Consider the following 57,671-nt stretch of genomic DNA (forward strand, 5'->3'; position numbering starts at 1 on the left):
TTCAACCCGACGAAGTGACGCGCAAACTGGCCTGGCGCGACCGCGAAATCATTCTGCGCCATGAAACCCTGGCCGACGCGGTCGCCGAATTCAACCGCTACAATACGCGTCAGATCGTCGTCGCCGATCCCGCCCTGGCCCGGATGAGCCTGGTCGGCGGCTTTGCCGTCGATCAACCGGAAACCTTTGCCCGCGCCGTCCACGCCGCGCTCGACGCCCCCGTCCGCATCGGCGATGACCGTATCATTATTGGCACAGTCGGCAGCGCTGAATAAAATTATCCTACAATTCCGGCGGAAAGTTCGCGCACGGATCATCTGGTTATTCGAAGGGACCGTGAGCGTCCCCGAAACTCCAGGGAGAACCTAATGTCACTGATGAATAATGCCAGCTTCCGTAATGCCTTGATGGGGTCCGTCGCCGCTGTCGTCGTGATGGCGCACCCCGCCGCCGCCCAAGACAAGGCCTTCAATATTCCGGCCCAGGACGCCGCCACCGCCGTGCCGTCCTTCGTCCAGCAATCCGGCCTGCAATTGCTGGCCACCTCGAAAGACCTGCAAGGCGTGCGCACCAATGCCGTCCAGGGCACGATGAGCGCCGACGCGGCGCTGAACGCCCTGATCAGCAATACCGGCCTGATCGTCAAGACCCGCGAAGGCAATTCCGCCGTCATCGGCCACGTCGCCACGGCCGAAGCCGCCGGCAACAACGCCGCCGATGAAGCGACCGATCCCGCCCCTCAGGAAGTCGTCGTTGTCGGCATGCGCAAGAGCATGCGCGACGCTCTGGCCACCAAGCGCGCCGAGTCGGGCATTGTCGAAGTCATCTCGTCGAAGGATATCGGCGTGCTGCCGGACGTGACCATCGCCGAAACCCTGGCCCGCCTGCCCGGCCTCAACACCACCCGCGACCGTGGCAATGACAGCCAGGCGGCCATCCGCGGCCTCGGGCCCCGCATGGTCCTGGGCTTGGTCAATGGCCGTGAAGTGGCGTCGTCCGAACCGGACCGCAATGTGCGCTGGGAAATCTTCCCTTCGGAAACCGTATCGGGCGTCGAGGTCTACAAGACCTCGCAGGCCAAGCTGGTTTCGGGCGGCATCTCCGGCACGGTCGATATCCAGACCCTTCGCCCGCTCGACTACCGGGGCCCGGCCCTGACCCTGCGCGGCGGCCTGGTCTCGTATGACGGCGGCTCGAGCCTGCCCAATTATGACGGCCTGGGCTGGCGTGCTTCGGGCGCCTATGTCACCAAGATCACCCCGCAACTGGGTCTGGTCGTCAGCTTCGCCGCGCAAGACCAGAAGAACGGCTATGAGAACGTCATGGGCGGCGGTTGGAACAATGCCGCGCCGGGCGCTGTCACGCCGGGCGGTCCTCTGGTGCAAAATCCATGGGGCGCTTCGTTCGAGGAAAAGGCGATCGACTCGAAGCGCTATAGCGTCTCGTCCTCGCTGCAATGGAAGCCCTCGGATACGTTCGAAGGCCGCTTTGATGTCCTGGCCAATACGGTCAAGATCGACGAAGAAGGCAATGGCGGCTGGTTCTCCGACTGGGGCAACTGGGCCGGCGACGGCTCGGGCGGCATGTTCACCAATACCGTGGTCGAAAATGGTTCGCTCGTTGCAGCGACCGTCAATGTGCCGTGGAATGCCTCGCACCCGTATTCCAGCCACTATCAGCAGGACATGAAGCTGTTCGCCACCGGCGTGAACGGCAAGTGGCGGTTCGACGATTGGACCGTCGTCGCCGACCTGGCCTACAGCCAGGCGGAGCGTTACGGCCTGTGGCAGGCGGTTGAAATGTCGGCGGCATCGGGCCAGAACCGCTTCGATTATCGCGGCAGCCATCCGATGGTCTATACCGAGATCAGCCCCTATGAGGCCGCCCAAAACGGCAGCCTGTACGCCGCCAACGGCCACGCCGACGTCAGCCGTCTGCGCGATACCCTGACCACGGCCAATCTCGACGCCACCCGGAATTTCCAAAGCGGCTTCTGGACGTCGCTGCAGTTCGGCGCCCGTCTGTCGACACGCGTCAAGGAAGATGCCGAACCCGGCAGCGCCCTGACCTCGGCGGTCGCGCCCCTCAGTGGCTCAGCGCTCAGCGGCAACCTGTTCCAGCCGTGGACCTACAAAAACTTCAGCGTGCCGACCATGATCTACGCCTCGTTCGACACGCTGGCGCCGATCGTTTACGGCGCAGCCGGCGCGGCCAGGCTGAACCCCGACTTCAAGAACACGCCGTTCGTCTCCAAAGTGACTGAAGACGTCGCCGAAGCCTATGTTCAGGGCAATTACCAAACGACCTTCATGGGCCTGCCGACCGACGGCAATGTCGGCGTGCGCTTCATCAGCGTGAAGAGTGAAAGCACCGGGCCGCTCAGCGGTTACGGCACCGGCCTGACCACGGCCAAGAACGACTATACCGAGGTCCTGCCCAGCGCCAATGCCCGTCTCGAAGTGGGCGACGGCGCCTACATCAAGATCGGTCTGGCCCAGGCCCTGTCGCGTCCGCCGCTCAACGACATGCGGGTTGACGGCTATGTCGACCTGTCGGGCGCCGGTCCGCAATATTACGGCGGCGCGGGCAACCCGTACCTGAAGCCCTACAAGTCGACGCAACTTGATGTCGCCTACGAGAACTACTTCCATAAGGACGGTTTGTTCGCCGTGGCAGCCTACTACAAGAACATCGACAACTACATCGGCGCGGGCACCTACGATCTGGTCGTCAGCGGCAAGCCGGTAAAGTTCACCTCGATGGTGAATGCCGAGAAGTCGGGTGTGCTGAAAGGTGTCGAACTGACCTTCCAGACACCGTTCTACTTCATCCCGGGTCTGGACCATTTCGGCATCTATTCCAACGCGGCCTTCGTCAGTTCCAATATCAAGGAAACGACCCCCGTCGGCAATCCGTTCCCCATGAACGGCGTCGCCAATACGACGTCCACGGTCGACCTGTGGTATGCCGATGACAAGCTGGAAGCGCGTCTGGGCATGAAATACCATACGCCGTTCACCATCCTGTACACCTGGTCTTCAGGCGCCCTGTCGCGCGTGCGGTCTGAGACGACTCTGGACTTCAGCGCCAGCTACCGCGTCAACGACCACGTCACGGCACGTCTGCAAGCCGGCAACCTGCTGGATACGCCCTTGCGTACCTACGAAAACAACAATCCGAGCCAGATCCAGCGCACCGACTACTACGGCCGCCGCATCCTGGTCGACCTGACTCTGAAATACTAAGGCGCGAGCCGAAAATTCAGGTTTATTCTTTCTCCACGCGCACTGGTGGGGCGCTCAAACAGAACGCCCCACCTTTTTTGTGTCAGGCTTTTTTTGTCAGGCCCTTTTTTGTACACGTGGGCTGAACAGGAATGTAATCCATGCAAAAGACGGTTTCCGGCGCCAGTCTGGAAAATATCGTCATACTGGGCGGCGGTACGGCCGGCTGGATGGCGGCGGCGGCCTTGTCCAGGGCTTTGACGGGCCATGCGACGCGGATCACCGTCGTTGAATCGGAAGAGATCGGCATTGTCGGGGTTGGCGAAGCCACCGTCCCGACCATCCACGCCATGAACCGCATGCTGGGCCTGCCTCAGGCGGAGTTCATGCAGCGCTGTCAGGCGACGATCAAACTCGGTATCGCCTTTGTCGACTGGGGCGAGCTTGGCAAGCGTTACATGCACGGTTTCTCGCCCTATGGCGCCGGGCCCGCGGCGGGCCAGTTCCACCGCCTGTGGCTGAAATATGCCCAAATCGCAGCACACAGAGAAACGCCGAACATAGACGACTACAATATCAGCAGCGTCGCCGGTTACGCCGGACGCTTCGCCTTGCCAAAGCCGGGCGCGCCGGCCGACGTGGCGATGAACTATGCCTATCATTTCGACGCGGCCCTGTACGGCCAGTATCTGCGTGACTATGCCCAGGCCCGCGGTGTCACACGCATCGAAGGGCGCGTCGTCGAGGCGGCCCAACACGCGGAGACGGGCTTTATCGAACACCTGGTCCTGCAGTCGGGCGAAACGGTCGCCGGTGATTTCTTCATCGATTGCAGCGGCTTCGGGGGGCGACTAATCGAAGCCACGCTGAAGACCGGTTATGAGCCGTGGGGCCACTGGCTGCCGTGCGACCGGGCCATCGCCGTGCCGTCCCACTCGGAAGGGCCGGTCCTTCCCTATACGCGCTCGACGGCCGCCGAGGCCGGCTGGATGTGGCGCATTCCGTTGCAGCACCGCGTCGGCAACGGCTATGTCTATGCCAGCGCTCACCTCGACGATGACGCGGCCGAAGACCGGCTGATGGCGCAACTAGACGGCCAAGTTTTGGCCGCGCCACGCCGCCTGCGCTTTGTCACGGGCAAGCGCAAACAGGTATGGAACCGCAACTGCCTGGCCCTGGGGCTGGCGGCCGGGTTCCTGGAGCCGCTGGAATCGACCAGCATCCACCTGATCCAGACCAGCCTGTTCCGCCTGCTCAGCCTGTTTCCCGACAAGAGCTTCGATCCGGCCGAGATCGCTGAATTCAATCGCCAGACCGATGAGGAATACGAGAATGTCCGCGACTTCCTGATCGCCCACTACAAGATCGGCCGGCGCGACGATACGGCGTTCTGGCGCCAATGCCGCGATATGGCCGTACCGGAGCGGGTGACACAAATCATCGACCTGTTCGCCGCCAAGGGCCGGCTGTCGCTGCGGCCGGAACACCTGTTCGGCACGGAAAGCTGGCTGGCCGTGCTGCTGGGCCAGGGCGGGCTGCCCCACGGCTACGACCCGTTGCTGCGTCCCATGCCGGACACCCAGGTCACGGCCCAGGTGGCGCAGGTCAAGTCAGCGCTGGAGGCCATGGCGTCACGCCTGCCGAGCCACGACGCGTTTCTGCAGGCTTTGCTTAATCCGGAGGCCGGTCATGCCGTCGCCCATTAAACGCGTCGCCATCATCGGCGGCGGGACGGCCGGATGGATGACCGCCGCCTGGATGGCCAAGGTCATGCGGCGCAATATCGAGGACATCGTCCTGGTCGAGTCCGACGACATCGGCACGGTCGGGGTCGGAGAAGCGACCATTCCGTCGATCCGCAAATATAACCATTGGCTGGGCCTGGACGAAGACGAGTTGCTCAAGACCAGTCAGGGCACGTTCAAGCTGGGGATCGAGTTTGTCGATTGGGGCCATGTCGGCAACCGCTACCATCATTCTTTCGGGCCCAATGGCCGTGAACTGAACGGCCTGCCGTTTCATGCCCTGTGGCTACGTCAGCATCTGAACGACAGCGGTAATAATACCCAGACCAACGACACTTTGGCCGACTACAACCTGCAGACCCAGGCCTGCCTTCGTGGCCGCTTCATGCGCCCGACCGGCGCCAATTCGCCGCTGGCCACCATCGCCTATGCCTTTCAGTTCGACGCCGCCCTGTACGCGCAGCATCTCCGGCGCCTGTCGCAGGCCAATGGCGTCCGGCGCATCGAAGGTAAGATCGTCGCTGTCAACCTGCGCCCCGACGACGGTTTCATCGAGGCCGTAACGCTGGAAAGCGGGGCACGGGTCGAAGCCGACCTGTTCATCGATTGCTCCGGCTTTCGCGGCTTGCTGATCGAAGAAGCGCTTCAGGCCGGCTGGGTCGATTGGTCCCTCTGGCTGCCGTGCGACCGGGCCTGGGCCGTGCCGACGGAAAAATCGGGACCGATCGTACCCTATACGCGCTCCATTGCCCATACCGCCGGATGGCAGTGGCGGATACCGTTACAGCACCGGAACGGTAACGGTCACGTTTTCGCCAGCAGCTTCATGAGCGAAGACGCGGCGCGCGACGTGCTGATGCAGAACCTGGACGGCGCAGCTCTGGCCGAACCGCGCCTGTTGAAGTTCCGTGCCGGACGCCGCAAGGCGTTCTGGGTGAAAAACTGCGTCGCCATCGGCTTGTCGGGCGGGTTCCTCGAGCCTCTGGAATCGACCTCCATTTTCCTGATCCAGAACGCCATTGCGCGCCTGCATGTGCTGTTTCCCGACAGCGGATTCGACAATGAGGACATCGCCTTTTTCAATCGTGAATCCGTCAAGGAATATGAGGATGTCCGCGACTTCATCATCCTGCATTACAAGCTGAGCCAGAGGACGGATTCAGACTTCTGGACCTACTGTCGGGAGATGCCGGTACCCGAGCGCCTGGAACAGCGCATGGCGCTCTTCCGGAGCCGCGGCCGCATTTTCGAGGAGAAGGGTGAACAGTTCGGCTTGTCAAGCTGGCTGGCCGTGATGTGGGGTCAGGGCCTGCGACCGCGCGCCCCCGATCCCATGGCCATGGCCATGACGGACGATCAACTGAAACGTTGGCTGAACGAAACACGCGACACCGTCTCCGCCTGTTGCGACCATATGCCGACTCACGAAGCCTTCATCGCCGGGCATTGTGCCGCGACGAGACCTGGCTAGCCATCGCCCCATTTGGCTCACAAAAATAACATAATAGCTCGGTAGAGAGCCCGGATTGCACCCGCGTGTCCGGCGCCGCGGCCCTGTTCCCCACGCATCCGATCGATGATCGTGCAACTGCCGGAGTTCTAAAAATATCTGTATCCATAGCCAAGACCCTGGCGTTCCTCGGGGTCGCTCTGTCGCTTGCCGCTTGTGGTGACTACGCCGTCGTCAAGCCCCCCTTCCCCAATCAGGCCGTCGTCAAAAAGGCCGAAACCGTCCTCGCCGCTCCCGCCGCCCTGCCCTGGACCGACTGCCGCAAAAGCCTGGGCAATCCGACCGTCACCGTTGCCGGCGTCGATGCCGCCAACCGGAAATGGGAAGCCGACAACCTCGTCACGGTCGACCTGCCGTGGAAAGCCCACGCGGCCTGGAATCCGAAACTGCCGATGAAAGGCCTTCAGGTCCACCGCCTGGCCGCGCCATCGCTTCAGGCCGCGCTCAACCTGATCTGGGAGCAAACCGGCCACAGCCAGGCCGAGATCGACCGCGTCGGTCTTTCGGCCATCGGTGGTGGCTTCAACTGGCGCCCGGTCCGCGACGGCTCTGGCCTATCGGCCCACGCCTATGGTTGCGCCGTCGACTTCGATCCCGACCGCAACGCCATGGGCGACGACGCACCCAACTTCTCGCGCCCGGAAAACCGCTACGTCGTCGAAGACTTCCGCACGGCCGGCTGGGCCTGGGGCGGCACCTGGGAGCGCCCCGACGGCATGCACTTCCAGGCCGCGACAATCGCCTGATCCCAACTGGCGCAAACCGCCCGCTTCCCGCATAACAGCAAGATCGGTCAGGCCTCAGCCCGCCGCCGCTGCTATGTGGGATAATACCAGGGAGACTTATGTGACCGCAACCGCCGTCCAACAGTATCACAGCCGCATGCAGCGGGTGTTGGACTATATCGACGGCCATCTCGACGACGACCTGGACGTGGCGGTTTTGAGCGGCGTCGCCGCCTTCTCGAAACACCATTTCCACCGCCAGTTCTCCGAACTGTTCGGCATCAGCGTCTACAGATATGTGCAGCTTGCCCGCCTGAAGCGCGCCTCTTACCGGCTGGCCTTTTGTCAGGACAACTCGGTCTTCGATATCGCGTTGGACAGCGGTTACGCGGCGCCCGAGGCCTTCGCGCGCAGCTTCAAGAAGCGCATCGGCCAAAGCCCGAGCGCTTTTCGCAAGCTGCCGCAGTGGTTTTCCTGGCACGAGGCCTACGGGCCGTTCCACGCAGCCAGGAGCCGGCAGACCATGACTTTCAGCGACGACCAGGTGACCCTCACCGACTTCCCCGCCACGCCCGTGGCCGTTCTCGAACACCGCGGCGATCCCGCCCTGATCGGCGACTCGATCCGCCGCTTCATCGCCTGGCGCAAACAGGCCGGCCTGCCGCCGAAACTGAGCGCGACCTTCAACATCCTCTATAACGACCCGGAAACCACAGCGCCGGAGGACTATCGGCTCGACATCTGCGCAGCCACCGCAAAGCCTCTGGCGGGCAACGATGCCGGTATTATCTCAGGTGTTATTGCCGGCGGCCGTTGCGCCGTCCTGCGCCTGACGGGATCCAGCGACAATCTGCGCCCTGCGATAAGCTGGCTCTACCGCGACTGGCTGCCGCGCAACGGCCACGACACGCGCGACGCCCCCTTGTTCGTTCAGCGCGTCGTCTTCTTCCCCGAGGCACCCGAGAATGCCGCTGTGACGGATATCTTCCTGCCGCTGCAATAGGGTGATCTACTGACATTTGACGACCTGGCCGCCTTTATCCTATTGAGAACATGCAGGTTGAAGGCGGCACATGACGACGCAAACACTCTCGGCAAAAGACGCCCGGCGCATAGCTCTCGCGGCGCAGGGTTTCGGCCGCCGGCCGGCGCGGCCGCCTTCACGCGCCAGGCTTCTCAAGGCCATCGAAGACCTGGGCGTCGTCCAGATCGATTCCGTCAATGTCGTGTCGCGCACCCATTACCTGCCCCTGTTCTCGCGCCTCGGCGCCTATCCGCGCGCCGATCTCGAAGACCTGGCCTGGGGCAAGAAGCCCGGACTGTTCGAATATTGGGCCCACGAGGCCAGCCTCCTGCCACGCGACCTGCAACCTCTCCTGCGCTGGCGCATGGAAGACGCGCGCAACGGAGTCGGCGTATGGAAAGGCGTCGCCAAATTCCTCCACGAGCAGCGCGACACCGTTGAATATGCTCTAACGCAGATCCGCGAACGCGGCCCTCTGGCGGCCTCTGAGATCAAGATCGGCAATGGCAAAACAGCAGGTTGGTGGGGGTGGAGCGACGCCAAGCACGCCATGGAATGCCTGTTTTGGGCCGGCGAGGTCACCACCTCCAGCCGGCGCAGTTCTTTCGAGCGCATCTACGCCCTGCCCGAAACGGTCTTTCCTGCCGACATTCTCAACCGGCCGACGCCGTCCCGCGCCGAAGCCCACCGCGAACTGATCCGCCTGTCGGCCAGGGCGATGGGCTTGGCAACCGCGCGCGACCTCAGGGACTATTACCGTCTGGGTCTCGCCGACACCGCCGCCGCCATCGCCGCCCTGGTCGAGGCCGGAGACCTGCTGCCGGTGCAAATCGAAGGCTGGAAGGACCAGGCCTATCTCCACAGGGACGCGCCCACCCCCGCCCCGATCAAGGCTCACGCCCWGCTCTCGCCCTTCGACAATGCCATCTGGTTCCGCGAGCGCACCGAACGTCTGTTCGGCATCAGAGTCGTGCTCGAAATCTACACGCCGGCGCCGAAACGCGTTTACGGCTATTATGTCCTGCCCTTTCTCGAAGGCGAGGCCATCACCGCCCGCGTCGACCTGAAAGCCGACCGCAAGGCCTCGGTCCTGATCGTTCAGGCCAGCCATCGCGAACCGGCCGCGACGAAGACGACCGCCGAACGCCTGGCGGCGGAACTGCGCCTCTTCGCTGGCTGGCTGGGCCTAGATACGGTCCGGATCGAGCCGCGCGGCAGTTTGGCTGCGGATTTGGCGCAAATATTTTCCCATTAATTGCAACAATCATTCATTTTGTGAAAATTCATTGACGCACGTGACGTTTTTTCTTTAGGTTTCAGTCAACCAGAAGATCGACGCGCCGCCTTCGGTCGGCGTCGAAAACAGGAGACGTCCATGTCTTTTACCCCTTCCCGCCGCGGTCTGATGGCCGGCGCCGGCCTGGCCGCTTCAGCCCCCACCCTTGCCGCCGCAAGCAAGGGTTTGCGCGTCTTGGGCCTGATGACCGAGACCGTGGCCAATCCCATCGGCGTGCAGCTGTCTCAGGTGCGCCTGTCATGGCAGCTCGCATCGGCCAAGCGCGGCACAATGCAAACCGCCTGGCAGGTCCAGGTCGCGTCTTCGCCCGCCAAGCTGAAAGCCGGCGATGTCGATCTGTGGGACTCCGGGCGGATCGACGGCGACCGATCCTTCGACGTCACCTACGACGGGAAGCCGCTCGCCAGCCGCCAACGCGCCTGCTGGCAAGTCCGGGTTTGGGACAACCACGGCCGCAGCGCCGTCAGCGACCCCGCCTTCTGGGAAATGGGCTTGCTGTCACCGGCCGACTGGACCGGGCAATGGCTGGCGGCCGAGGATGCCGAGATGCGCGGCGACCGCGAAGCCGGGGCCGTCTGGGTCACCGCGCCGCCTCCCGGCAAGGACCAGACCTGGCAGTTCCGTCTCGACTTTACCCTGGACGGCGACGCCGAAGTCACCCTGATGACCGTCGCCAACGCCACCTACAGCGCCTTCATCGACGCCGCGCCCGTCGACCTGCCGCCCTTTTCGAGGCTGGCCTTCGGCGGCCAGAGCACCGTCGCCTCGGCGACCGCGCTGAAAGCCGGCCGTCATACCCTGGCGCTCAGCGTCGCGGCCGGCGGCGACGTCAAATGCGCCATGCTGGTGCGTGCCAGGCTGGCCGACGGCCGTATCGTGCACTTCACCGGTAACTCGGCACGGACCTCGACCGACATGCCCGACGGCTGGGCCGCGCCCGCCTTCGACGACAGTTCATGGACCGCCGCCACACCCTTACCCGAAGCGCCCCTCCCCCTGCCGGGCAAGGGCGCCTTCCTGCTGCGCCGTGATTTTGCCGCCAAGAGAGCGGTCGCCTCGGCCCGTCTCTATGTCACAGCGCTCGGCGCCTATGAGACCCATATCAACGGTCAAAGGGTCGGCGACGGCTTGCTGGCGCCTGAAAGCACCGATTTCAGTAAACGCATCCTCTATCGCGTCCACGATGTCACCGCCCTGGTGAAGGCCGGCGCCAACGCCATCGGCGCCATGGTCGGCGACGGCTGGTACGGCAGCTACCTGGCGCCCGTCGGTCGCTTCCCGTTCGGCGGCGCGCCCTTGCGCTACCTGGCCCAGCTCGAACTGACCTATGATGACGGCAGCCGCGACACCATCGTCACTGACAACCGGTGGTCGGTCAGCCCCGCCCCCGTCACCATGAGCGAGATCTATGACGGCGAGGACTACGACGCCCGCCTGGAGCAGCCCGGCTGGACGACCGCCGGCTTCACCGGTGACGCGCGCTGGAGTCCGGTGACCATCGCGCCCAGGGCCATGGGCCGGCTGGAAGGCATGATCAGCCCGCCGATCCGCCGCACGAAGACCCTGACCGCCAAGTCGATCAAGGCCGTCAACGGCGCCTACGTGCTCGATTTCGGCCAGAATTTCGCCGGCTGGGTCAAACTCAAGGTCAAGGGCCAGGCCGGCGACAAGATCACCCTGCGTTTCGCCGAGGTTCTGAAAAGCGACGGTGGTATCGACCAATCCAACCTGCGTGCCGCCCGCGCCGCCGACACCTATATTCTGAGCGGCGATCCCAAGGGCGAAACCTATGAGCCGCACTTCACCTATCACGGCTTCCGCTATGTCGAGGTCTCGGGCCTGAAAGCCGCGCCGGCGGCCGGCGATATCCAGGGCATTGTCGTCCACAGCGACCTGAGCGAAACCGGCCACCTGCGCATCGGCAATCCGCTGATCAGCCAGATGTGGCAAAATACCTTGTGGAGCCAACGCTCCAACTTCATGGGCATTCCGACCGACTGCCCGCAGCGCGACGAACGCCTGGGCTGGATGGGCGACGCCCATGTCTTTTGGGACGCGGCCTCGTTCAACATGAATGTCGCCGCCTTCACCGAACGCTGGATGGGCGACGTCCGCGACGCCCAGGAGGACAACGGCGCCTACACCAATGTCTCGCCCAATACGATCCATGACTGGGGTAAGGGCGGCGCTTCGCCCGGCTGGGCCGACGCCGGCGTTATCCTGCCGTGGACGGTGTGGAAACGCTTCGGTGACACCGCGGTCATCGATCAGCACTGGGACTCGATGACGCGCTATATCGACTTCATTTCAGCCCATAGCGACGATCATATCTGGACAAAGGGACGCGGCGCCGATTTCGGCGACTGGCTGTCCTTCGATTCCAAATATCCCGGCGACGCCACCACCCCCAAGGAACTGCTGGCCACCGCCATGTCGAAGCACTCGACCGACGCCATGGCCGACATGGCCGCGGCCACCGGCCGTACGGAGGCGGCCGCGACCTACCGCGCCTTGGCCGCCGATATTAAAGCCGCCTTCATCAAGACCTTCGTCCAACCCGACGGCACGGTCAGCAACGACTCCCAGACCGGCTATATCCTGGCCCTGCGCTATGATCTGTTGCCGGCAGAACTGCGTGCCGCCGCGGCGGCCAAACTACAGGCCAACATCCTCCGGCGCGGCGACATGCTGACGACCGGCTTTCTCGGCACGCCGTTCAGCCTCGATGCCCTGGCCGATGCCGGCTACAGCCAGACCGTCTACGACCTGTTGCTGCGCACCGCCTATCCGTCGTGGGGCTATATGGTGGCCAAGGGCGCGACGACCATCTGGGAACGCTGGAACGGCGACACCGGCGATGTGTCGATGAACTCGTACAACCACTACTCGCTGGGCGCCGTCACCGGTTTCGTTTTCCGCCGCATCGCCGGCATCGACCCCATAGAGCCGGGCTTCAAGACCTTCGCCGTCAACCCGGTCACCGATCCGCGCGTTAAAACCGGCGGCGGCGACTTCGACTCCATGCTGGGGCGCTTGTCGACCGATTGGTCGCACGGGCCGGGCGGCAGCTTTGCCCTCAGCGTCACCGTGGCGCCCAATGCCCGCGCATTGGTCCATCTCCCCACGACCGCGCCGGACAAGATCCGCGAAGGCGGCAAGCCTTTGACCGATCATCCCGATGTGAAACTTGTTGGCCCCGACGGCGGTCGCACGGTGGTCGAAATCGGCTCTGGCACCTACCGCTTCACTGTTTCGGCCTGAAATCCGTCAGGAAAATAAGGTACTGAGGCCGATCATTTCAGGCTCGGGCGCCAGGATGATATGGACCGGGATATCCGACACATAGTTGGACAGACGGCCCTTGGCATGGAAACGTTCGCTGAAGGCCTCCCGGTTCCACAGGCTGCTGGTCAGCTCGATCAAGCTGCCGGACAGATAGATACCGCCGCGTGCGCCCGTCATCAGGGCCGCGTCCGACGCCGTCGCCGCCAGCCAGCCGATGCACAAAGACACGGTCTCCATCGCGCGGGCATCGCCGGCTACGGCGCGGGCGACAATCGCCTCGGGCAGGATATCCTCCACCGGCAGCGCGTCGATAACGCCAAGACAGCGCCAAATTTCCCGCAGCCCCTGCAAAGAGACGGCGCGTTCGCGCGACACCCGGCCGAATTTCGCTTCCATGACGTCCAGAACGGCTTTTTCGCGTGCGGTGACGGCCGGCAGGTCGGTATGGCCGCCTTCGCTGGGCAGAATCGTCGCCTCATTGAGATCGTCAGTGACGATCAGCGCCGAACCGAGGCCGAAACTGGCGCCGATCAGCATCCGCGGCTGGCTGGGATCACCGTCGCCGCCGCAAATCCGCAGGGTTTCGTCCGGCCGCAGCAGCGGCACGGCCATCGCCTTGCAGACGCAGTCATTGACCAGGTTCAGGCGCCGGATCTTCAGCAGGTCGCGCAACCAGTCCCTCTGGATACGAAACGGATCATTCGGCATGGCCAGGCCGCCATCCTGTTCCCAGCCGCAGGCAGCGACCGCGGCGCCGATCAGGGCGCGATCGCTCTTCTTGTTCAGAAAGTCGTCGATGGCCTGACTGAAGTCGTCGAAAGTCCGGCAGGGATAGGACACCGAGTGTTCGGGCCGCTGGCGCGACTTCGCCATGGCCAGCTTGACCTCGTTGTTACCGCTAGCATCGATAAGTAAAGCTTCCTCGCTCATATGACTTTATCCAACCTGTAGGCTACGCCGGGTAAAGTACCCTGCGAAGCTTAACGAGAGATTGTGATAGCCTGTCGCGCCTGCCGCCAGTCTTTTTCAGTCTATTCAAACGGTCTCGACGTCAAAACTCCGTGAACATCTGCATTTAGTGCGTCAGGGGCGCGATCGTCTCCGTCAGCATCTTGAACTGGGCATCGACAAGAGGCTGGTTGGGGTCGTGACCGACACGCGGCACCAGAACAAAAGCCTTTTGCGGCGCCGTGATACTATCGAAATAGGCGCGCGCAATGGTAGGTGAGGTCAGCAGGTCTTCGGCGCCCTGGGTGATAAAGACCGGCACGTCGAAATGCGTGCCCAGTGCCGGCAGGTCGACGCCGGAATACATGCCGTCGCCGTGCAGGCCGACGAACTGGATGTAGGAATAATCCTCGCCGGCCTCGTAATCGGCCTCGTATTCGGGCGTGGTGTATTGCGCTTCCGGCTGCCACCATGCCTTCGGTGCAGGGTCGGTGACCATGGCCTCGTATTTGCGGTCGATGCGGCGCATGGCGCCCGAGCTGCGCGGATCGGTCCACGGTGGCGCATCCAGGCCTTCGAGAATTTTCACGCTGTCGGCGTCGCCGGCGGCGCGCGCCAGGGTAAGAAGGTGGGTATAGGTCTCGGGCTGATTGACCTTGTAAGAGACGATCTGCGCCGAACCGAGATAGGCATAGAACAGGTCGGGCCGGGTCTTGATCATGTATATGGCCAGGATCGAGCTCCACGAACCGCCCATCAAGATGACCTTCGGCTTGCCCAGATGATGCGTCAGGTACTCGGCCACTTCGATACCGTCATCGCTGATCTGGCCGAAGGTCAGGGGCGTGTCTTCCGACGGCCGGTTTTTACCGTAAGTCTTGCCGGCCCCGCGCTGGTCCCATTGCACCAGGGTGAAGTTCTTTTTCCAGGCACCGTAGAGGTTGTCGGCATAGGGGCTCATCGGATTGCCCGGACCGCCGTGCACCATCAGGAGCACCGGGTTGGCGCAACTGTCGCCTTTGATGGTCACCCACTGCTCGATACCGCCTATGGTGACGAAGCCCTCTTCGTTGATGGCCTGCGCCGGAGAGGCGCAGCTGATGGGGCCGGCAATAGCGGTGGGCGCTTCGGAGTGTGCGGCCGTGGCGGCCAGCGCGACGGCACAGGCGGCCAACAAGGCGGCCAACGGGGTGGGAAGTCGGGAAGGATAGGTCATCGCCTGTCATGGCATGCCATGTGACGCAAAGCACCTGAATTCTTTCGCGGAATCTTCTTACCCTGACGGCGCTTGAGTTTGACATATCCGCCGACGGATCGCGACGCGGCCGCGACGAGATTCGGAGTAGATGTGGCGCTTTTCCAAGGAAACCCGCACTCCGAATGGCGAGGCTGCACGTGTTAAAGGTAATATTATACCTATATCACGGACGGGGCCGCCGAGTAAAATCGGCCTCGCACCGACACTATGGGGATTTTTTTCGGCCCGTCATTCGCCTTTCAGCATCGATTTTTTTCATCCGGCACAGGCATTATAATCGAGCAACGCGCCCGCTGAAAATCGGGTTCGATATCACTATATGCTAGCGACAATGAATATGTTCCCCGTTACCTCCCCTCCGCATTATCCCACGCGTGCCGAACACCTGGCCGACCTTGTCATTCATATCGTCGGCCTGACGCTTGCCGTGGTCGGCGGCGCCGTGGCGCTGGCTATCGCAGTCAGCCACGGCCAGATCGGCCGCGTTGCCGCTATCGGTGTCTACGCTCTGGGCATGGTGGCCATGCTGGCTTTTTCGACGGCTTATAATTTCGCCCACCCGAAATGGCAGCCCTTTCTGTACCGGGTCGATCATGCCGGCATCTTCCTGATGATCGCCGCCAGTTACACGCCGTTTACAACGCAGTTGCTGCACGGCACGTGGAGTTGGGCCATGACCAGCACCGTCTGGGGCCTGGCGACGATCGGAATCCTGAGTAAGTTATTTTTGCCGCGCCTGGGCGAAATGGTGACGGTTGTCTTCTACCTGGCGCTGGGGTGGGTGGTGGTGGTGGCGATCAAACCGCTGACCCACGATACGCCCCTGCCGGCGATCATCCTCCTGGCAGCCGGCGGAATCGTATATTCGATCGGCGCCGTCCTGTTCATCATGAAGCGCCTCAAATTTCGCCGCGCCATCTGGCATGGCCACGTCCTGGCCGGGGCAGCGACACACTACGCCGCCATCATGGTCAGCGTCGTTCTGGTCGCCGTGAAATAGCCCCCAATCCCCTGTCTCCAGTCTTCCGGTACCGACACACTGAACCGACTGGCCAAACCTGACCGAGTGATTCAACCGCTCGCTTTCGACAAGACATTCCCGACATTCTAAGGGAGGATTCACCTTTTTGCCGTAAGTTTAAGGTCGTCACCGCCCTCGATAGCGAGGTGCGGCGTGTATGAGGACCGATTACCGTCATTATGAGTTTGCGTAGCCTGATCGATTGGCGTCTGTGGCGCTGGAACATAAGTCCGAAGGCCCGCGTCCTGATCGCCGTCGTGGCTGCCGGCGGTATTGCGACCATGGTGGCCATTGTCATGCTGTTGCAGGCGTCGCTCACCACGATCGCCGCCAAGGCCGATCAGATGGACATCGTCCGCTCCAATGACCTGGTCGAAGCGTCCGTCGAGTCGACGCTCAATCGCATGACGGCCATAGGGACCGACAATGCCCAGTGGGACGATGCTGTCGATCACCTTTACCGGGCGAAGATCGACACATCATGGACCTATGAAAGCTGGGGCGTGGTGTCGGATGATGCCAATTCCTACGACGGCGCCTATGTCGTCGACGAACACGGCCGTATCCTATGGGGCTATTTCCGCCACCGCGTCACCGACGACCGCGATACCGCCCTGTTCGGCAGCGGGTTCGCCGCACTAGTAAAACTCCACAAGACGGCGGTCGACACCGACAATAAGGTCGTGTCCGGCCTGAGCCTGACCCGCTACGGACCGGCGGTGGTCACCCTGGGCCTGGTCCAGCCGACGCGGGAAGCCCTGGGCGAACGCAACGGCATGCGGCGATATCTGGTGCTGACCCGCCACTTCACACCCGCCCTGGTACAAGGCATGGGCGAGATGTTCCGACTGGACCATCTCAGCCTGACGCCGCCGGGCGACACCCGTCACCCTTATCTGCATCTGAACGGCGCCGACGGCCGCACGGTCGGCCATCTGACCTGGACGCCGCAGGTCGACGGCAAGGTTGCCGCCGCGGCCGCCGCGCCGAAGATCCGCCAGATTACCTGGCTGGTCGGCTTGCTGGTCCTGATGTTCGTCATCGCCTGCGGCTTTAGCCTGCAAAAACTGGCGATCAGCGAAAAGGACGCCCGCAGCTTTGCCCTGACCGACGGGCTGAGCGGCCTGCCCAACCGCCGCGCCCTGTTCGAACGGCTGCAACAGGTCGCCAAGGCGCGCGGCGACGTTCGCAATACCGTCGTCTTCATCGATCTCGACGGCTTCAAGGACGTCAACGACATCTACGGCCACGCCACCGGCGACAAGCTGATCATGATCGTCGCCGCGGCTTTGAAAGGCGAACTGCCGAAAGGCGCCATGCTGGCGCGCATGGGCGGCGACGAGTTCGCCATGCTGATCGGCGGCGAGACCGGCCCGGCTCAGGCCCGGATTTTTGCCAATGCGGCCCTCGCCTTCCTGACGGCGCCCATCCGTATCGGAGACCGTCCCGTCCAGATCGGCGCCAGTATCGGCATCGCCACGGCCAATCTGAAAACCTGCGCCACCCAGGAACTGTTCCGTCGTGCCGACATGGCTATGTACCACTCCAAGGCTACGGGCAAGGGCCGCATCACCCATTACGATGCCGAGCTGGATACCGTCCGCCTGCGCAAACAGGCCATTGAAAAAGGCATTCGCGATGGCCTGGCGCGCGGCGAATTCGACGTCGCCTACCAGCCGATCGTCCATGCCCGCACGCAAGCCATCGTCATGGTCGAAGCCCTGGTGCGGTGGCCGCGTCGTCCCGAAGGCCCCTTGCCGCCCGACGATTTCATCGACGTGGCCGAAGCCAGCGGCCTGATCCACCAGCTGGGTCAGTTCGTCCTGCGCAAGGCCTGCGCCGACCTCAAGCCCGTGCCCGGCATCCGCCTCAGCGTCAACATCTCGCCGGCCCAGTTCCGCGACCCCGATTTCGAACGCAAGGTCGCCGATGTATTGAAAGATACCGGCTTCCCGGTCGACCGCATCGAACTGGAGGTCACCGAGGGCTATCTGATCGAAAGCCCGGAGCGCGCCATCGCCGCCGTCGCCAACCTGAAAGCCCTGGGCGTGTCCATGGCGCTCGACGATTTCGGCACCGGTTATTCCAGTATCGGCTATCTGCGCCGCTTCGATTTTGACCGCATCAAGATCGACAAGTCGCTGGCCGGCGGGGTCGATCACGATCCTCAGGCGGCCGCCCTGGTCGCCGGCACGGTCGGCATCGCCAATGCCTTGGATATCGAAGTGACCGCCGAAGGGGTCGAAACCGCCGAACAGGCCGCGCTGCTGCGCCTGGCCGGTTGCCACCACCTGCAGGGCTTTTATTTCAGCCGCCCCAAGCCGTTGCAGGAGGTGTTGGAAATGCTGAAAGGCCACGCCCGCCCGCTAAGGCGGTTGGCAKGCCGGTCTAAGGACGCGTGACTATAAAATGGAGGCCGTTTGGCGGGAGTGCGGAGGCCACCCTCAAAAACATCCTCGTCACATGAAATCCGGCTTCTGGTTTTGGATATGCAGAGTTGCCATGACCACGGAACAGGAAGCCATCTTCGCCGCTACGATGGCGATGGCCGCCGTGTTCGAGACGGGCTGTTGCCCCCAGATCTGTTGCGCTACGGGCGCGAAGAAAACTTCCACCCACAAACAGGCCGGAGTGCCGATTCCAAAACGTTTTATGCACAGCACAGTTATGCCTAGCGACTGGGTCAACAGGCTAACGGCCAGGATACTGCAATAGGCGACAAAGCCTCCAAGGAGGACCATGGTGACGAACGGCACGGCGCCCAGCGGAAACAGGCCGCCGCCGAAGCCGAAGTAGAAGCCTGCCGCGCTGATGAGCGTTCGGAATAGGCCGAACAGAGGCAGGTTGACCAGAAATTTGGCATGGATAAACTCTTTCGCGGTCAGGGGCAAGCTCCTGAGGAAGTTGTGCGTCGGCTGTTCCGTCTCAAGCACGTTGGTCTTCATCGGGACGACGATGCCGTAAGTGCCGGCGGGCCCAAGTCGTTCCTGAATAAAAGCGCTGACCTCCGCTCTGTGGGTAGCAGAAGGCCGCCGCGGCCCATTCAAAAGCTCTTGCAATATGTCTCATTGCAGCGCGTATGTGAGATATAACGCCGCTATTTATTGCTGGGAGAGATTTCATGTCAGGACTTAATGTCGGCCCCGAGGGCCGCGTCAATACAACCGCCGCCGGCAGCCAGTACGACGTCAAGGTCGGCGCCTTGCAGGATGGCGGCTATGTCATTGTGTGGGCCGGCAATGGTCCCGCTGACCCGGACGGGGTCTATCTGCAGCGCTATGATACGCTGGGCCACAAGGTCGGCGGCCAGATATCGGTCACCGCCCCCTATGCAAGCGGCGGCCAGGCCCAGCCCGACGTGGTAGGGCTGGATGACGGCGGCTATGCTGTTGTATGGTGGGGCAACGGCTCGGGCGACGCCGACGGCATCTATTACCAAACCTACGACTCGACAGGCACGGCGCAACTCAGCGGTATGGTCAACACGACGACGACCAACCTGCAATCGACGCCGACGGTGTCGGCCCTGGCTGGCGGCGGTTTCGTAGTCGGCTGGAACAGCGTCAACCAGGCCGACGTCAGCAGCGGCTACGATGTCTACACACAGATCATCAATGCGGCCGGTGTGAAGGTGGGCGGAGAGGTTCTGGTCAACGCCGTCACGGCTGACACCCAAGCGACGGCCGACATCGCTACCCTGGCCGACGGCAGCTATGTCGCCACCTGGACCAGTTATCTTCAGGATGGTTCCAGCTATGGCGTCTATGCGCGGCATTTTTCGGAGACGGGTGTCGCCCTGAGCGCCGAGACTCAGGTCAATGCGACAACCTACAACACGCAAACCGCGCCCCAGGTCATCGCCATGGCCGACGGCGGTTACTTGATTGCCTGGCTGGGCTTTGTAGACGGAGGCGCCCATGTCGGTCAGGCCTTCCAACGCTACGACTCCAACGACCAGCCCGTAGGCTCAGAGACCCCCGTCTTTCAGACGAACACGACCTATACTTATGCGCCGGGCATTACCGCCCTGAGCGACGGCGGCTTCGTGACGACGTGGACGGTTTATAACCCGGCGGCCCCGTTTGCCGAGGTCATGCTGCAACGTTACGACGACGCAGGTAACCCCATTGGACCGCAAATCACCGTCAATACTTACCACGCCGGCTATCAGATAACGCCCCAGGTCGCCGCACTTGATAACGGCGGTTTTGTCGTCACCTGGCTGAGCGCGGATGAAGATGGCGACCAGTACGGCGTCTATCAGAAGGCTTTTACCAATGCCGCCAGCGACAGCGGTAACCAGCTCCTGTTCGGGACCTCGGGCGCGGATATGCTGGACGGCGGGTCGGGCAGCGACACCATGTACGGTGGCGTGGGCGACGACAGTTACGTCGTGGGATCGGCCGGCGATATCGTTTCCGAACAACTCGGCCAGGGCAATGACACCGTGATCAGTGCCATCAGCTATACCCTGGGCGCCAATGTCGAAAACCTGACCCTTACTGGATCGTCGCCAACGACCGGCGGGGGAAATGGCCTGGACAATGTCATCATCGGCAATAACGGCAGCAACATCCTGTATGGCAGCGGCGGAATCGACTACCTGTATGGCGGAAATGGCTCGGACACCTATAGCGCGGCGCTATTCGGCAGTGCCGTTACGATCAATCTGGCGACAGGCAAGGCGATCCACGGCATGGACAAAACCTTCCTGGACGGCATCGAGAATGCCACTGGTTCGGGCTACGGCGATATGCTTCTGGGCAATAGCGGCGACAATGTCCTGGCCGGGGGCCTAGGAGCAGACTCCATGGCCGGCAGTCTGGGGGACGACACCTATTATGTCGACGATGCCGGCGATACGGTGACGGAATCGTCGAATGCGACATCGGGAGGTGATGACACTGTGATCTCATCCATATCGTTTACGCTGGGCGGGTACATCGAGGACCTTATATTGTCCGGTACCGGCGACATTAACGGCAACGGCAACACCCTCGACAATACCATCATCGGCACCAGCGGCATCAACCTGATCGACGGCAAGGGCGGCGCGGATGTCATGACAGGCGCTGCGGGCGACGACACCTATTGGGTGGATGATGCCGGCGACGCGGTCGTCGAAGCCGCCGCGGAAGGCACCGACACGGTGCGCGCCGGCATCGATTACATCCTGGGACAATACGTCGAAAACCTGGTTCTGACAGGAACCGGCAATTTTGTTGGTACGGGCAATGCCTCCGTCAATCTCATCACCGGGAACGCCGGAAACAATACATTGAACGGCCTGGCCGGCGCCGACACCATGACAGGCGGCAAGGGCGACGACGTTTACTATGTTGACGACTCCGGCGACGTGGTGGTCGAGGCGGATACGGAAGGCACGGACACCATTTACGCCACTGTGACCTACACCCTATCTGGTCGCTTCGTCGAAACCCTTTGGCTTACCGGCGCCGCCGCGATCAACGCTACCGGCAACAGCAAGGTCAACACCTTGATCAGCAATAACGGCCACAACGTCCTGACCGGTGGCGGCGGGGCCGACACCTTCGTGTTCTTTCCTGGCAGCGGCGCCGACACTATCGCCGATTTCAACGCCGCCCAGGCCGACTCGATCAATGTCCACGCCTATACCAATGGCACGGCCAATAACTCTCTGATCACGCAGGTCGGCGGCGATGTCCATATCGATTTCGGCAGCGGCAATGTCATCACCGTATCTGCCGCGACGGTCGCCAACGTCACAGCCCATATGGTTTGGTAACCGGATCTGACGGCCTGACACGGACGCGGACGTGTTCCGGTCGTTTGACTCATCGCGCCAAAAGTGATATCACTTTGATATGTTCAGGAGGGGCAATTCATGAACGATGACAACAAACCGCTAAGCCAGAGGGTGTCCCAGGGATGGGAGGTCGTCGGCTATACCGTTTCCGCCGAATCCGGCGGCTTCACGGAGTGCTTCCTGCTGCGCCGTCAGAAACAACACAAGATTCTCCGCGTCCGCCAAAAAACCTTCGGCAAGGGTTATGTCGTTAAGGAATTCGACGTCTGAGCCAATAGGTCTGAGCAAGCCTGGGAGGGCTGTCCAATGAATGATACAATGAACGACAAGATCAACAGCACGCGCGAGGTCCCTGGCGGCGGCCAGCCCGGCGGTCTGTGGTTGCTGATTTTTTTCGCTATGCTGGCCGGGGTCATTATCGCGCCCATCCTCCTGGGGGTACGCGGAATCCCCATCTCTATCCCTCTCTTTATTGCCACCCTCTTCGTCCTGTGCGGTTTCTACGCCATCCAGCCAAACCAGGCGGTGGCGATCACCCTGTTCGGCAATTACAAGGGCACCGAACGCACCACCGGCCTGCGCTGGGTTCCATTCTGGTACGGCCGCAAGAAAGTCTCCATGCGCGTCCGCAATGTCACCAGCGAAACGCTCAAGGTCAACGACCAACGCGGCAATCCGGTCGAAATCGCCGCCAATGTCGTCTGGCACGTCGCCGACTCGGCCCAGGCCCTCTTCGACGTCGACGACTATGTCGCCTTCGTCAATATCCAGATCGAGACAGCCCTGCGCGAAACGGCGCGGCAATATGCCTACGACCACGCCGATGACGGCGAACCCACCCTGCGCGACGACGCCGAGATCGTCGGTCAGCGGCTGAAGGACGACCTCGCTGCCCGGGTCGAGGTCGCCGGCATCGCGGTCGACGAAACCCATCTGATGCACTTGGCCTATGCGCCGGAAATCGCCGGCTCGATGCTGAAGCGCCAGCAGGCCGAAGCCGTCATCGCCGCCCGTCAAAAGATCGTCGCCGGCGCCGTCGGCATGGTCGAACAGGCCCTGGAACAGTTGTCCAAGCGGGGCATCGTCACGCTGGACGAAGAGCGCAAAGCGGCCATGGTGTCGAACCTGCTGGTGGTCCTGTGCGCCGACCGCGAGGCGCAGCCGGTGATCAATACCGGCACCCTCTACTGATGCAACGGCCATATAGAATGTCCGTTGGCATCCGCATTTTCTCAGCTCAAGCGCCGCATCGCTCGCCACATCAGCGGCGGCGGGCGCTTGCCCGCTGCCAACCCTTGACGAGCCAAGCTCATCAAGGGTCGGTATAGGCCCATGGCGTCGCCTGGCAAGCGCTCCTATCCGCTTCGGGTCCGGCCCGAAGTCTTGGCGGCGGTCGAACGTTTGGCCGCCGCCGAGCTGCGCTCGACCAATGCCCAGCTGGAGATGCTGCTGCGCGAGGCCCTGGCCCGGCGCGGTGTGCGCCTCGCCACCCCCACGCCCGACGGCGACGATTAGAACGGACCGCCGTTTAATGACATTCCGGGCAATGCCACCGGTGTCATTTTTGTTGACTCGCGAGCCTTAAGACCGTCCTATCCGTAAAAACCGGCGATAATTTACGGGGAAAACAGCCATGAACGCCGCCTATGCCAGAAACGCGGCCTATGAAGGACGCAACCGCTATCGCTGGGTGGTGGTCGCCATGCTGTTCGTCGCCATCGTCCTGTCCTATGCCGATCGCCAATCCATCGGTTTGCTCAAAGGCCCGATGTCAAAAGACATGGGCTGGAGCAACAGCGATTTCGCCAATATCCACATGTGCTTCCAGGCGGCCTATGCCATCTTTTACCTGATCTGGGGGCGCGTCGTCGACCGCATCGGCGCCCGCCTGGGCCTGACCATTGCCTTGGGCATCTGGTCGGTAGCGCAGATAGCGACAGCCGGCGCCACCCAGATCGGCCAATTCATGATCGGACGCGCGACACTCGGCGCCGGCGAAAGCGGCGCCTTCCCGTCGGCCATCAAGGCCATCACCGAATGGTTCCCGCAAAAGGAACGCGCCCTGGCCAACGGCATTTTCAACAGCGGCTCGAATATCGGCGCCATCGTCACACCGATCCTGATCCCGATGATCGCCCTGGCCTGGGGCTGGCACATGGCCTTCGTCGCCACGGGCGTGCTCGGGCTGTTATGCTTGCCGGTCTGGTATCTCGTCTATCGCAGTCCCCCCGCCGGTCTCGACCGGACCGAGGCCGCAGAGGCGCCGAAAATGACCTGGAGCGCCCTGCTCGGCTATCGCCAGACCTGGGCCTACGGCCTGGGCAAGGCTCTGACCGATCCGGTCTTCGGCATGTACCTGGTCTGGCTACCGGACTTCTTGTCCAAGCGCTATCATCTCGATCTCAAATCGGTCGGCTGGCCCCTGGTCGCCATCTATTTGATCGCCGATGCCGGCAGCGTGGCCGGCGGCTGGTTGTCGTCGAACCTGATGCAGCGCGGCATGGGCGCCAACGCGGCGCGCAAGATCACCCTTGCCGTCTGCGCCACCTGCGCCCTGCCGGTGGTGATGGCGCCCCTGACCGGTCACCTGTGGTTGACCGTCCTGGCGGTCGGCGTCGCAGCAGCGGCGCATCAAGGCTTTTCGGCAACCCTTTACGCCCTGCCCGGTGACATGATCCCGCGCTCCAGCACAGGTTCGGTGGTCGGGATCGGCGGGCTGTTCGGCGCCGGCGCCGGCATCCTGATGTCGAAATATACCGGCTATGTCCTCGACAATGGCGACAGCTATGTGCCGGTGTTTATCGTCTGCGGCCTAGCCTATTGGCTGGCGACCGCGGTCATCCACCTGCTGGCGCCGCACCTGGAAAGGATCAAGGACGACCAGCCATAAGAAATCCCGGGCGATCGTATGTTCCATGCTGCAGCGCAACACTTCATAAACCAATTTGCACGACGATTGAAACTATCGGATGGCCCGCCGCCGTCCAGTATAGTGAGTAAGCTTTGAGGGTTGTGTCATGACCACGCAGGTTCTGTACGTCGATTTCAGCGCCGACAAGAGCGTCCGCATCACCAGCGCCGCGCCAGGCGTGAGGCCGCCACACGCCAGTCTCTATCATTGCGCCTCGCTCGACGAACTCGATCATTCCCTGCACGATTATCTCGACCGGGTGCAAAACCCCGGCCTGATAGGCGCGGCCCTGTCGGTGTGCGGTTGGGAGCGCGAAGGCGGCTTCGAAATGCCCGACCACAGCTACACCATGGATCGCGCCTGGCTCAAGCAACGCCTGAACATCAGCCGCCTGCACCTGGTCAATGACTGTGTCGCCTCCGCGCTGGCCATCGAACGGCTGGAGGCGCCCGAGCGTTCGATCATCTGCGAGGGCCACGATGATCCGACCCAGATCAAGGCGATGATCGCCATCGGCCGCAGCCTGGGCACTACCTGCATCGTCACCGACGAACTGGGCGCCGTCACGGCCTTGCCCAGCGCCGGCGGCCACAGCGACCTGCCCTCGACGACAGAACGCGAATTTAAGGTCTACAAGATCATGGCGGACACATACGGCCATGTGTCACGCGTGCGCGCCGTCTCCACCGCCGGCCTGGCCGCGGTCTATAACGCGCTGAATACGATCGACGGCCGCCCGGTGCGCATTATCGACGCCCACAGCGTGGTCGAACTGGCGCGCAATGCCGATCCCTATGCCGGCGAAGCCGTCGACATGGTCACGGGCTGGCTGGCGGCCACGGCATCCGACACGGCCCTCATCAATGGCGCCCGAGGCGGCATCTTCCTCGCCGGCTCCTTTTTCGACGTGCTGGGCGACATGTTCGATCCGGCACTGTTCGCCCGCCGCTTTTGCGCCAAGGGCCGGCTGGAGAAATATCTCGAAGATATCTCGGTCTATCTGGTCAAGGTGCACGAGCCCGAAATGGTCGGCCTCAGCACCCTGTTCAGCGATCTCGGCTGACGGCCGTCAGGCCTCGAACTGCGCGCCGGGCGTCGACTTCGACAGGGCGATTTCCTCAGGCGTCATCTCAGCCTCGATGCCTTCGAACAACGGCGTCGACAGATAGCGTTCTCCGGTGTCGGGCAGCATGCACAGGATGACCGAACCTTCCGGCGCCGCCTCCGCCACCTGTAACGCCACGGCGAAGGTCGAGCCGCCGGAAATCCCCGTCAATATGCCTTCCTTTTGCGCCAAAGCGGTCGCCCACTTGATGCCTTCTGGCCCAGGCACCGGCACGATCGCGTCGTAGAGACTGTCGTCGATCGCCTCCTGCAATACCTTCGGAATAAAGTCCGGCGTCCAGCCCTGGATCGGGTGCGGCTGCCACGCCGGATGGCTGGCCGCCGGCGCGCCGCCCGGGCCACGTTCCTGCGCCACACCGCTGGTCACCAGGGCGGCATTGGCCGGTTCCGCCAGGACGATCTTCGTGTCCGGCCGCTCGCGCCGCAGCACACGCCCGACGCCCGTCACCGTCCCGCCCGTGCCGTAGCCGGTGACGAAATAGTCCAGCCTCCCGCCGGCAAAATCGTTGATGATTTCGCGCCCCGTCGTCGCCTCGTGGATATCGGCATTGGCCGCGGTCTCGAACTGCGACGCCAGGAACCAGCCATTGGCCTCCGCCAACTCGACCGCCTTATTGTACATACCGATGCCCTTTTGCGCCCGCGGCGTCAGCACCACCTTGGCGCCCAACATGCGCATCAGCTTACGCCGTTCGATCGAGAAGCTGTCGGCCATGGTGATGACCAGCGGATAGCCCTTTTGCGCGCACACCATGGCCAGGCCGATGCCGGTATTGCCGCTGGTTGCCTCGACCACCGTCTGGCCGGGCTTCAGCACCCCGCTCCGTTCGGCCGCCTCGATGATGTTGAGTGCCAGACGGTCCTTGACCGAGGCCGCCGGATTGAAGAACTCGGCCTTGACGTAAAGCGTAACGTGGGCGGGCGCCAGGTTGTTGATGCGAATGACCGGCGTGTCACCGACCGTATCGAGGATGCTATCAAACAGCCGGCCGCGGCCGGAAGTAGTACGGATGGTGGTGGTCATGGCGGAGCTCCTGGAGATTTCCTCCATCATGGACCTGTTGGAAGCTTCCTGCCAGCTTAAAGAGTACGGTCAGCCTACCGCTTTACCGTCGCGATAACCCGGCGATAGCGCGTCAGGGCCGGCGTGCCGTTGTCAGTGACCTGCAGGATCAGGTGCAGCCTGAGCGCGGCATAGGACGGTACGTCCAACGGAACATGAACCTGCACCCTGGCCGCCGTGGCATTTTCGATAGCCAGCTCCGGCACCACTTGCATGGCATCCTGGCCGACCTCGGGTTCCTTGTATTGCCACCAGCTGTAGCGCAAGTCGTTTCCGTCGGGGTCGGTGGTGCCGGACGCATCCAAAGTCAGGGTATCGCCCGGTCGCGCCGTCAGCTCCAGCGGAGTCTCCGCCGTGTCGCCATTGACGTCCACCACCGGCGCATGATTGGCGGCGCCATAGTCGCCGGTCAATGTCCAAGCCATCCGCGCGGCGAAGTCGTTCTGGTAGGCCTCGCGCCAGCGCCAGATAGTCGCTTGGTTGCTGCGGTAAGGCCGGCCGTCGCTGCCGGTGACATTGTCGACCACGTCCGAATACAGGCCCATGCCGTCATTGACCCGGCCATAGCGTCCACCCCAACTGCCGTAATCGGGGTGCTCCGGATCGCCCAGGCCGTTGGAAATGAGGTAGAGGAAGGACGGCGTATCGCCTTCCATGATGAACATGTAATCGGGATAGAGGCTGCCTAGGGGCCCTTTGCGAATATGACTGCTCAGCCAATCGTGTGACACGGTCAGCGGATCCGGGCCGCTGAAATGATAAAATTCCTCGCCCGAAATACCGATCCAGGTCGCCGTCGAATAGTGGCTGAAGGCATGGATGCTGGCGATCCAGAACAGCTTCGGATAGCGGTTGCGCAGCCAGGCGCCGCTATCGTCCTGGTCGGAGATCGAATAGACCCGCAAGCGCGCCACAAATTGCGCGACGGCCTTGGGCGACCGGCTGTGCTCAACCTTCCACATTGCCTGGGCCAACACATTGGCGCCGCCCCACACCGTGACCCACAAAGGCCGCTTGTCCGCGCTGTCGACGGCCCGTATCAAGGCTTCCGACGCCGCGCTGTCGTGACCTTGGCCGACGGCATTTCGGCCGTACAGGGCTGGGCCGGCCGTGACGCGCGACAACAGCACGGCGGCATCGGGATAGGCAGGATCGTGGACGCGCAGATTGGGCAGGACCTCGCCATAGGCGGCAACGGTCGCCCGCAGCCGTTCGGGATGGACCTGGTCCTTCTGCCACACCGATGTCGTCGCCGCGATCCCTTCGATATCGAAATCATCGGCATACAACAAAAACCGGACGAAGGATTCCTCGTCGTCGGGCTCGTTGGCGATGTCGGTCAGGACGAAGACGCGCGGCTTGTCGGCCGGCGCCGCCGCAACCGGATTGCCGAACCCGCCGGCCAGGCATGACGCCAGCACAAGGCTGAGAGCGGACAGACGAGAAAAGCCAAGCATGTTGCATCCTTTGAAAGCTGGTACCGATCTTGTCACATGCCCGGTCGTCAGTCCAATTTGACGACGACAACCGATTTGGCTGCAACCGACTGGGTCACACGCAGCGGTACCGTCATAACGGAAGACGAAGCACAGCGCACATCCCGCTTGACTAGTCATTTTATGACTAGTATGTAAATGACTATGAAAACCTACAAACGCTCCCCCCTGGCCTTTGCCGTCCTGGCGCTCCTCATCGAAGCGCCCATGCATCCTTATCATATGCAGCAACTGATCAAGTCGCGCGGCAAGGACCAGGTCATCAATGTCCGCCTGCGCGGCACGCTCTACCAGACGATCGAGCGCTTGCAACGCGACGGCCTCATCGCCGCCGGTGCGCCCGAAAAAGGCGACGGCAAGCCGGACCGCACGGTTTATGAGATTACGGCGCTCGGCCGCACCGTCGGCATGGACTGGCTGCGCGCCATGCTGGCGGAAGCCGACAACGAATTTCCGGAATTTCCCGTGGCCATCGCCTTCCTGGCCCTGATGACGCCGCAGGAGACCGCCGCAATGCTGACGGCGCGCCTCGGCGTCCTGATCGGGCGCGAAACGAAACTGGCGGACGAACTGGCGACCTATGGTCCCAGCCTGCCGCGCGTGCTTCTACTGGAAAACGAATATATGCTCGCCGTATTGCGCGCCGAACGGCAATGGATCGAACAGGTCATCGCCGACATCCACGCCGGCACGCTGGACTGGAACGACGCCATGCTCCGCCAAATCGCCGCCAGGCTGGAAGACGGCCAGCCGCCCCCGCCCGGATAGCGTCACCACCTCCCCCTCCTTCCCTGAACAAAACGCCCTGGCCGGTCCCTAACCGGTCAATGGCGGCGTTCGCCCCAACCGCAACCATCCGCCCGGCGACGCCGGCGCGGAACAGGAGATCCCATGTCCCAATCCCATCCCGTATCCGGCCTCCGGGTCGTCATCATCGGCGCCGGCACCGGCGGCCTGTGCCTGGCCCACGGCCTCAAGCGCGCCGGTATCGCCGTCCAGGTCTATGAACGCGACCGCACACGCCGCGACGGTCTACAAGGCTACCGTGTCGGCATCGATCCGGACGGCAGCCGCGCCCTGGCGGCCAACCTGCCGCCGGAGCTGTTCGACACCTTCGCCGCCACCTCGGCCACCGCGCCGGCCTGGTTCAACATGATAAGCGAAACTTACGCCGAACTGCTGAGCCTGCCGGCCAGCCCGCCGAAGGACCTCCGCCACCGCGAACGCTCGGTCAGCCGCATGACCCTGCGCCAGGTCCTCCTGACCGGCCTGGAAGACATCGTCCACTTCGACAAGGTGTTTTCGCATTACGAACGGCGCCGCGACGGCACGGTCGAAGCCTTTTTCGAAGACGGCACCTCGGCGACCGGCGATGTCCTGGTCGCGGCGGACGGCGCCGGGTCGCGGGTGCGCCAGCAATACCTGCCCAAGGCCCGGCTGGAAGATACCGGCATCCGCTCGATCGGCGGCAAGGTGCCTCTGACGGCGGAATCCCTGGCCCTTATCAACGCGAAAATCCACCGCGGCGTAACCCTGATCATGGCGCCGCGCGGTTTCGGCGGCATCCTGCACGTCACGGAATTCCCGTGGGACAAGAGCGGCGCGCCCAAGGCCGGCATCGGTGCCAGCGACAACGACCTCATCGCCCACTGGCCCGGCTTGATGTTCGACAATACCCGCGACTATATCAGCTGGGGCATCTGGGCCGCGGCCGACAAATTTCCGGCGGAGCTGCGCGCCATGGACGGGCCTGAGCTTCTGGCCCTGGTCCAGACCCAGACCGCCAAATGGCATCGCGACTGGCGTCGGCTTTTGACCCTGTCGGATCCGGCTTCGGTGTTTCCGGTCGTCATTCGCACCTCGGTGCCGATGGAGGCGTGGGAGCCGTCCAACATCACCCTGCTCGGCGACGCGATCCACACTATGACGCCCGGCCGCGGCGTCGGCGCCAATACCGCTCTGCGCGACGCCGTCCTGCTGACCCGCCACCTGGTCGCCGCCCGCGACGGCCGTCGCGACCTGGTCGAGTCGATCGCCGCCTATGAAGCCAGGATGCGCGTCTACGGCTATGACGCCGTACTGAAATCGCGCCGCCAGATGGACGGCCGCGCCGCGATCCACAGGCCGGTCGTCGGCCGCCTTGTATTGGCCTTTCAACGCACCCTGCTGCGGATCGTCAACGCCACACCGCCGCTCAGAAAGAAGATGCTGGCGGCGATGGAAAACTTCCGCGGCGCCGAACGCGAGATCGAGGAGGAGATCTAGGCGGACCTAGCCCGCCCGGGCGTCAAAACCCGATCTTCATCCCACTTTCCGGCTTGACCCGGCTCTCGTCGCGTAAGCGCTCGAGGACGGCTTGCGCATCTCCTGCCGGCGCGTGACGCAATTGCCGCGCCACCACGGCGAAATCGCCCGGCGTCAGGTTGCGCAAGGCCAGCAGACCCGCCGGCGCCTTCATGGCGAAGAACCGCTCAAAAGCACGCTGAAGTCGTTCCGGCTCGAGCGGGCGCAGATCGAGCTTGAAGACAAACCGCCGCAAGGTGGCCGGATCCAGCTGTCCCGGGTGGTTGGTGGCGGCCACGACCGGAAACGGGTGCCGGTCCAGCCAGGTCAGCATCTCGTTGACCTGCCCGACCTCCCACGAAGCCCGTGCCCGCGTGCGATCGAACAGCAACGAATCCGCCTCGTCGAACAGCAGGACACCTTCCTGGCGCCGCGCCTCTTCGAACGCCTCGGCGATGTTCTTTTCGGTGCCGCCCACCCATTTCGACAGCAGATCCGACGCCCGCCGCACCAAGAGCGGCCGGTCGAGATAGCGCGCCAGATGGTGCGCCAAAGCCGTCTTGCCGGTTCCCGGCGGACCGGTCAGCAGCAGCGACACATCCAATGCGCCGACGTCGCGGATGGAATCGAACAACGCGCCAAGCGGCCGGTCGCCTTCATAGAGCTCGAAATCGAGCTCGCCAAACCCGTCCACCGGTAAGTCTCCGCCGCGCAGCGCCCGCACCAGGGATGTGGCCGCCCGCGCCCCGCAGTCTGCTTCCCCCGCCAGACGCGCCGCCCGTACCGCGACCCGCAGCACACTGGCCGTTTCCGGCGCCTGGTCGATCAGCTTGTCGATAGCCCCGCCCGGCTGGCCGCCTTCATCCTTCGCAATGCGATCCAACATCCGGTGCGTCGCCCGACGCGGCGCCAGGTCGAGTTTGAGGATAAAGCTCATCCGCCGCAGGATGGCGTCGTCGATATTGCCGATGGCATTGGTGACCCAGATGACCGGCGCCGCATTGCTTTCCAGCAGCCGGTTGACGAAGACCTTGCTGCCTTCGCGCTTCGAAAACCAGTCGCCACCGGAACGCTGGGCGCCCCCGATCAGGTCCTCCATCTCATCGAACAGCAGCACAGCGCCGCTGCGGTCGCCCAGCACCCGTTGCGCCAGCAAAAGCGCCATGACACGGTCGCGCCGCGTCGGCTCTTCGCCGTCCTCATCGACCTCGGCGATGCCGTGCAGCGGACATCCGGCCGCCGCGGCGACGGTACGCGCCAGTTCGGTCTTGCCGGTGCCAGGCGGCCCATGGATCAGGATATTGACCCCGTGCGCCCGCTCGCGCGCGGCCCCTTCGAGCAGCCGCACCAGAAAGTTGGTGTCGCCGACATGGGCGAAGTCCGCGAGGTCCAGGATCGCGCCCTGACGCTTGCCGGCCAGGGCTTCAGCCAGGTCTTCGATCGCCGGTTCACGGTCGAGAATGCGGCACAGCGGCCACTGGATTTCCACCGGCGCATCGTGACGCGCCTTGATGCCGAACGACACCAGGTCCAGCTTCAGCACCTCGCTGCGCCGAACCTGCGGGCCGGCATCGATGGCCTCGGCGCCGGCCAGTTCGCCAAGCACGGCCGGCAGGTCGTGGATCGAGTTGGCCATGCTGCCCAGCAAGCCGGCCAAACGTGGCAGGCGGTCGCAGGCGATCATCAGGGTCAGCAGCTTGGCGTCGAAGGGCTCAAACTGCAGCAACCGCCCCAATTCGTCAGCCAGATCGAGCACGCGCGGACGCGACTCTTTGGCCGCCGGCGCGCTTTCAAGCGCTGCCAGGAAGGCCTTCCAACCCGCCTTGGCCGGCACGGTCCACTCAGCGCCCATCAGCCAGGCGGAATTGACCGTAGCCCAGGCCATCAGTTGCAGTGCAGGCGGCGACTTCGGCACGATGTCGCGCGCAATCCGCAGCACCAGGCTGCGGACGATAAAATGTTCGTTCATTGTCATGTGTCCAGGCGGACGCGCGATCCCGCGCATCTCACGATGTTTCATTCAGTTTTTGTGAAACCAAAGGCGCGGCCCGGGCGTTCCCGCCCCGCCGCAACGCCGAAAAGGCGCCTAGACGAAGGGCAGGATCGCGGCGGGCTTAAGGCCCCGGCTGTTTTTCGATCCCAACAATCCATACTCTCCATGGGCCGCATTGGGCGGCACGGCGGACCCTATAGTTAATTCTGCAACCACACGCAACCCGTCCCACCCATTTGCCACGCAACCGTGGCTCAGCTGCCACACAGCCGATACCCCACCAAATCAGTAGACAATAAAACATCCTTGCGCCTATAGTCCGCCAAAGCCCGCTACGGTCAAAGGAGTGCCTCGATGCGTTGGACATGGATTTTACTGGCGATCGGACTTTCAACAACCGTCGCGGCCTGCCACCGCACGCCATCCGCGCCGCAAGCCGCCCAGGCCCAAGCCATTGCCTGGCGCGAAGGCGATGTCGCCGACGCGCTGACTGAGGCCAAGGAGAGCGGCAAGCCGGTCCTGCTCTATTGGGGGGCCAAGTGGTGCCCGCCGTGCAACCAGCTCAAATCCACCCTGTTCAAGGACCCGGCCTTTATCGCCGAGACGCAACAGTTCGTGCCCGTCTATCTCGACGGCGACACGACTGGCGCCCAGAAATGGGGCGAGCGCTTCGGCATCCGCGGCTATCCCACGGTCATCGTCCTGCGCGCTGACGGCTCCGAAATCACCCGCCTGTCGACGGGCTCGCGCCTGCCCGAAGTGCTGCGCGCCGCCGCCGGCCGCACGACCTCGATCGACGACCTGTTCGCCAAGGCGGAGAAGGACCCGTCGTCCCTGAGCCCCGACGAATGGCAGATTCTGGCTGCCTTCGACTGGCAGAACGACCCCAGGCATGACCACGCCAAGGCGGCGGCGGTCCTCGATCGCCTGGCCGGCGCAGCACCGGAGGGCGCCGTCAAACGCCGCTTTACCCTGCTGGCGCTTAGCGTTGGCGTCCAAGCTGGGCCGGACGGCAAATATGCCCTGACTCCGGCGCAACAAACCCAGATCGCGCAGGTCGTGCCGGCGGTCCTCGCCAATCCCGCCGAAGTCACCGCTAACCGCCTGGAGCTCAGCTACTGGCTCCCGTCCCTGGTCGCGGCCCTACCCGATGCCGGCCAACGCACGGCGATCGGCGGCTCCCTGATCGCGGCGCTCGACAAGGTCTATGGCGACGACAGCCTGCCCCTCCCCGACCGTCTTGGCACGGTCAATGCCGACCTGACCCTGGATAAGGCCGCCAACGGACATGTCTCAAAGGCTGTGCTCACAAAGGTTCGCGACCGCGCTGCCTGGGCCGATGGCGCCGCCAAGGACGCCATGGTGCGCCAATCGGTCATCTCGAACGCCGCCGACCTGCTCCACGAAGCCGGCGACGATACCGGCGCCAAGAAACTGCTGCAGGCCGAGCTCAAGCGCTCCGCCGAGCCCTATTATTACATGCTGGACCTGGCGAGCCTCGCCGAGGACGAACACGACGGCCCGGCCGCGATTTCCTGGGCGCGCAAGGCCTATGACACTTCCGAAGGCCAGGCGACTCGCGTCCAATGGGCCATCGAATACGCCAAGACGGTGGTGCGCCAGGCCCCCGGCGACAAGGCGGCGGTCGAGGCCAGCGCCCAGGCGGTGATCGACGAATTGGCCAAGAATTCAGGCGGTTATTACCAACGCACCCGCATCAAGGTCGATGCCCTGGGCGATACTTTACGCGATTGGAGCACCGCCCATAATGGCGCCGCCGTCCTGGCCCGGCTGGATACCGCCATGGCCGGTGTCTGCGCCAAGCAGGGCGATGCCGCCGCCAACTGCCGCACATGGGCGCAAGGGGCCTGAGCCGGCCATTCGGAGTAGATGTGGCCCTTTTGGGCGGAAACCCACACTCCGAATGGAAAATGGGCAATTTTAATGCGGCATCATTTTACCTTATAAAATGCCGTTATGGCCCATGTTTATTGGGTTTTGTTATCCGCGAATTCCGGCGAACAGCCATTCGGAGTGCCGGTGTGCGGCCGACAATGGTCGCTCGGCAGCCGTAGTCGCGGCGATCAGGAGAGGGACTTATTGTGTCGCAACGCTCCGAAAGCCATGTATTTGGTATGCTGCCACCGTAACCGCCACTTCACCCAGCAGGTACTGTTGGGTTTGGAATTTTAGTGCCCAGAAGAACGAGGGGTTCGCCCGGGATACCAAACCAGTGCGGCACGCCCGCGGGTATCAGGACGAAATCACCCTGTTCGAGCGGCCGCGTCGTACCACCCTCAATGACGTCACCGTCGATGAAGCCGGGGCTCACCAGGCGTGGATTTTTCAAAACCCCTCCCGTGACCAAGGTTCCGCTCCCCTGAACCACCATGACATATTCGGCCTCCCCGGTGTGAATGGCCGGACGTCCAGGCGCTTTCCAGACCTCCAGCGCAGCGGTCTGGGGCCCGGCCTTTAGCAGGGGGCGCCACATGAAGGTTTGTCCAGGGGTCATGGAAGCCAGCATGGAGGCCACCTGTGCCTTTATGTCCTCAGGGCTTGCCAGGGCCGTCTGGTCAACGACATCCTGAGCCCAAGCAGGGCTCGACATCATCAGGCAAACAGCGACACATACCGAGCGGATCATATTGGGTATCCTTTCAATCGCTGACCGACAGCGGAAGCCATAGTGGCACAAGCGGCGATGACGGCAAACCCTCATGTGAGGCGCAGGACCATGTCCAGAGGCGTAAGCGGAATGAAGGGACAGGCGCACGGGTCGGCCCAACAAAACCCGGAACGCGGCGATCCGGCGATCCGGCAACCCGGCGATCCGGCGATCCGGCGATCCGGTGCGAACCAAATGGGGCCGCTCTTCAAGCTGACGTGACGGATATAGTCGTCCAACATGGCCCAGATCGTGCCTTTCCGGGCATTATCTGGGCCATGTTGTGGGCCTATCGGCCGGATTCCGGTGGTGTGACGGGGCATTTCGGCCTGTTGTGCGAAGGCGACGGACGGGGCCCATGCCCGAAACGGACGGGATTATCGCTCATAGTCGCCCAAAGTTCATCCAATTCTGTCCAATTATTTGGCCAATTATTTGGCCAGTTATCGGCAAAATTTTACCGCGACATGCCGGGTTGCACTTGACCTCGGTTCTGGCAAATTGCCGTCATGGTCGCCGGACGAAAGATTAGTCCGGCCAGGAGGCTCTGCTATTCGTCTAGCGAGACCAATCTACATATTGCAGCAATTTCACATCCATTAAAGGGTGTTAAATAGAAATAGACAAGGCCACCTTCCCGTAATGCGTCTCGAATGATTGCTTCGTTTTGCTTAACAGTCGGCCGACACGACAACTTTTCAAGTTCAAATAAAATATCTCGACATTCCGTATCATTGACCGCTTTTACTTCTATTTGATCCACAATGTTCTGTAACCAAAAACCGCGAACTCCCAAGTCAATCAAACCATCCAGGCGAATTACGAACTTTTGACCGTCAAAGGCTGTCAGATTCAAAACCAGCACATTCATGTTCTCAAGATTCATGCCGACGAGATGAGCATCGTGAATTTGGGACGAATGTCGGACAGGATCATAAATCATTGGAGCCGCCTTAGCTTGAGTTCTACGGATTATTTTTTTGCCCGATGTCAGGATTTCAAAGTGGTCAACGCCTCCTTCAAGCAGGTGCCGCTTTGGTTCAAAGACATTTCTATTTGAAGGAAATGCACCCGTGGGTGTTTGAAGGCAATACGCCGGCTATACGATTCTACCAGCGCTTATGCGCGAAAATAGTCGATCGTCGTGCGTCGCTCATCCCTAGCGCTTACGGCAAACCTGTTCTGCTCTTGCATTGGAACGACCTGAATTCGATCGGATAAAATGTCACCGGACCTTTAGTCGTCGCGTCACAGGGCAAGCGGCTGTTTACCTCGAAATCCACCCATGGTAGGCTTACGCTCTTTGGGCAAACGGGCGAATGGAGGTCGCACAATGGCCGAATTCTCCAATGTCATCACGGCCTTCAACGTCGACCAGGCGTCACGGCTCACAGGACTGTCGACCGGCCAGCTTTCGGCATGGGACAAGGTCGGCTTTTTTCAGCCCGAACATGCGGAGACGAACCGGCGGTTGCCGTTTAGCCGCGTCTACTCCTTCCGCGACATCGTCGGTCTGAAAACCCTCGCTATTCTCCGGAAGGAACATCGCATTCCGACGGCAAAGCTTAAAGAGGTCGCCTCGCGCCTGGAGCATATGACAAAGCGGCCGTGGTCCGAACTCAAGCTTTCCGTTCTGAAGAAAGACGTCGTTGTGCTCGATGACGACGGCGTGGGTGTCGGCGCCAGCGACGGTCAAATCGTGCTGATCCCATTGCGCTCGATCATCGAGGATGTGCGGCGCGACGCCGACGCCTTGCGTAAGCGCCCTGCCGGGACTGTGGGCAAGATCGAGAAACGTAAATTCGTGCTGCATAATGCGGCCAGGGTAGCGGGGACAAGGATCCCCGTGACGGCCGTGAAGGCCTATCTCGACGCCGGTTGCAGTACGGAGGATGTTATCGCTGCCTATCCCGACCTGTCGCGGCAGGATGTCGACGCCGTGCGTGACTATTTACTACGGAACGCGGCGGCGTAGGGCGTATAAAGATTGAAGTTCCTCGCCGATCATTGTTTGAATGAGCATGTTGCGAGAGCGCTCGAAGGCTATGGTCATGAAGTTACGCGCCTTCGCGATATCATGGCGGCGGACACCGAGGACATTCTGGTCGCCCAAACAGCGCTTAATGGCGGCTTGATCCTCATCACTCACGACGACGATTTCCGGGCTCAGCAAAGAGACTTCAACCGCCGCACGCGAAAGGCCTATGACGAGGTGCATCTTTTGCTGATCGCCGATCTTGGGCCGAACACTGTCGGCCGGTTGGCGGAGGTGATGGAGAGCGTGGAGTTTGAGTTCCGGTTGGCGGACAAGGCGAAGCGACGGTTCTTTGTGGAGATCGCACTCAGGCGCATCACCATTCACCGATAATAATGCAATTGGTATGCTGTCACCGTAATTCCATGGCCGATGTCCTTAATTCTAAATCACATCTCTTCTTCGTCATCTTCGGGAACCAAAACGGCGATGCTTCAATCATCGTCCAACGCACATACCTTCACGGACGTAAGCACATCTGATCGTATGCTGGCCGTGTTACAGGCCATATTGACAATATATTTAGTTCGGCATTCATTTATCAAAATCATTTTCAACTATTTACAAGTTGATGATTGCTACTTAACACAATAGCTATAAATGGCAACTTGATTAATCTTCAAACAAGATAATCACCTTACTTTTGAAGTTCGCTGGTCTTTCGTGTTATAGTTATTTGTTGACGACTACGCATGATGCGTATATCTAAAACGAACAAGAGCGCCACACCCTTTCGGATATGACGCCCTTGCCAGATGATGATGAAGGCTTAGACCCTCCTAACAGCGGGTTTCCACATCGCATCAGCCTTTCCCCCGTCCACCAACGGGCATGAGGTTAAAACATCAAAAGAGCGCTTCTCTTCGCGGGGTAGGCGCTCTTTTTTTGTGCCGAAGAGGCCGGCGGGGCGACTCCGGGCACGCCTGAACCGTAGTTAAGGGTGCGGGCGTTTTCAAGTAAAAAATGACAAATCGGTCAGAAATATGACATTTTGTTGTACAAACCCTGTACCACCTCAATAGTGAGGGAAATTTCCCCTATTTCTGACGCAGATATGCGTCTAATAACTCAACATGTCATTGATATAAACATCTACAAAACTTTGCTTGTTTATATCGCAAACTTTCTAACAGTTTGTACGTGTTTTAAATCGCATATTGAACGCAATTATATCGCTAATTATAAATTGAATTACGAAGCTAATTATATCGCTAATTATATCGCTAATTATAACGAGATTTGAGAGCTAATTTAGAAGCCGATATGTGCGATTAAATATGCGATCAAATATGCAATTAAATATCGTCGAAATAATTTCGGTGATCTGCGCAATTAATTGCGCAAAATATCGCAATAGCATTTGATAAAGCGATATCTAATTAGCCGAAAGGGATTGCGCATCCACCTTTCAAATCGCCGTCCCTTAACCGTGCAGGGATTGGCGGTGACGGGAAGACTTGAACTTCCATCTCTTCCCTACTATAACACCGAACATCTACGAACGGCTATAGAGCCACCTTAGCGGTGGCATTGGCAAGCGCACTATCCAGTTTGTGCTACGTCACTTAGTCAATCGAAGTTTAGAGCAAGCTCCCGACTTCGGCAGTCTGACCGGCCCTGACAGGCCGGTCATTCTCGTTCTGTAGGTAGTATGAAGCACCCTGCTTCACGATCTGCCTACGATCCACCAAACGCTTAATCATGTTGTAAGCCATGTTCTTGTTCGCTGGATTGATGTTCAGTTCGGGCTTAGTCATCAAGCCGTCGATAATGTCCTTTGGCAACATGCCGTTCGTATTAGCCGCCAGCAATTCCAAGATCGCTTCGCCTATGGGCGACTTGCGCGTGGTGACGACCTCTTCGTCAGGCAGGTCTTCCGCGTCACCAGCGGCGACCTTGACCATGAATGCGTCAAGCTTGGCCTGATTGGTGAACAGGTGGCCCTTGTACTTCACGTAGCCTTCGTCACCGATAAGGCGCGACGTGGCGGCATAGAAGCCCTTGGGCTGCTGCTTCATCTTTTCAGCCAGCGGGCCTTTCAAGATGTAGTCTCGGATATCGCTATAGCTGACACCGGCTTCGGCGGCGTCCACGACCTCTTTAATGACAACCGGGAACGAAATCAGTTTGCCGTTGGCGCCACGCGTCAGGCGCGGAAGCTTGTGCTTGGCCTTCTTACCCGGCTTCGGCTTGGCCTTTGGTTCCACCGTCGCCTTGATAGCGGTTGCCATGGCTTCATTCGGCTTGTTCACCGTCACCATGCCGAACACCTTAGTCTTGGCGTCTGGTGCGCCCAACCCCAAGAGCTTAAGGCGTTCCATCATTTCAGCGGCCTTGGCGAAAGTTTCGTCAATCGCGGCGATGATAACGTCATTGGCCTTGTTCTGCTCAACCAGTGCCGCGCGCGTCTTCGCTAACTGATCCATGTCAGCGGTCGTGGCGTAATACGGCGTAGTCTGGTCGGCGGGCATTATGCTTAATATCTCCTGCGAGGACTCATACGCCCTTTTTCAGAGGGCGCAAGCCTTGTGATATAAAAAATGTTAAATTTCACACTGTCCACAACCGCGCGGTTGTCAGGCGTGTTTCAAAAACGCGTCATCTGCGCCAGTAAGAATCGCACACAACCTATTGAAATTATGGACCTAACGGACACTAAATAGCGGCCATTTCGCGCGTCCGGCTTAAAAAATATTCACACATGGTAGACACGAAAGGTGTTGATGAACTTCTTAACGCATCATTAATGTTGCGTATGAAAGACCGTTAGAACCATATGTTGTGGTCAACAAGGGAACTAACACGAACATAACAACATTAAACGTACATCACCGAAGCTAACGATGAAACCATCATCATAGCGGACTAATAGGAACAACTAACACAAAGGAACATCATAACCGACATAAGCCAATGTGCCGTAACCGTCCTGCCGATGAAACATCACCGTAGGACCAATGAAACATGAAACAGTACGACCAACATGTACTAGATATGAGAAGACCGGCATGAAGCCGGTCTAACGATCTAATTAAACGCAGTGCGACCGTGAACCTAAGCCGCACGCTTCATAGCGAACTGATCGTATAGAAAGCCCGATATGCGAATTTGGTCGATCACAAGCTTCATTGTGTCGAGATAGATGTCAGCATAAGCTACCTCGTGCTGGCCTGCGAGGATCCGGCCGATGTCGCCGGCAAGGCCCCGCTGGCCGTTCTGAGGGCCTCGACGAATGCCGGCAAGCGATTCGGCGAAAGTCCTGATCCGGCCAAGAACATCGGGTTGGTCGTCAACGGCGCCGGCTTGATAGCCGCCAATAGCAACGGCATGCATCTTTGGTCGGATGAACCGGACGTCGAATTGCACGACTTTACGCGGTTCAAGACGGATACTGATGGAACCGCAAGGGCGGAACGCGACGTAAGGTGGATCTTTATAGCAACTCTTGCGCGCGATGGCGAGGAAACGCCGATTGAAAGCACCACACTTGCGACGATCTCGCTGGTCGTTGCCGGTTGCAAACCTCTCGGCTATCTCAACTTCGTCGCCCCGGTGGGGTTTACGATAGGGTTTGAGTGAAGGGTATCGATTGCCGTCGGAAGGCATGTCTACCGTCGGCAGGCCCCCTCCGTCACGGACTTCGCGCTGAAGAAGCGCGAGCGCCGCGCCACCTCCCCCGCGGCGGCGCAAGCGCGCCTTGCAAGGGAGGAGAAGTGAGGGCGAAGCGCGCACGCGCTTCCCCAATGTCCGCGGTGGCTTCAGATGGAGAGGCCGGCGTCGCCTTCGAGAACCTCGGGCTTCATGTGGGGGCGCTCGCCGGGGGCCCAGCGGGCGACGCGGTGGACGACGCGGTAGCGTAACGGCCCGCCGTCTTCGGTGCCGGCGCGCTCCAACGGGCGCGGAATGCAGACGAATTCGGCTTCCAATGCGTCGGGCGTGGCGCGCACCGTCATATAGCCGTGCCCGCCCCAATCGGTGAAGGTGAGGTGCGGCGAGCAATCCGGGTTATGGGCGGCGCGGGCGGCCGCCGGGTCGTCAGTCGCCTTAAGCGCCAGGGCCGCGCGCACGCCGTGCAGAATAGTCGTGTTGAAGGCGCACTGCATCGAGCCATCGGGCCGGTCATGGACATAGAAGGGACGAAGCGGGTCGTCGTGCTTCATGGTGAACTCCTGAACCTCCGCCAGTCCCGACTGGGAGACCGAACCGACGATGAACTCGACGCCGGCGGGCTCGAAGGCGTGCGGCGGCAAGTCCGCGCTGGGGTAGCCGGCCCAGAACGAGTGGGCGTCGCCGGCGACGATGGTCAGACCGGTGATGCCTTCGGCGCGCACCATGGAAAAGATTTCGGCGTTTTCCGTCGTATAGTTGCGCCCGAAATAGCCATGTTCGGTGCTGGGCCACAGGGCCGCGAACTCGGGCGGGAGATTTTGTGGATCCGAGCGCTGGTTCAGGGTGCCGAAGGAATGGCCCCAGATCTTCCACGGTGCTTTTGCGGCGCGCAGGCGTTCCTTGAGCCACGCCATTTGCTCAAGGCCGAGATAGGCCTGGGGCGGCGCATCGCGTTGCGGGTTGTCGACCTCCTTGTCGCCGACGCGAATCTTGGCGGGCGGGGAGCCGCCGGCATATTCGCGTCCCTGATCCAGGATATCGTTGACCTCCAGCAAATAGGCGCCGAAGTCGAAGATGGGGATGTCGGCGTCGCTGATCGGCGGTCCCATATAGGACCGGTTGTCGGTCAGGATCATGTCGACATTCTTGCCGAAACGGAAGGCGCGATGGATGCGCAGGGCGTGAATCGCGGTGAGGTTATTGGCCTCCTGACCCACGCCGCGCGCATCCAGGTTAGTGAGCGGCGTGTTGACGACGGCCGGTGGTATGAAGGGATCGCCCGGGCTTTGTTTGATGACGCGGGCCGGCTGGTACTCGTACCAGGCCTGGCTGGCGGCCAGTTTCAGGGTCTGGGCCGGGCGCGGCGGATCGTTGAACAATTTCTGCTGGCTCTGGTAACCCTTCCACGAAAATTCGTGATTGTCCCAAACGGGCACGAAGGGGAAGCGGGCGCGGGCATCCTGCAGGTCGGGGTCGCTGAGAACGCCACGATAGGCGGAGCGGTAATCGTCGAGATCGGTGGGGAAGTTGAACTTGTGCAGTTTTTCGCCGTGCGGGTAACGGAAAACCTCGCGCAGACGGCGGCCGCGGTCGAGGCCGTCCGGCGAGTCTTCGGGATATTTGATGATCTCGTAGATGAAGTCGCCGAGATGGAGCACGAAGCTCAGGCGTTCGGCGGGCGGGCGGCGCACGTCTTCGTAGATCATGCGGCGATAGGCGTTGAGCGCGCTGTTGGTGACGTCCTGGCAGCTGACGAAGGCGAAGCGCACGGGGCGGTCGTCGCCCGGCCGCGGCGCGGTCAGGGTGCGGCCGACGCGGCTCATATTGCCGGCCTCGTCGACAAAGTGATACCAGTATTCACGGGCGGGTTTGAGGCCCGCCGCCAGAAAACGGCACGTCCAGTCGGTGGCCGGGCTGACGTCGACGGCGCCACGCGCGACGATGTGGGCGAAGGCGTCGTCCTTGGCGACTTCGACGGTCAGGCGGTGCGCGCTGGCGCCCGCTTCCGGTTGGCGGCGCGTCCACAGGATTACGCTGTCGGGCGCCGGATCGCCGGAGGCGACGCCTTGCGGGTAGAGCTCGCGTCGCTCGATGCGCGGGGCCGTCGTCGCGTTGGCGCGCGTTCCGTAGGCGAGGGCCGCGCCCATGGCGGTGGCTTGCGCCAGGAACAGTCTGCGTGTCGGTCGTTCGCTCATCGCTTTGGCTCCGATGATGATGATTGCACATCAAGACGGGCCTCATCACGATCGTAGTCAACTTACAAATCGGCAATGTTGCCGAGACGGCCTTATGCACTCAGGCGGCTATGTCCCGTATTTTTCGGCCGCTTGCGTGATGTGGTCGACCAGCTTGCCGAATTCCTTGCCGATGCGCTCCGGCCGAAGATAATAGGCGCGCGCCAGCAGGTCCTTGCGCATGGCCTGGCGCTGGTCGTCTTCCATGTTCAGGGCCAGGTCGATGGCGCGTTGGAAATCCGCCTTGGAACTGGGGTCGAAGAGCAGCGCCTGGGACGATATCGGAACCACTTCGCGCAAGGGATCGGTGGCCGGGGCGACGACGGGTACGCCGAAACTGACGGCCAGCAAGGCGACGCCGGAGGTCAGGAAGCGGTTATAGGGCAGGACGATGGCGGCGCAGCTGCGGAACATATCCGGCACTTCGGCTTCCGGAATATTGCGGAAATCGAAGTCGACATCGTCGCGGCCGGCGAAAAAGCCGCGCAGTTCTTCGGGATAGGGATCGCCGGTCACCGGCGCGCCGGCGAATTTCAGCCGGGCGGATTGTTCCGCCATGAACTCGGCCGGCAGAAGTTCGGCCAGGTCGTTGAAGCCCTTGTAACGGCGCATCATGCCGAACGCCAGGACCGTGCGGGCATGGGGCGCGAGCGGCGCGGCCATGGTGACCTCCGCATCCTCATAGTGGCCCAGATAGGACGGATGGGCGAGCAGGTAAACTTTGCGCCGGTCGAACGCGGCCTGACGCGCCAGCACATTGATGGCCGTCGTGTTGTGGACGATGATCACGTCCGCGACGGCGCACAATTGCGAGCGCAAATAGAGGAAGATTTCCGGATGCTGCAATTCGTGCGGCAGCTCGTTGTGGATCGTCCATAATATCCTGCCTCCGGCCGCGGCGTATTCCGCCAGGCGTTTCAGGAAATACTGGACATTGCCGCGGGCTTCGGCCGCCGTGCGGGAGGCGCGGATGATATGTTCTTCCCAGTGGATATGGAGAACCGATCCCTTGCCGTCGGCGAGGGCCGCCACCGCATCGTCGACCGTGCCGCGCTTGGGCTCATAGCGGCCCGTCAACGGCTTATACAGCAGCTTTTGATACGGGTTGTCGGCATAAAGCGTACAGTTGGTGACCTGCATCAGCTGTTCCTCGGCAAGATGATGGTGGGCGCGTCGAAGAGTCGTTGTTCGAGCGGGAAAGGAATATAGGCCGGGGCGCCTTCGGAAATCCGGGCGTGGAAGTCCACCGACGCGTCGTGGTAACGTTGACGCGGCTCGGTGAAGCCAAAGCGCGACATGCCGAACTCTTCGCTGGCGGTCAGGGAGTCGGAGCGCGAACGCCCGAACAGCAACGGCCAGCGCAGGCGAAGAATGGCGTCGTCGCCGAACGCCAGGCCGATACGTTGCACCAGTTCCAGGTCCGCCGCGATCCGAACGCTGTCGAAGAAGCCGATCTTTTCCATGATCTCGGCCCGGCGGAAGACAAGCGAGATACAGCACAGGTGGGAAATCTGTCCGCCGGCCTTGATGACGATGCTGCCGTCACTGGTCATGCGCAGCCAGTCGGTGGTAACGCCGACGATACCGGCATTCTTTTCGAGCACCGAAATACAGGAGCCGAGCCGGTCGGGGTGCGACCAGTCGTCGGAATCCTGCAGGGCGATATATTTGCCGCGCGCGGTCAGGAGGCCGATATTCTTGCTGACATAGGTGCCGTCGTTCGTCGTTTTCAGCACGATCCGGACGCGCGGATCCATGCGCTCCATCTCGGTCAAGAGGGCCGGCGTGGAGTCGGTCGAGGCGTCGTCGACGATAATGAGTTCTATATTGCGGTAAGATTGCTCGAGTATGGAGCGCACCGCGGTCCAGACATAACCTTCGACATTGAAGGTCGTCATGACCACGGAAACCAGGGGACCGTCGAAAAGCGGGGCATAGTCGAAGTCGCGGCCGCTATATTTGCCGGTTCCGCGCAACTGGTCGAACACGTCGCCGCCCAGGCGCGTGTCGCGCTCGACGGTTTGGGTGGACAACCGCGTGAACATCGGGTCGAGGCATTGCAGGGCGAGATCGGTTTTGCCGATCTTGTGGGCCGTCGCGTACAGGAACAGGGGCATTTCCGCCGGCAGCAGCTCGCTGCCGCCCGCCATGTCGGCAAGCGTGGTGTGGAAAAACGCCTTTTCGTATTCGCCCAATTCGAGATAGGCCGCCGCCGCCAGCAGGCGCAGCTCCAGGTTTTCACCGTGGAGCAGCAGGCCGCGCTCGACCTCGTTGGCCGCCTTGACGAAATCGGCGACGAAGAAGTGACCCCTGACGATCTCGCTGAAGATCAGCCCGGTGTCCAGGGCCGCATTTTCCAGTAACAGGCCCTGGGCGTCGTCGAATCTGCCGACCGTGCGCAGGCAGCGGGCGACGGATATGACCAGGCGTTCGTTGCGGCTGCCCGCATCCAGCTGTTGGAAATAGTCGAAGGCAGCGGCCGCGTCCTCTTCGTCGCGCGCCAGTCTGAGCAGCTCAAGCCGCGGCTGATCCCAGCCCGCTTGTTCCTCCAGAAGGCGTTCGAAGACGGATGTGGCTTCCTCGGGACTGCCGCTCAGCAGCTTGGCGCGGGCGAAATCGAAGCGTGTCTTGGCATCGTTCGGGCTGTAAAAGAGAGCCTTCTGCTTGGCGTCCAGGTTCAACCGGTTCAGTTCATGCAGGAGATGGCGCGGCCTGAGGGGGTTCTTTTTGACCGCATCGATTTCCATCGCCAACATACGTTCACGCAATTTCTCGTCGTCGCCCTGGCCTTCGCGGACAAGTTTCAGGCACTCGATGGCCGTGACCGTATCGCCCTTGCGGCGGAGCAGGTTGGCCTTCAGGTTCAGGGCGCGGTAGTCCTTGGGCGCCCGGGAAATGGCGAAATCGACATAGCGCATCGAGTCGTCGATTTTTTGGCTGCGCTCCAGTATCTGCGCGACGGCCAGTACGGCGCCGGTATCGCCCAGGTTCTCCGGCAACACGTCGACCAGGGCGGGCAGGATGAGAAACAACTCGTTGGTTTCGCGGAAGCTTTTGACGATGAGTTTGCAATCGACGATGCCGAGATCCTGGCCGACCGTGATCAGGTCCCGCAAGCTGCCGACGGGTGAAAAAACCCGGCCGAGCGCAACGATAAGGTCGTTGGCGAAGCCGGATACGATGTTGTCGGAACGCAGGGCAAAGACAAAGTCCCGCAACGAACTGTTCGAGATTTGAAAGACATGTTCCAGGCGGTCCCGGACCCATTGCGGCACGCCCGACAGCAGCGAAACGACCGTCTCGTCGCGCGATCCCGCGCCGTAGCGCATGATGGCGTCATGAACGGTTGTCGCGGGCGCAATGTCGGCGCCTTGAAAGATCTCCAGCGCTTCGGCGTTCTTGCCGGCGGCAATGAGGAGACGGGCGCGCAGAGCCTGCAGCTTGGCCATGCTCTCGGCTGTTTCCGGCTCGATATCCGTTATCTTGGCCAGCCCGGCTTCGGCGCCCTGCAACAAGGTACGCACTTCCGCCAGACCCAAACGCGGGTCCACCATGAGCGGGCACGACATGGTCGCGTCGCGCAACAGGGTCTCCGCTTCGCGGAAGCGTCCCGAATTAAGCTGGAAATAGGCTTTGCCGCACTCCCGCGTCGCGCGTTCCATGGCGGCCGTGACATCCGCCGCGGACATGGAGGTCGTCACCGGGAACGACACCAAATGTTCGGGCTCCGCGTCCGGCTGTTGCGCGACGACGCTGATCAGGCCGCGAACATGGGTTTCTCCGCCCGCCCGCCCGGAAGGCGGTCCGAACATGGGGATCGTCACCCGGCCTTCGATCATGCCGGCCTGGCCTGGTGAAAACTTCCATTGGCCGGTCCAGGTCGTGGGGGAATCGACGTCGAGCTGCAAGGTCAGGGTTCGGCCGTGGCGGCAGGTTTCCGGCAAGGCGACGACCCACTCGCGCGGCGTCTCGGATCGTATGGTCGTGAAGCGCAGATCGTCGGTGCGGCCGATCAGGCTGCGATAGGCCGACAGGATGGCGAAGACGTAACGCAGGCGTTCCCGCACCTCGTTCCAGGCCGCCAATTCCGCCATGGCGGCAAAGGCGGGATCGCTGACCCGTTCGAGTAAGGTCTGGAGCCTTGATTGACCTTCGGCGGGAAAGTCCCCCAGGATATCGCGAAGACATTCGATCTCGCGTGCCGACAGGTCTTCCTGAATGTCGAACTTCACGGGTTGGCCCGACAAGAGCGGCACCAGCACGATGCGATTGAATTCGGCGCTTGTCAGGAAGCGCAGCACGTTGGCATCATGCCCGCGCTTGGCGATCTTGGCGATATCATCCCGTTGCGTCGGTTTCCGACCCAGGATGAAGCAAAACAAAGCTTCGGCGTGGTCGATACTGTTCGGAGCGTTAAAGGCGGGATGCAAAAACAGCGCCTTGTTCCAGTTCAGCGCCTTTCTAATGGCCTTTTCGATCTTCTTCAGACCGGGCTTGACCTGGGTGATCTCATTGTCTTCGGCATAGGCGGACAAGGCCTTCAGACTGATCCTGGAGCTTTTGTGCAAAAACAGGCGCGCATAGAAACTGGCCCAGCTGTTGCGCTTGTAGTCGTTGAAGCTGAAGGGCTCCATAAACAGGAAACCGCCGGCGAACTTCAGCATATCGGCCGGCACGCGATCGACGCCAAAGCCGCTGCCGCCGTCGCTTTGCAAACCGCTGACAACGTCGATTTCGAAATCCCGGTCCAGAATCATCTGGATGGCAGCGGTTTCCAGGTCGGCATTCAAGAACGCCGCGCGTTCTTCATCCGTTTTGAAAGGGCACAAAATGCGCGCCAGGTCCTGCGCATCACTCGGCTGCAGGGGCGTCGCGGTGCCCCCCGACCTGATGGCGGGGCCGAACTCCGACGGAACAGACTCTGGCTGAAGGGGGGATTGGGCCGCTTGAAAAGCCTCCAGATCGCTTTCCAGCTCAGGAATGGCCAGCTCGGGGATGGCCAGCTCAGGCGTGGTCAGCTCAGGCTTGGCCAGTTCAAGCTTGGCCGGTTCAGGCTTTACCACTTCCGGCTTGGGCAATTCAGACTTGACAAATTTGGCACCGATAACGGGCTGGGCCGCCGGCAGATCTTGCCCCGCCGCCTTGCCCGTCCGGATGTTGCCGGTGGGGCGAAGGACGGTTGCCGGACGGCTGGGGGGCGCGACCTCGACCGTGTCATCTTCAAGCACGGGGGCGTTTTCAGCCACCGAATGYACCGTCAACTGGAAATTCGACAGGAAAATCGCGTCGACATCCGGCTTTATGGAAATCACGCCGTAGTACTCGCAGCCTTCGACCTTTTCCGGAAGAACCCCGCGGCGCACGACCGTCTTCCCACGCGCGTCGGCCAGATCGTCGACCTTGAACCAGCAGACGCTTTCGTACTTCTTGACATTGCTGGTCCGGACCAGCCCGATCCACTGGATGGGAGCGACCGACTTCGCCGATTGCATGTCGAACGATATCTCAATGCGGTCGCCGGCCTGAATGAGACTGTCATCAATCTTGTGCAGCAGCCGCACCCACTCCTTGGTGTAGCCCCTGGTCGAGACACGCAGGGCACGCTGGCCGCCGCCATCTCCCGGCAGGATCATATTCTTGAACGTCGTCCGGCTGGTATTGACCGTCGCAATGTGGAGCCCCCAACCCTCGGTGCGGGCAAATATCGGATAGGTTTCAGCGGACGCGAAATTTTCAAAATTCGGATTTTTAATCAGGTTTTGCGGCCCGTCGGTGGCGGCAATGGCTTTTTGCTGTTCGAACATCACCAGGAGAAACCCCTCTGTAAATATCTATTAAGAATTATCATGTCAGGGCAGACTTAGCAAATTTTATACCGCACGTGCGAGATGGAGGGGAAGTCACAATATATATCTGCATATATCTTCCCCCTCGCCTGCGCACACGCAACATTTCCGCGCCTGATGAAGGTGGTTTGAGCACCCTTCCGGCTTTGAAAACGCCCCTGTCTTGAAGCTAACCGAAAAGATGGGGCTTTATCAATAGTCTATTCCGCTTTTTCAGAATTGGGAGGCGCAAGGGCCGGCGGCAAAAAAATACCCGCGGTCATTTTTAATGACCGCGGGTATTGTCAGGACTTTATTGCATACGCTCTATCGCAAATGCAAAAAATCTGTTGTGCCGCCTAGATGTTGGCGCGGATACTGGCTTTCAGTTTCCCGAACAGTTCGATGGCATTGCTTCTCAGGGTTTTGACCCAATAGGGATCGATAGGTTCCGGGAACGGGTCAAAACGCGACACCAGATCCGGCGAGTCAAAAACGCACAGGAGGTCTTCACGGCCCATACGGCGCATGAAATTGCGGTTCTTGCTGGTCGGGACCAGAACAACCGACGGCACGCCGTACATCGTGGCCGCCACGCTGCCGTGGAATTTCATGGACGCCATGGCCGTACAGGCGCCGATGTTGCGGCTGATTTCGTCGAGATCCTCGCTATGGATAACGACCTTGCCGGGGATACGCACACGTTCGGCATTGATGACGTCGCGCTTGCCGACCTCGTCCGTACCCAGGATGAGATGGTGAACCCGGTAGCCGTCGGAAATGGCCTTGCGGCCCAGGGCCTCGATCTGGCTGTAGTCGTCGTCGTTTTCCTTGCCGGGGCGGTGACGGGTCACGATGCCAAGGATAGGATTATTGATATCGCGTTTGACCGGCGGAAATGTCAGGGCGCAGACGATGTCGGGCGCTTCGATCACGTCGACCTTCGGTGAGGTTTTCGCGTTGATCCAGTTCACCGACTGCATGTCGCGCGCATTGATGAAGTGGACGTTCGGGTTGTTGAAAAATGTCTTGTAGCGTTCGATGATGTCGGGGCGCTCAACATTTTGCACGTTGCCGGCAGCCCGGATCGGCACGCCGACGCCGGCGATGAAGACCGGCTTGCGAAGATATTCGCGATGGAAATAACGCGGATCGATCGACCAGGGCTGAACCAGGTCGCCCCCGCCGATCAGGACGGCGTCGACTTCCGCGATCAACTCTTCGGGCGGTCGGGAAAAATAGGGCTTTGCCGCCAGGTCCGGAAGCGGGCGGAGGGTGAACTCGTCACCAAGATACTCCTCAAACACCTTTAGAAAAAGTTCGTCGCCATAGTTGCCGTAGCCGAAGAACCCGCCAATACCGACCACAGGCTTTTTGCCGGTGACTGCCTTTGGTTGTGCGCTGTTACTGATCATTGAAACCCCTTCTGAAAACAGCCTCGCTATGCTGGCCGTAATGCTTTTGTATCGCAAAGTGCGGATAACGCAACTGACTTTCACCTCGCAGCCGGTATTTGCGGCCCCTGGAAGGCTGTTGCGCCAGGCCCAGACGGCCAATAATGCCGCTCACCCTTCTGCCGCACCGCACATATCCGCATTCTTTTGCCGGCGAAGGTTGCAATGAAAAAATCTGCTGCGTAATATCGCAGCGCACACGGCCTGTCGGGATGCTGGCGGCGCTTCACCATCGCAACGACGCGGACAGGGTGATGACAAGGATTGGAACCGAATGAAGTCTTTCCTGATTTACGCCAATTGCCAGGCCGTTGCGTTGGGATCGATGCTGCAACTCATAGAATCCTTCAACCAGACCTATAAATTCGTCCGCATACGCCCCGTGCACCGCATTTCGGAACCGGAAATAACACAACTGAAGGGCGAAGTTTTTCCCTCCCTCGGCGCCTTCCTGCATCAACCGGTCAGGGACGGCTTCCGCGGCGAGGCCTTCGGCTCGGAGAGACTGCGGTCCTACGTCCCGGACGGCGTGCCGAAATTCGCGTTTCCCTCCTTGCAATTCTATGGCTATCAGCCGTCGGGCTTCGTCTTCAGGACGCTGACCCTGCCCCAGCGTGAGGCGCACATGCGCATATTCACCGCGGCGTCCGGCGACACCTTCCACTTTACCCAGGTCGTTCGCGCCTTCTTGAAGGGCCGTTCACAAGTGGAAGCTCTGAAGCGGTTCCACGACGGCTATGCCGGGGACGGCGCCTTCGCCGTCAAATTCGCCAGGCGCAGCCTGGAAAAGGTGATCAGCGCGGAAGGCCAGCATGCCCTGGACATCACAGCGGCGCAATATATTGGCGACAATTATCAGTCGGAGGCCTTGTTCAACACGCCCCGCCATCCGAGAAACCCGGTGCTGATGCACGTGATAGATCAACTGGCGCGGCTTCTCGACCTGACGATCACCGCCGACGACATGGAACGGCTGAAACGCCGCGATCCCCTGGTGCTGCCGGCCTACCCGCTGCAACACTATGTGCGTGAAGCCCTGGGCATGACGTTCGAGCCGAAGCAGCGCTTCATCATGAAGAAGACGAGCATGGACGAACAGGAGATGATCGCGGCCTTCTATGCCTTTTACGCGACCATGCCGGCGGAGCAGTTGGACCGCGAGCTGACCTTGCAGGCGCAAAGCGCCGCCGCGGTATAGGCGGCGGCATACTGCCGCCTGGCGCATTGAGCGCCCGCGCCACGTTTGGCGCGTAGCCAAGGCCACGAAGCGACCGGCAGGCGACTGAGGCCAAGAAAAACAACCCTCGCCTTGACCGGACATCGGGCGCCCTTTAGACCCTGACACGCCTTATCTTCGCAGGAACCCATGCCGCAGACTCAGTCTCCCAAACGCAAGCCCGTCATCGGTCTTTGCGGTTTTTACGGTCACGGAAATTACGGTGACGAGCTGTTTCTCGACGTCCACAAGCAGACCCTGAGCGCCGATTTCGACCTCAAAATTATCCCCAGCCTGCTGGAGAAGCCGTATTTCGAGCGGCCGCTGGCCGAGCTTGTCGCCGGCGTCGATGCCATTCTCATCGGCGGCGGGGACCTGGTTCGGCCGTGGGGCGTAGACGTTCGCTACTTCCATCGCTTGTACCTGACCAAGCCGGTGTTTATCGCCGGCGTCGGTGTTCCGGTCACCATACGGCCGGACGGCAGCGAACAGGAAACGCCGCATTCCATCAACAAGTACCGGGAATTTTTCCGCCATCCCAATGTCAAGTTCCTCAATGTCCGCGACCCGGCATCACGGACGTGGATGCTGGAAAAAATCGATCCGGATCTGAATGTTATCGAGTCACCGGACCTGGTCTGCGCCCTCGACCTGCCGCCGGTCACCCGTCCGGCCGGGCCGAAGATCTTGGGCCTGGCGACACGCGACCGGCCCGGTCATGTGGACGACTATTCGCAGCTGGAGGCGCTGGCGGCCCATGCCATGAAGGAAGGCTGGAAAATCCGCCACATCATCCTGGGTAATGGCGTAACCGGCCGGCGCGACATGGAAAATTCGCTGCGGCTGAACATCCCGGGCAAGGAAACCGTCTATTCGGAAAGCCTCGACGACATGAGCCGGGCGATCGGCGAGTGCTCGGCGCTGGCCAGCATGAAGTTCCACGGCTCCGTGGTGGCGACCATGTACAATGTGCCGTCCGTGGTGCTGGTCCCGACCATGAAAAATGTCAGCTTTATGAAAAGACTAGGCCGCGAGGAGCTGGTGAGCCGGTTCGATGCCAACCTTGTCGACCTTTTCACGCCCTTCCCGGCTCCGCATGCACCCGAGACGATTGCCGAACTGCGCCAGCGCGCCGGCGCCATGTTGCAGCAGCTCAAAGGCGCCCTTATTGAGGCTTTATGCTGAAGGGATCGGTCGGCAGCTATGCGCAAGCCTGGAGCGTTGCCCGGCTAAGATGGGCCGGGCAAACACTCTAAGTTTTTGCTTTGTCGCATTTCCTTACGCCAAACCGGCGTCCATTTTGGCGGGAAATGCTCCAGGTGCGAGATTTCGACAACGCCTGATGAGTCGCACAACTAGCTTCGTAGCACAGGGCGGTCATCAGCAAGGTGGTGGCGAAGCAAAGGGCGACGAAGGCGCCAAGCACCTGCGCGATGCCCAGCCCGGACGATAATCCAAGCCCAAGGGCCAGAAGAAAAATACCGACAGGCACCACCACAAGCACCCAGTCGACGATTGTCATCATGGCCTGGGAAATATGAGCCAGCAAACCGAGGATCGGTGACTCGGCATCTTCCTTGCGCGGCAGACGAGCGATGGCGATACCGAAGGCCAGGCCGAAAATGACGAGCGAAAATATTTGGCCCTGCGCCGCCGCGGCCACCGGATCGTCCTGAGGCACCTGAAATCAGCATCAAGGCCACGCATGACGCCAGTCCGGAAATGACAAATCCGGGCGATTTCGATCCATGTTGCATGACGTTTCGCTTTTTCGACCTGGCTATCAAACCAGAAACGGCGGCCACAAGAATAATTTTATTAGCGAAGTTGACTTTTGCATCTGGGGGCTGAATGGCGAATGTCCCTAGCGAAGCCCTATAAATTTGGCACACCATATCAAGCGGCGCGCACACGGTGCGTTTTATTGGCGAGTTTAAATTTTACTTGCAAATTATCATAAAGACAAATATCCATGGCGCAAAGCTATTTTTGTCGGACATTTGCCAAGAAGCGTGGCGCCCAGCTCATATAGTCGTAAGAACATAATTCAGTGAAGGAATGCGTATGAAAGTTGGTAGGCGACATTTCATGCTGTCGTCGGTAGCGACGGCTGCGGTCTGCACAGCCTGTGGCGGCGGCGGAAGCGGGGGGTCGTCGGGTGGTGGGTCTTCGTCATCATCATCCTCTTCCTCTTCAACGTCCTCTTCGTCATCCTCATCTTCTTCGTCATCGTCCGCCTCGGGTCTGTACCCAAGCTACAATCTGAGCCCGATCCCGGCGGACTCCACGGGTATGACCAGCACCGCGGTGGATCTTTCCGGGCACATCGCGCTTGGCTGGAACGCCGGCAACACGCTGGAAGCCATTGGCGGCGAAACCGCCTGGGGAAATCCCCTCATCACCCAGGCGCTGATGGACAAAGTCAAGGCTCTCGGCTTTGATGCAGTACGCCTGCCCTGCTCCTGGGATCAGAATGCGGACCCGACGACCGCCAAGATTTCCGACGCCTGGCTCAGTCGCGTCAAGGACGTCGTGCAGTACTGTATGAACGCCAACCTCTACGTCATGCTCAACATCCATTGGGACGGCGGCTGGCTGGAACGTCACATCGATACGGCCAGCGAGGATGCCGTCATCCCCAAGCAAAAAGCGTTCTGGGAGCAGATCGCCACAAAATTGCGCGACTTTGACGAACGCCTCATGTTCGCCAGCGCGAACGAGCCCTCGGTCGATGCAGCCGCGCAAATGGACGCCCTGCTTGCCTATCACCAGACCTTCATTGACGCCGTCCGCTCGACCGGCGGCAAGAACGCCAATCGTGTGCTGATCGTCCAGGGACCGAGCACCGACACGGAAAAGACGGTTTCATTCTGGACAACGATGCCGACAGATACAGTGGCAGACCGCCTCATGTTCGAAGTGCATTTTTACTCGCCGTTCCAGTTCGCGCTCCTCGAATCCGACCAGTCCTGGGGCAAGATGTTCTATTATTGGGGTAAGGATACTCAGTCCACGATCGAGCCCGACCGCAATGCGACACACAGCGACGAGACTTTTGTCGATCAGCAGATGCTGGCGATGAAACAAAAGTTTGTCGACAACGGCATTCCCGTCATTTTAGGCGAATATGGATGCATGCGCCGCACCACGCCGATGGACCTGGCGACGCACAACGCGGCCGTGACCTACTGGATGAAATATGTCACGCAACGGGCGGTTGCCAACGGCATCATGCCATTTGTGTGGGACATCGGAAACATTATCGACCGGCGCACCCTGGGGGCCGTGGACCAGGCCTCGCTGGATGCTGTCCTCGAGGGCGCCGGCAAAACGTAGGAATGGCCTGTTTGTAGCCAGTCCGCAATTGGCGAACCTGGACATACAGCCGGCATGACGCCGGCATGCCCGGGTGAAGTGCTCTGCAGATTTCTGACAGGAGCCGCGGCTTTCGCGGAAACTTCCAAATCAGGCGGGACCGCCACCATCCACATGTTGAAGGGATTGAAATGAACATCAAACGTATAATGCTGCTCGTGTTAGGCATTTTTCTGGGGGCCGCCGCCTGCGGCAGTTGCTGGGCGCAAAAGGCTGAAGGCCTGGCTATGACCCCGCAAATGGGCTGGAACAGCTGGAACAAATTTGCCTGCAATATCGACGAGCGCCTGATCCGCGAGACCGCCGATGCCATGGTTGCGTCGGGCTTGAAGGATGCCGGCTACCAATATGTGAACATTGACGATTGCTGGCAGGGCCAGCGCGACGCCGACGGCAACATCCAGGCCGACCCCACGCACTTCCCATCCGGCATAAAGGCGCTGGCGGACTATGTGCATGCCAAGGGCCTGAAGCTAGGCATCTACTCGGACGGCGGCGACACCACCTGCGACGGCCGTCCCGGCAGCCGCGGCCACGAGTATCAGGATGCGCTCACCTATGCGCACTGGGGCATCGATTACGTCAAGTACGACTGGTGCAACACCCCCGGCATGAACACCGAACCCGCCTACACCACGATGCGCGACGCGATCGCCAAGTCGGGCCGTCCGATGCTGTTCAGCGCGTGCGAATGGGGCATGAGCAAGCCGTGGGAGTGGGCCGGCAAGGTTGCCCATTCGTGGCGCACCACGGCCGATATCTATAATTGCTTCGACTGCGAATTTAATCCCGGATTCTCGACGGGTCTGGGCGTGTTGCGCATCCTCGACAAGCAGGCAGGTCTGCGCAATTTCGCAGGGCCCGGCCACTGGAACGATATGGACATGCTGGAAGTGGGCAACGGCATGACCGAGGACGAAGACCGCGCCCATCTGTCGATCTGGGCCATGATGGCCTCGCCCCTCATCCTGGGCACCGACCTGCGTACCATGTCCGAGTCGACCCGCCGCATCCTGACCAACCCCGGCGTGATCGCGGTGAGCCAGGACAAGCTGGGTGTGCAGGCACTGCGCGTCCGGGTCGACGGTCAGCTGGAGATGTATGCCAGGCCGCTCGATGGCGGCGATTGGGCAGTGATGTTCCTGAACCGTTCCACCCAGCCGCTTGACGTTCGCCATGACTGGAAGGCGCAAGTCCTGGGCGATGACCTGAGCAAGCGGTCGGTCGATTTCAAGCAGACCGTCTATACCTGGTCCGACCTGTGGAGCAAGAAGACCGGCGACACCAGCACCACACTGCAAGCGCGCCTCGCGCCGCACAGCGTGCTGATGATACGCCTGACCGGCCCTGCGAAACCCTAGGCCCACGCCGGGCCGGGCGGCGCGCAAGGAGTCCTGCCTGAGGATCCCCTGGCCACGCCCGGCCCAGTAGATCCCGGCCAGTAAATCCCGGCCAGTATTGCCGCGCCATCCCACTCGAACAAGATGCTCCGCGTACTGGATGAAATATGTCACCCAACAGGGGGTCGCCAACGGCATCATGGCGTTTTTATGGGACACCGGAAGCATTATCGACAGGCGCACCCTCGCGGCCGCAGACCAGGCCTCGCTGGATGCCGTACGCGAGGGCGCCGGCAAAAAGTAGGCCTTGGTATTATTGTAGCCAGTCCGGAATTGACGCGCCTGGACATACAGCCGGCATGACGCCGGCACAGAAGGATGGATATGACACTTAAGCACCTGATTAGCTGGGCTGCGTTATGCGTAATGACAGCGGCCGGGCCGCTGGCCGCGCAGGAGACGTCGGATAAACCCGGCGCCAACCCGATCATTCGCGACCGCTTCACAGCCGATCCCGCACCGTTGGTCGTCGGCGACACCCTGTATCTCTACACCGGCCACGATGAGGCCCGGGGCGACGAGATGTTCACCATGCGCGACTGGCTGGTCTTTTCAACCAAGGACATGAAGACCTGGACACCGCATCCGCCTATCATGAACGCCACGGACTTCAAGTGGGCCCTGCATGACGCCTGGGCGTCACAGGCCATCCAGAAGAACGGCAAGTTTTACTTCTATGCCTCCGTCGCCCACGACGAGAGTCACCCTGGCATGGCCATCGGCGTCGCTGTTTCGGACAGTCCGACCGGTCCTTTCACCGATGCGCGCGGATCAGCCCTGATCACCAACCAGATGACGCCCGAAGGCACACATACCTGGGAGGATATCGACCCCACCGTCTTTACCGACGATGACGGCACGACCTGGATCGCATGGGGCAATCGCGACTGCTATATGGCCAAACTCAAGGCCAACATGACGGAACTCGACGGCCCGATCCGCAAGATCACCCCGCCGCTCTACGAGGAAGGCCCCTGGTTGCACAAACGCGGCAATCTCTATTACCTGACCTATGCGTCGCTGGACCATGCGACTCAGAGCGCCGAACACGTGTCCTACGCCACGGCGACTTCTCTGGACGGGCCGTGGACCTATCGCGGTGAGCTGACCACATCGGCCAGGAACAGCTTCACCATCCATCCCGGCATCGCCGAGTTCA

43 protein-coding genes (2 of these 43 cut by a window edge) are annotated in these 57,671 nt (G+C 61.3%); 29 read left to right on the plus strand and 14 right to left on the minus strand.

The features are described 5' to 3' along the window. The 8 genes from AC1DX3_RS08845 to AC1DX3_RS08880 form a co-directional block, all read left to right on the plus strand. Nucleotides 1–275 carry the 3' portion of a FecR family protein gene (locus AC1DX3_RS08845; protein WP_476988889.1) on the plus strand. 685 nt of this gene lie to the left of the window's left edge, so the window shows 275 of its 960 coding nt (coding positions 686–960); its start codon lies off the left edge, out of view; the stop codon is at nt 273–275. 93 nt (nt 276–368) lie between these two features. Then, entirely contained in the window at nt 369–3,245 is a 2,877-nt protein-coding gene (locus AC1DX3_RS08850; RefSeq protein ID WP_476988890.1) for a TonB-dependent receptor, read from the plus strand. Nucleotides 3,246–3,385: 140 nt separating this feature from the next. Next, the gene (locus AC1DX3_RS08855; protein WP_476988891.1) at nt 3,386–4,930 is read left to right on the plus strand and encodes a tryptophan halogenase family protein; all 1,545 of its coding nucleotides are present in this window, start codon (nt 3,386–3,388) and stop codon (nt 4,928–4,930) included. Further along, the gene (locus AC1DX3_RS08860; RefSeq protein WP_476988892.1) at nt 4,914–6,440 is read left to right on the plus strand and encodes a tryptophan halogenase family protein; all 1,527 of its coding nucleotides are present in this window, start codon (nt 4,914–4,916) and stop codon (nt 6,438–6,440) included. The genes AC1DX3_RS08855 and AC1DX3_RS08860 overlap by 17 nt, the downstream gene beginning before the upstream one ends. Nucleotides 6,441–6,505: 65 nt before the next feature. Next, nucleotides 6,506–7,225 (plus strand): M15 family metallopeptidase, encoded by a 720-nt coding sequence (locus AC1DX3_RS08865; protein ID WP_476988893.1) that lies wholly within the window; start codon nt 6,506–6,508, stop codon nt 7,223–7,225. 100 nt (nt 7,226–7,325) lie between these two features. Then, the gene (locus AC1DX3_RS08870; RefSeq protein WP_476988894.1) at nt 7,326–8,207 is read left to right on the plus strand and encodes an AraC family transcriptional regulator; all 882 of its coding nucleotides are present in this window, start codon (nt 7,326–7,328) and stop codon (nt 8,205–8,207) included. Nucleotides 8,208–8,277: 70 nt separating this feature from the next. Continuing rightward, a complete protein-coding gene (locus AC1DX3_RS08875; protein ID WP_476988895.1) occupies nt 8,278–9,483 on the plus strand; it encodes a winged helix-turn-helix domain-containing protein in 1,206 nt (401 codons plus the stop codon). Nucleotides 9,484–9,603: 120 nt separating this feature from the next. Beyond that, complete coding sequence (locus tag AC1DX3_RS08880) at nt 9,604–12,786, plus strand: alpha-L-rhamnosidase (protein WP_476988896.1); 3,183 nt, start codon at nt 9,604–9,606, stop codon at nt 12,784–12,786. 6 nt (nt 12,787–12,792) lie between these two features. Here the strand turns inward: AC1DX3_RS08880 and AC1DX3_RS08885 are convergent, their stop codons facing one another. Next, complete coding sequence (locus tag AC1DX3_RS08885) at nt 12,793–13,740, minus strand: glucokinase (protein ID WP_476988897.1); 948 nt, start codon at nt 13,738–13,740, stop codon at nt 12,793–12,795. 145 nt (nt 13,741–13,885) lie between these two features. Continuing rightward, entirely contained in the window at nt 13,886–14,974 is a 1,089-nt protein-coding gene (locus AC1DX3_RS08890) for an alpha/beta fold hydrolase (RefSeq protein ID WP_476988898.1), read from the minus strand. Between the two features lie 379 nt (nt 14,975–15,353). Here AC1DX3_RS08890 and trhA point away from each other — a divergent pair, with 379 nt between their 5' ends. Then, on the plus strand, nt 15,354–16,016 hold the full coding sequence (gene trhA, locus AC1DX3_RS08895; protein WP_476988899.1) for a PAQR family membrane homeostasis protein TrhA: 663 nt from the start codon (nt 15,354–15,356) through the stop codon (nt 16,014–16,016). A 200-nt stretch (nt 16,017–16,216) separates the two neighbouring features. Further along, nucleotides 16,217–18,439 (plus strand): putative bifunctional diguanylate cyclase/phosphodiesterase, encoded by a 2,223-nt coding sequence (locus tag AC1DX3_RS08900; RefSeq protein WP_476988900.1) that lies wholly within the window; start codon nt 16,217–16,219, stop codon nt 18,437–18,439. A gap of 57 nt (nt 18,440–18,496) precedes the next feature. Here AC1DX3_RS08900 and AC1DX3_RS08905 read toward each other — a convergent pair whose 3' ends face one another. Beyond that, nucleotides 18,497–19,096: a hypothetical protein gene (locus AC1DX3_RS08905; protein ID WP_476988901.1), complete on the minus strand. Its 600-nt coding sequence runs from the start codon at nt 19,094–19,096 to the stop codon at nt 18,497–18,499. A 62-nt stretch (nt 19,097–19,158) separates the two neighbouring features. On the opposite strand from AC1DX3_RS08905, the gene AC1DX3_RS08910 reads away from it, so the two are divergent. The 6 genes from AC1DX3_RS08910 (at nt 19,159) to AC1DX3_RS08935 (ending at nt 25,799) form a co-directional block, all read left to right on the plus strand. Then, nucleotides 19,159–21,804: a beta strand repeat-containing protein gene (locus AC1DX3_RS08910; RefSeq protein ID WP_476988902.1), complete on the plus strand. Its 2,646-nt coding sequence runs from the start codon at nt 19,159–19,161 to the stop codon at nt 21,802–21,804. Between the two features lie 99 nt (nt 21,805–21,903). Beyond that, the gene (locus tag AC1DX3_RS08915; RefSeq protein ID WP_476988903.1) at nt 21,904–22,095 is read left to right on the plus strand and encodes a hypothetical protein; all 192 of its coding nucleotides are present in this window, start codon (nt 21,904–21,906) and stop codon (nt 22,093–22,095) included. A 36-nt stretch (nt 22,096–22,131) separates the two neighbouring features. Further along, the gene (locus tag AC1DX3_RS08920; RefSeq protein ID WP_476988904.1) at nt 22,132–23,016 is read left to right on the plus strand and encodes an SPFH domain-containing protein; all 885 of its coding nucleotides are present in this window, start codon (nt 22,132–22,134) and stop codon (nt 23,014–23,016) included. A 141-nt stretch (nt 23,017–23,157) separates the two neighbouring features. Continuing rightward, nucleotides 23,158–23,340 carry a type II toxin-antitoxin system antitoxin gene (locus AC1DX3_RS08925; protein ID WP_476988905.1) on the plus strand — a complete coding sequence of 61 codons (183 nt, stop codon included), beginning with the start codon at nt 23,158–23,160 and terminating at the stop codon, nt 23,338–23,340. A 118-nt stretch (nt 23,341–23,458) separates the two neighbouring features. Continuing rightward, nucleotides 23,459–24,715 (plus strand): MFS transporter, encoded by a 1,257-nt coding sequence (locus tag AC1DX3_RS08930; RefSeq protein WP_476988906.1) that lies wholly within the window; start codon nt 23,459–23,461, stop codon nt 24,713–24,715. A gap of 127 nt (nt 24,716–24,842) precedes the next feature. Further along, nucleotides 24,843–25,799 (plus strand): glucokinase, encoded by a 957-nt coding sequence (locus AC1DX3_RS08935; RefSeq protein WP_476988907.1) that lies wholly within the window; start codon nt 24,843–24,845, stop codon nt 25,797–25,799. Nucleotides 25,800–25,805: 6 nt separating this feature from the next. Here AC1DX3_RS08935 and cysK read toward each other — a convergent pair whose 3' ends face one another. Both cysK and AC1DX3_RS08945 read right to left on the minus strand, forming a co-directional pair. After that, nucleotides 25,806–26,885 (minus strand): cysteine synthase A, encoded by a 1,080-nt coding sequence (gene cysK, locus AC1DX3_RS08940; protein WP_476988908.1) that lies wholly within the window; start codon nt 26,883–26,885, stop codon nt 25,806–25,808. A gap of 74 nt (nt 26,886–26,959) precedes the next feature. Continuing rightward, entirely contained in the window at nt 26,960–28,381 is a 1,422-nt protein-coding gene (locus AC1DX3_RS08945) for a nucleoside hydrolase-like domain-containing protein (protein ID WP_476988909.1), read from the minus strand. A gap of 183 nt (nt 28,382–28,564) precedes the next feature. On the opposite strand from AC1DX3_RS08945, the gene AC1DX3_RS08950 reads away from it, so the two are divergent. Beyond that, a complete protein-coding gene (locus tag AC1DX3_RS08950; protein WP_476988910.1) occupies nt 28,565–29,188 on the plus strand; it encodes a PadR family transcriptional regulator in 624 nt (207 codons plus the stop codon). Between the two features lie 123 nt (nt 29,189–29,311). Continuing rightward, nucleotides 29,312–30,685 (plus strand): FAD-dependent oxidoreductase, encoded by a 1,374-nt coding sequence (locus AC1DX3_RS08955; protein WP_476988911.1) that lies wholly within the window; start codon nt 29,312–29,314, stop codon nt 30,683–30,685. Between the two features lie 22 nt (nt 30,686–30,707). On the opposite strand, the gene AC1DX3_RS08960 is transcribed toward AC1DX3_RS08955, so the two are convergent. Continuing rightward, nucleotides 30,708–32,672 carry an AAA family ATPase gene (locus tag AC1DX3_RS08960; protein ID WP_476988912.1) on the minus strand — a complete coding sequence of 655 codons (1,965 nt, stop codon included), beginning with the start codon at nt 32,670–32,672 and terminating at the stop codon, nt 30,708–30,710. A 378-nt stretch (nt 32,673–33,050) separates the two neighbouring features. On the opposite strand from AC1DX3_RS08960, the gene AC1DX3_RS08965 reads away from it, so the two are divergent. Further along, a complete protein-coding gene (locus AC1DX3_RS08965; RefSeq protein ID WP_476988913.1) occupies nt 33,051–34,568 on the plus strand; it encodes a thioredoxin family protein in 1,518 nt (505 codons plus the stop codon). A 286-nt stretch (nt 34,569–34,854) separates the two neighbouring features. On the opposite strand, the gene AC1DX3_RS08970 is transcribed toward AC1DX3_RS08965, so the two are convergent. Next, the gene (locus AC1DX3_RS08970) at nt 34,855–35,343 is read right to left on the minus strand and encodes a cupin domain-containing protein (RefSeq protein ID WP_476988914.1); all 489 of its coding nucleotides are present in this window, start codon (nt 35,341–35,343) and stop codon (nt 34,855–34,857) included. 90 nt (nt 35,344–35,433) lie between these two features. Between AC1DX3_RS08970 and AC1DX3_RS08975 the strand changes: the two genes are divergently transcribed. Then, complete coding sequence (locus AC1DX3_RS08975) at nt 35,434–35,586, plus strand: hypothetical protein (protein WP_476988915.1); 153 nt, start codon at nt 35,434–35,436, stop codon at nt 35,584–35,586. Nucleotides 35,587–35,914: 328 nt separating this feature from the next. Here AC1DX3_RS08975 and AC1DX3_RS08980 read toward each other — a convergent pair whose 3' ends face one another. After that, nucleotides 35,915–36,307, minus strand: coding sequence for a hypothetical protein (locus tag AC1DX3_RS08980; RefSeq protein ID WP_476988916.1), 393 nt, complete (start codon nt 36,305–36,307; stop codon nt 35,915–35,917). 390 nt (nt 36,308–36,697) lie between these two features. Here AC1DX3_RS08980 and AC1DX3_RS08985 point away from each other — a divergent pair, with 390 nt between their 5' ends. Both AC1DX3_RS08985 and AC1DX3_RS08990 read left to right on the plus strand, forming a co-directional pair. Continuing rightward, complete coding sequence (locus tag AC1DX3_RS08985) at nt 36,698–37,339, plus strand: DUF433 domain-containing protein (protein WP_476988917.1); 642 nt, start codon at nt 36,698–36,700, stop codon at nt 37,337–37,339. Nucleotides 37,340–37,351: 12 nt separating this feature from the next. Continuing rightward, complete coding sequence (locus AC1DX3_RS08990) at nt 37,352–37,732, plus strand: DUF5615 family PIN-like protein (protein ID WP_476988918.1); 381 nt, start codon at nt 37,352–37,354, stop codon at nt 37,730–37,732. A 1,247-nt stretch (nt 37,733–38,979) separates the two neighbouring features. Here the strand turns inward: AC1DX3_RS08990 and AC1DX3_RS08995 are convergent. Beyond that, a complete protein-coding gene (locus AC1DX3_RS08995; protein ID WP_476988919.1) occupies nt 38,980–39,870 on the minus strand; it encodes a hypothetical protein in 891 nt (296 codons plus the stop codon). A 637-nt stretch (nt 39,871–40,507) separates the two neighbouring features. Between AC1DX3_RS08995 and AC1DX3_RS09000 the strand changes: the two genes are divergently transcribed. After that, on the plus strand, nt 40,508–40,978 hold the full coding sequence (locus tag AC1DX3_RS09000; RefSeq protein WP_476988920.1) for a hypothetical protein: 471 nt from the start codon (nt 40,508–40,510) through the stop codon (nt 40,976–40,978). Nucleotides 40,979–41,157: 179 nt separating this feature from the next. On the opposite strand, the gene AC1DX3_RS09005 is transcribed toward AC1DX3_RS09000, so the two are convergent. The 4 genes from AC1DX3_RS09005 to AC1DX3_RS09020 form a co-directional block, all read right to left on the minus strand. Beyond that, on the minus strand, nt 41,158–43,203 hold the full coding sequence (locus tag AC1DX3_RS09005; RefSeq protein ID WP_476988921.1) for an alkaline phosphatase D family protein: 2,046 nt from the start codon (nt 43,201–43,203) through the stop codon (nt 41,158–41,160). Nucleotides 43,204–43,311: 108 nt separating this feature from the next. Then, nucleotides 43,312–44,382 (minus strand): glycosyltransferase family 4 protein, encoded by a 1,071-nt coding sequence (locus tag AC1DX3_RS09010; protein ID WP_476988922.1) that lies wholly within the window; start codon nt 44,380–44,382, stop codon nt 43,312–43,314. Continuing rightward, nucleotides 44,382–49,046: a glycosyltransferase gene (locus AC1DX3_RS09015; RefSeq protein ID WP_476988923.1), complete on the minus strand. Its 4,665-nt coding sequence runs from the start codon at nt 49,044–49,046 to the stop codon at nt 44,382–44,384. The genes AC1DX3_RS09010 and AC1DX3_RS09015 overlap by 1 nt, the downstream gene beginning before the upstream one ends. A gap of 380 nt (nt 49,047–49,426) precedes the next feature. Then, nucleotides 49,427–50,482 carry a polysaccharide pyruvyl transferase family protein gene (locus tag AC1DX3_RS09020; protein ID WP_476988924.1) on the minus strand — a complete coding sequence of 352 codons (1,056 nt, stop codon included), beginning with the start codon at nt 50,480–50,482 and terminating at the stop codon, nt 49,427–49,429. Nucleotides 50,483–50,795: 313 nt separating this feature from the next. On the opposite strand from AC1DX3_RS09020, the gene AC1DX3_RS09025 reads away from it, so the two are divergent. After that, on the plus strand, nt 50,796–51,719 hold the full coding sequence (locus AC1DX3_RS09025) for a WcbI family polysaccharide biosynthesis putative acetyltransferase (RefSeq protein WP_476988925.1): 924 nt from the start codon (nt 50,796–50,798) through the stop codon (nt 51,717–51,719). Between the two features lie 168 nt (nt 51,720–51,887). Next, nucleotides 51,888–52,922, plus strand: a complete 1,035-nt coding sequence (locus AC1DX3_RS09030) for a polysaccharide pyruvyl transferase family protein (RefSeq protein ID WP_476988926.1) — start codon at nt 51,888–51,890, stop codon at nt 52,920–52,922. Between the two features lie 67 nt (nt 52,923–52,989). Here the strand turns inward: AC1DX3_RS09030 and AC1DX3_RS09035 are convergent, their stop codons facing one another. Beyond that, the gene (locus tag AC1DX3_RS09035) at nt 52,990–53,418 is read right to left on the minus strand and encodes a cation:dicarboxylate symporter family transporter (protein WP_476988927.1); all 429 of its coding nucleotides are present in this window, start codon (nt 53,416–53,418) and stop codon (nt 52,990–52,992) included. Between the two features lie 611 nt (nt 53,419–54,029). Between AC1DX3_RS09035 and AC1DX3_RS09040 the strand changes: the two genes are divergently transcribed. The 4 genes from AC1DX3_RS09040 to AC1DX3_RS09055 form a co-directional block, all read left to right on the plus strand. Then, nucleotides 54,030–55,073 (plus strand): glycoside hydrolase family 5 protein, encoded by a 1,044-nt coding sequence (locus AC1DX3_RS09040; protein ID WP_476988928.1) that lies wholly within the window; start codon nt 54,030–54,032, stop codon nt 55,071–55,073. 170 nt (nt 55,074–55,243) lie between these two features. Continuing rightward, entirely contained in the window at nt 55,244–56,473 is a 1,230-nt protein-coding gene (locus AC1DX3_RS09045; RefSeq protein WP_476988929.1) for a glycoside hydrolase family 27 protein, read from the plus strand. 139 nt (nt 56,474–56,612) lie between these two features. Next, on the plus strand, nt 56,613–56,756 hold the full coding sequence (locus tag AC1DX3_RS09050) for a hypothetical protein (RefSeq protein ID WP_476988930.1): 144 nt from the start codon (nt 56,613–56,615) through the stop codon (nt 56,754–56,756). A gap of 80 nt (nt 56,757–56,836) precedes the next feature. Further along, nucleotides 56,837–57,671: the 5' portion of a glycoside hydrolase family 43 protein gene (locus AC1DX3_RS09055; RefSeq protein WP_476988931.1), read on the plus strand. The gene runs 176 nt beyond the window's last position; 835 of the gene's 1,011 nt are visible here — the first part of the coding sequence; the start codon lies at nt 56,837–56,839; its stop codon lies beyond the right edge, outside the window.

The sequence above is a fragment of the Asticcacaulis sp. P2_B1 genome (genome assembly GCF_056404915.1).

Excerpts from the sequence above, each read along its gene's own strand:
- AC1DX3_RS08850 (WP_476988890.1), top strand. The coding sequence starts at position 369 with ATGTCACTGATGAATAATGCCAGCTTCCGTAATGCCTTGATGGGGTCC.
- AC1DX3_RS08855 (WP_476988891.1), top strand. The coding sequence starts at position 3,386 with ATGCAAAAGACGGTTTCCGGCGCCAGTCTGGAAAATATCGTCATACTG.
- AC1DX3_RS08860 (WP_476988892.1), top strand. The coding sequence starts at position 4,914 with ATGCCGTCGCCCATTAAACGCGTCGCCATCATCGGCGGCGGGACGGCC.
- AC1DX3_RS08880 (WP_476988896.1), top strand. The coding sequence starts at position 9,604 with ATGTCTTTTACCCCTTCCCGCCGCGGTCTGATGGCCGGCGCCGGCCTG.
- AC1DX3_RS08885 (WP_476988897.1), bottom strand. The coding sequence starts at position 13,740 with ATGAGCGAGGAAGCTTTACTTATCGATGCTAGCGGTAACAACGAGGTC.
- AC1DX3_RS08890 (WP_476988898.1), bottom strand. The coding sequence starts at position 14,974 with ATGACCTATCCTTCCCGACTTCCCACCCCGTTGGCCGCCTTGTTGGCC.
- trhA (WP_476988899.1), top strand. The coding sequence starts at position 15,354 with ATGTTCCCCGTTACCTCCCCTCCGCATTATCCCACGCGTGCCGAACAC.
- AC1DX3_RS08910 (WP_476988902.1), top strand. The coding sequence starts at position 19,159 with ATGTCAGGACTTAATGTCGGCCCCGAGGGCCGCGTCAATACAACCGCC.
- AC1DX3_RS08915 (WP_476988903.1), top strand. The coding sequence starts at position 21,904 with ATGAACGATGACAACAAACCGCTAAGCCAGAGGGTGTCCCAGGGATGG.
- AC1DX3_RS08920 (WP_476988904.1), top strand. The coding sequence starts at position 22,132 with ATGAATGATACAATGAACGACAAGATCAACAGCACGCGCGAGGTCCCT.
- AC1DX3_RS08925 (WP_476988905.1), top strand. The coding sequence starts at position 23,158 with ATGGCGTCGCCTGGCAAGCGCTCCTATCCGCTTCGGGTCCGGCCCGAA.
- AC1DX3_RS08930 (WP_476988906.1), top strand. The coding sequence starts at position 23,459 with ATGAACGCCGCCTATGCCAGAAACGCGGCCTATGAAGGACGCAACCGC.
- AC1DX3_RS08935 (WP_476988907.1), top strand. The coding sequence starts at position 24,843 with ATGACCACGCAGGTTCTGTACGTCGATTTCAGCGCCGACAAGAGCGTC.
- cysK (WP_476988908.1), bottom strand. The coding sequence starts at position 26,885 with ATGACCACCACCATCCGTACTACTTCCGGCCGCGGCCGGCTGTTTGAT.
- AC1DX3_RS08945 (WP_476988909.1), bottom strand. The coding sequence starts at position 28,381 with ATGCTTGGCTTTTCTCGTCTGTCCGCTCTCAGCCTTGTGCTGGCGTCA.
- AC1DX3_RS08950 (WP_476988910.1), top strand. The coding sequence starts at position 28,565 with ATGAAAACCTACAAACGCTCCCCCCTGGCCTTTGCCGTCCTGGCGCTC.
- AC1DX3_RS08955 (WP_476988911.1), top strand. The coding sequence starts at position 29,312 with ATGTCCCAATCCCATCCCGTATCCGGCCTCCGGGTCGTCATCATCGGC.
- AC1DX3_RS08960 (WP_476988912.1), bottom strand. The coding sequence starts at position 32,672 with ATGAACGAACATTTTATCGTCCGCAGCCTGGTGCTGCGGATTGCGCGC.
- AC1DX3_RS08965 (WP_476988913.1), top strand. The coding sequence starts at position 33,051 with ATGCGTTGGACATGGATTTTACTGGCGATCGGACTTTCAACAACCGTC.
- AC1DX3_RS08970 (WP_476988914.1), bottom strand. The coding sequence starts at position 35,343 with ATGATCCGCTCGGTATGTGTCGCTGTTTGCCTGATGATGTCGAGCCCT.
- AC1DX3_RS08975 (WP_476988915.1), top strand. The coding sequence starts at position 35,434 with ATGTCCAGAGGCGTAAGCGGAATGAAGGGACAGGCGCACGGGTCGGCC.
- AC1DX3_RS08980 (WP_476988916.1), bottom strand. The coding sequence starts at position 36,307 with ATGATTTATGATCCTGTCCGACATTCGTCCCAAATTCACGATGCTCAT.
- AC1DX3_RS08985 (WP_476988917.1), top strand. The coding sequence starts at position 36,698 with ATGGCCGAATTCTCCAATGTCATCACGGCCTTCAACGTCGACCAGGCG.
- AC1DX3_RS08995 (WP_476988919.1), bottom strand. The coding sequence starts at position 39,870 with ATGCCCGCCGACCAGACTACGCCGTATTACGCCACGACCGCTGACATG.
- AC1DX3_RS09005 (WP_476988921.1), bottom strand. The coding sequence starts at position 43,203 with ATGAGCGAACGACCGACACGCAGACTGTTCCTGGCGCAAGCCACCGCC.
- AC1DX3_RS09010 (WP_476988922.1), bottom strand. The coding sequence starts at position 44,382 with ATGCAGGTCACCAACTGTACGCTTTATGCCGACAACCCGTATCAAAAG.
- AC1DX3_RS09020 (WP_476988924.1), bottom strand. The coding sequence starts at position 50,482 with ATGATCAGTAACAGCGCACAACCAAAGGCAGTCACCGGCAAAAAGCCT.
- AC1DX3_RS09025 (WP_476988925.1), top strand. The coding sequence starts at position 50,796 with ATGAAGTCTTTCCTGATTTACGCCAATTGCCAGGCCGTTGCGTTGGGA.
- AC1DX3_RS09030 (WP_476988926.1), top strand. The coding sequence starts at position 51,888 with ATGCCGCAGACTCAGTCTCCCAAACGCAAGCCCGTCATCGGTCTTTGC.
- AC1DX3_RS09040 (WP_476988928.1), top strand. The coding sequence starts at position 54,030 with ATGACCAGCACCGCGGTGGATCTTTCCGGGCACATCGCGCTTGGCTGG.
- AC1DX3_RS09045 (WP_476988929.1), top strand. The coding sequence starts at position 55,244 with ATGAACATCAAACGTATAATGCTGCTCGTGTTAGGCATTTTTCTGGGG.
- AC1DX3_RS09050 (WP_476988930.1), top strand. The coding sequence starts at position 56,613 with ATGAAATATGTCACCCAACAGGGGGTCGCCAACGGCATCATGGCGTTT.